Annotated in this window: 50 protein-coding genes and 1 pseudogene; 23 read left to right on the top strand and 28 right to left on the bottom strand. The window is 73.7% G+C overall.

Annotation, left to right across the window (positions count from 1 at the left end; translation table 11 throughout):
* Positions 1–368: pseudogene (locus tag JHAT_RS26365) on the top strand (hydrolase); the annotation flags it as partial.
* Positions 369–548: 180 nt separating this feature from the next.
* On the top strand, positions 549–1,106 hold the full coding sequence (locus JHAT_RS26370) for a hypothetical protein (RefSeq protein ID WP_077800763.1): 558 nt from the start codon (positions 549–551) through the stop codon (positions 1,104–1,106).
* Positions 1,107–1,122: 16 nt separating this feature from the next.
* Here JHAT_RS26370 and JHAT_RS26375 read toward each other — a convergent pair whose 3' ends face one another.
* The 4 genes from JHAT_RS26375 to JHAT_RS26390 form a co-directional block, all read right to left on the bottom strand.
* The gene (locus tag JHAT_RS26375; RefSeq protein WP_077800764.1) at positions 1,123–1,674 is read right to left on the bottom strand and encodes a PadR family transcriptional regulator; all 552 of its coding nucleotides are present in this window, start codon (positions 1,672–1,674) and stop codon (positions 1,123–1,125) included.
* A 41-nt stretch (positions 1,675–1,715) separates the two neighbouring features.
* A complete protein-coding gene (locus tag JHAT_RS35790; protein WP_077800765.1) occupies positions 1,716–3,731 on the bottom strand; it encodes an NADPH-dependent 2,4-dienoyl-CoA reductase in 2,016 nt (671 codons plus the stop codon).
* Positions 3,732–3,845: 114 nt separating this feature from the next.
* Positions 3,846–4,217 carry a hypothetical protein gene (locus JHAT_RS26385; protein ID WP_077800766.1) on the bottom strand — a complete coding sequence of 124 codons (372 nt, stop codon included), beginning with the start codon at positions 4,215–4,217 and terminating at the stop codon, positions 3,846–3,848.
* A 140-nt stretch (positions 4,218–4,357) separates the two neighbouring features.
* Positions 4,358–5,236: a hypothetical protein gene (locus JHAT_RS26390; RefSeq protein WP_077800767.1), complete on the bottom strand. Its 879-nt coding sequence runs from the start codon at positions 5,234–5,236 to the stop codon at positions 4,358–4,360.
* Positions 5,237–5,488: 252 nt separating this feature from the next.
* On the opposite strand from JHAT_RS26390, the gene JHAT_RS26395 reads away from it, so the two are divergent.
* Complete coding sequence (locus JHAT_RS26395; protein ID WP_077800768.1) at positions 5,489–7,567, top strand: SpoIIE family protein phosphatase; 2,079 nt, start codon at positions 5,489–5,491, stop codon at positions 7,565–7,567.
* Between the two features lie 12 nt (positions 7,568–7,579).
* On the opposite strand, the gene JHAT_RS26400 is transcribed toward JHAT_RS26395, so the two are convergent.
* Positions 7,580–8,389, bottom strand: coding sequence for a putative protein N(5)-glutamine methyltransferase (locus JHAT_RS26400; protein ID WP_077800769.1), 810 nt, complete (start codon positions 8,387–8,389; stop codon positions 7,580–7,582).
* A gap of 172 nt (positions 8,390–8,561) precedes the next feature.
* A complete protein-coding gene (locus JHAT_RS26405) occupies positions 8,562–9,614 on the bottom strand; it encodes a hypothetical protein (protein WP_077800770.1) in 1,053 nt (350 codons plus the stop codon).
* Positions 9,615–9,694: 80 nt separating this feature from the next.
* On the opposite strand from JHAT_RS26405, the gene JHAT_RS26410 reads away from it, so the two are divergent.
* The 5 genes from JHAT_RS26410 (at position 9,695) to JHAT_RS26430 (ending at position 13,927) form a co-directional block, all read left to right on the top strand.
* Positions 9,695–10,219: a MarR family winged helix-turn-helix transcriptional regulator gene (locus JHAT_RS26410; RefSeq protein ID WP_077800771.1), complete on the top strand. Its 525-nt coding sequence runs from the start codon at positions 9,695–9,697 to the stop codon at positions 10,217–10,219.
* A gap of 93 nt (positions 10,220–10,312) precedes the next feature.
* Entirely contained in the window at positions 10,313–10,918 is a 606-nt protein-coding gene (locus JHAT_RS26415; protein ID WP_077800807.1) for a sulfite oxidase-like oxidoreductase, read from the top strand.
* 52 nt (positions 10,919–10,970) lie between these two features.
* Positions 10,971–11,690 (top strand): ferredoxin reductase, encoded by a 720-nt coding sequence (locus tag JHAT_RS26420; RefSeq protein WP_107482022.1) that lies wholly within the window; start codon positions 10,971–10,973, stop codon positions 11,688–11,690.
* A 233-nt stretch (positions 11,691–11,923) separates the two neighbouring features.
* On the top strand, positions 11,924–12,505 hold the full coding sequence (locus JHAT_RS26425) for a DUF3592 domain-containing protein (RefSeq protein ID WP_077800772.1): 582 nt from the start codon (positions 11,924–11,926) through the stop codon (positions 12,503–12,505).
* Positions 12,506–12,760: 255 nt separating this feature from the next.
* Complete coding sequence (locus tag JHAT_RS26430; RefSeq protein ID WP_077800773.1) at positions 12,761–13,927, top strand: serine hydrolase domain-containing protein; 1,167 nt, start codon at positions 12,761–12,763, stop codon at positions 13,925–13,927.
* A gap of 7 nt (positions 13,928–13,934) precedes the next feature.
* On the opposite strand, the gene JHAT_RS26435 is transcribed toward JHAT_RS26430, so the two are convergent.
* Together JHAT_RS26435 and JHAT_RS26440 are read right to left on the bottom strand one after the other, a co-directional pair.
* Positions 13,935–14,660, bottom strand: a complete 726-nt coding sequence (locus JHAT_RS26435; RefSeq protein WP_077800774.1) for a class I SAM-dependent methyltransferase — start codon at positions 14,658–14,660, stop codon at positions 13,935–13,937.
* Between the two features lie 5 nt (positions 14,661–14,665).
* Positions 14,666–15,250, bottom strand: coding sequence for a PadR family transcriptional regulator (locus JHAT_RS26440; protein WP_077800775.1), 585 nt, complete (start codon positions 15,248–15,250; stop codon positions 14,666–14,668).
* 67 nt (positions 15,251–15,317) lie between these two features.
* On the opposite strand from JHAT_RS26440, the gene JHAT_RS26445 reads away from it, so the two are divergent.
* From JHAT_RS26445 to JHAT_RS26455, 3 genes are all read left to right on the top strand, one after another.
* A complete protein-coding gene (locus JHAT_RS26445; RefSeq protein ID WP_077800776.1) occupies positions 15,318–15,710 on the top strand; it encodes a nuclear transport factor 2 family protein in 393 nt (130 codons plus the stop codon).
* A gap of 424 nt (positions 15,711–16,134) precedes the next feature.
* Positions 16,135–17,274 carry a transcription termination factor Rho gene (gene rho, locus JHAT_RS26450; RefSeq protein WP_077800777.1) on the top strand — a complete coding sequence of 380 codons (1,140 nt, stop codon included), beginning with the start codon at positions 16,135–16,137 and terminating at the stop codon, positions 17,272–17,274.
* A gap of 135 nt (positions 17,275–17,409) precedes the next feature.
* Positions 17,410–18,588 carry a D-alanyl-D-alanine carboxypeptidase family protein gene (locus JHAT_RS26455; protein WP_171991066.1) on the top strand — a complete coding sequence of 393 codons (1,179 nt, stop codon included), beginning with the start codon at positions 17,410–17,412 and terminating at the stop codon, positions 18,586–18,588.
* Between the two features lie 21 nt (positions 18,589–18,609).
* Here JHAT_RS26455 and JHAT_RS26460 read toward each other — a convergent pair whose 3' ends face one another.
* Positions 18,610–19,542: a glutaminase gene (locus JHAT_RS26460; protein WP_171991067.1), complete on the bottom strand. Its 933-nt coding sequence runs from the start codon at positions 19,540–19,542 to the stop codon at positions 18,610–18,612.
* 106 nt (positions 19,543–19,648) lie between these two features.
* Between JHAT_RS26460 and JHAT_RS26465 the strand changes: the two genes are divergently transcribed.
* Positions 19,649–20,719, top strand: a complete 1,071-nt coding sequence (locus JHAT_RS26465) for a fatty acid desaturase (RefSeq protein WP_171991068.1) — start codon at positions 19,649–19,651, stop codon at positions 20,717–20,719.
* 21 nt (positions 20,720–20,740) lie between these two features.
* On the opposite strand, the gene crcB (JHAT_RS26470) is transcribed toward JHAT_RS26465, so the two are convergent.
* The 4 genes from crcB (JHAT_RS26470) to JHAT_RS26485 all read right to left on the bottom strand — a co-directional run bounded on the left by crcB (JHAT_RS26470) (position 20,741) and on the right by JHAT_RS26485 (position 22,417).
* A complete protein-coding gene (gene crcB, locus JHAT_RS26470) occupies positions 20,741–21,115 on the bottom strand; it encodes a fluoride efflux transporter CrcB (RefSeq protein WP_077800779.1) in 375 nt (124 codons plus the stop codon).
* On the bottom strand, positions 21,112–21,501 hold the full coding sequence (locus JHAT_RS26475; protein WP_077800780.1) for a DUF190 domain-containing protein: 390 nt from the start codon (positions 21,499–21,501) through the stop codon (positions 21,112–21,114). Before JHAT_RS26475 ends, crcB (JHAT_RS26470) begins: the two co-directional genes overlap by 4 nt.
* A complete protein-coding gene (gene crcB / locus JHAT_RS26480) occupies positions 21,498–21,947 on the bottom strand; it encodes a fluoride efflux transporter CrcB (RefSeq protein WP_077800781.1) in 450 nt (149 codons plus the stop codon). The genes JHAT_RS26475 and crcB (JHAT_RS26480) overlap by 4 nt, the downstream gene beginning before the upstream one ends.
* Before the next feature lie 182 nt (positions 21,948–22,129).
* Complete coding sequence (locus JHAT_RS26485; RefSeq protein ID WP_077800810.1) at positions 22,130–22,417, bottom strand: ArsR family transcriptional regulator; 288 nt, start codon at positions 22,415–22,417, stop codon at positions 22,130–22,132.
* A gap of 271 nt (positions 22,418–22,688) precedes the next feature.
* Here JHAT_RS26485 and JHAT_RS26490 point away from each other — a divergent pair, with 271 nt between their 5' ends.
* Positions 22,689–23,081, top strand: a complete 393-nt coding sequence (locus JHAT_RS26490; protein WP_077800782.1) for a MarR family winged helix-turn-helix transcriptional regulator — start codon at positions 22,689–22,691, stop codon at positions 23,079–23,081.
* Positions 23,082–23,296: 215 nt separating this feature from the next.
* Here JHAT_RS26490 and JHAT_RS26495 read toward each other — a convergent pair whose 3' ends face one another.
* Both JHAT_RS26495 and JHAT_RS26500 read right to left on the bottom strand, forming a co-directional pair.
* Positions 23,297–23,698, bottom strand: a complete 402-nt coding sequence (locus JHAT_RS26495; RefSeq protein WP_077800783.1) for an SseB family protein — start codon at positions 23,696–23,698, stop codon at positions 23,297–23,299.
* Between the two features lie 274 nt (positions 23,699–23,972).
* The gene (locus JHAT_RS26500) at positions 23,973–24,443 is read right to left on the bottom strand and encodes an SRPBCC domain-containing protein (protein ID WP_077800784.1); all 471 of its coding nucleotides are present in this window, start codon (positions 24,441–24,443) and stop codon (positions 23,973–23,975) included.
* A 164-nt stretch (positions 24,444–24,607) separates the two neighbouring features.
* Here JHAT_RS26500 and JHAT_RS26505 point away from each other — a divergent pair, with 164 nt between their 5' ends.
* Positions 24,608–26,062 (top strand): glyceraldehyde-3-phosphate dehydrogenase, encoded by a 1,455-nt coding sequence (locus tag JHAT_RS26505; RefSeq protein ID WP_077800785.1) that lies wholly within the window; start codon positions 24,608–24,610, stop codon positions 26,060–26,062.
* Between the two features lie 63 nt (positions 26,063–26,125).
* Here the strand turns inward: JHAT_RS26505 and JHAT_RS26510 are convergent, their stop codons facing one another.
* The 6 genes from JHAT_RS26510 to JHAT_RS26535 form a co-directional block, all read right to left on the bottom strand.
* On the bottom strand, positions 26,126–26,806 hold the full coding sequence (locus JHAT_RS26510; protein ID WP_077800786.1) for an N-acetylmannosamine-6-phosphate 2-epimerase: 681 nt from the start codon (positions 26,804–26,806) through the stop codon (positions 26,126–26,128).
* Complete coding sequence (locus JHAT_RS26515; protein ID WP_077800787.1) at positions 26,803–27,750, bottom strand: ROK family protein; 948 nt, start codon at positions 27,748–27,750, stop codon at positions 26,803–26,805. Before JHAT_RS26515 ends, JHAT_RS26510 begins: the two co-directional genes overlap by 4 nt.
* Positions 27,747–28,706 (bottom strand): dihydrodipicolinate synthase family protein, encoded by a 960-nt coding sequence (locus JHAT_RS26520; protein ID WP_077800788.1) that lies wholly within the window; start codon positions 28,704–28,706, stop codon positions 27,747–27,749. Before JHAT_RS26520 ends, JHAT_RS26515 begins: the two co-directional genes overlap by 4 nt.
* A gap of 80 nt (positions 28,707–28,786) precedes the next feature.
* Positions 28,787–30,262: an exo-alpha-sialidase gene (locus tag JHAT_RS26525; protein WP_077800789.1), complete on the bottom strand. Its 1,476-nt coding sequence runs from the start codon at positions 30,260–30,262 to the stop codon at positions 28,787–28,789.
* A 26-nt stretch (positions 30,263–30,288) separates the two neighbouring features.
* Positions 30,289–31,311 (bottom strand): acetylxylan esterase, encoded by a 1,023-nt coding sequence (locus JHAT_RS26530; RefSeq protein ID WP_077800790.1) that lies wholly within the window; start codon positions 31,309–31,311, stop codon positions 30,289–30,291.
* A 231-nt stretch (positions 31,312–31,542) separates the two neighbouring features.
* Entirely contained in the window at positions 31,543–32,295 is a 753-nt protein-coding gene (locus JHAT_RS26535; RefSeq protein WP_077800791.1) for a FadR/GntR family transcriptional regulator, read from the bottom strand.
* Between the two features lie 188 nt (positions 32,296–32,483).
* On the opposite strand from JHAT_RS26535, the gene JHAT_RS26540 reads away from it, so the two are divergent.
* The 5 genes from JHAT_RS26540 (at position 32,484) to JHAT_RS26560 (ending at position 40,568) form a co-directional block, all read left to right on the top strand.
* A complete protein-coding gene (locus tag JHAT_RS26540; protein ID WP_077800811.1) occupies positions 32,484–34,037 on the top strand; it encodes an ABC transporter substrate-binding protein in 1,554 nt (517 codons plus the stop codon).
* 83 nt (positions 34,038–34,120) lie between these two features.
* Positions 34,121–35,071, top strand: a complete 951-nt coding sequence (locus tag JHAT_RS26545; RefSeq protein ID WP_077800792.1) for an ABC transporter permease — start codon at positions 34,121–34,123, stop codon at positions 35,069–35,071.
* Positions 35,071–37,047 carry a dipeptide/oligopeptide/nickel ABC transporter permease/ATP-binding protein gene (locus tag JHAT_RS26550; protein WP_077800793.1) on the top strand — a complete coding sequence of 659 codons (1,977 nt, stop codon included), beginning with the start codon at positions 35,071–35,073 and terminating at the stop codon, positions 37,045–37,047. The genes JHAT_RS26545 and JHAT_RS26550 overlap by 1 nt, the downstream gene beginning before the upstream one ends.
* A complete protein-coding gene (locus JHAT_RS26555; RefSeq protein ID WP_077800794.1) occupies positions 37,044–38,057 on the top strand; it encodes an ABC transporter ATP-binding protein in 1,014 nt (337 codons plus the stop codon). Before JHAT_RS26550 ends, JHAT_RS26555 begins: the two co-directional genes overlap by 4 nt.
* 180 nt (positions 38,058–38,237) lie before the next feature.
* The gene (locus tag JHAT_RS26560) at positions 38,238–40,568 is read left to right on the top strand and encodes a PI-PLC domain-containing protein (protein WP_253195613.1); all 2,331 of its coding nucleotides are present in this window, start codon (positions 38,238–38,240) and stop codon (positions 40,566–40,568) included.
* On the opposite strand, the gene JHAT_RS26565 is transcribed toward JHAT_RS26560, so the two are convergent.
* The 3 genes from JHAT_RS26565 to JHAT_RS26575 all read right to left on the bottom strand — a co-directional run bounded on the left by JHAT_RS26565 (position 40,552) and on the right by JHAT_RS26575 (position 42,040).
* On the bottom strand, positions 40,552–40,992 hold the full coding sequence (locus tag JHAT_RS26565; protein WP_077800795.1) for a DUF2267 domain-containing protein: 441 nt from the start codon (positions 40,990–40,992) through the stop codon (positions 40,552–40,554). The genes JHAT_RS26560 and JHAT_RS26565 overlap by 17 nt on opposite strands.
* An 87-nt stretch (positions 40,993–41,079) precedes the next feature.
* A complete protein-coding gene (locus JHAT_RS26570; protein ID WP_077800796.1) occupies positions 41,080–41,502 on the bottom strand; it encodes a DUF2267 domain-containing protein in 423 nt (140 codons plus the stop codon).
* 100 nt (positions 41,503–41,602) lie between these two features.
* A complete protein-coding gene (locus JHAT_RS26575; protein WP_077800797.1) occupies positions 41,603–42,040 on the bottom strand; it encodes an Hsp20/alpha crystallin family protein in 438 nt (145 codons plus the stop codon).
* A 151-nt stretch (positions 42,041–42,191) separates the two neighbouring features.
* On the opposite strand from JHAT_RS26575, the gene JHAT_RS26580 reads away from it, so the two are divergent.
* Entirely contained in the window at positions 42,192–42,857 is a 666-nt protein-coding gene (locus JHAT_RS26580) for a type III effector protein (protein ID WP_077800798.1), read from the top strand.
* A 99-nt stretch (positions 42,858–42,956) separates the two neighbouring features.
* Here the strand turns inward: JHAT_RS26580 and JHAT_RS26585 are convergent, their stop codons facing one another.
* Genes JHAT_RS26585 through JHAT_RS26600 form a run of 4 tightly spaced genes read right to left on the bottom strand, consistent with a single transcriptional unit; the run spans position 42,957 to position 46,342 of the window.
* The gene (locus JHAT_RS26585) at positions 42,957–43,970 is read right to left on the bottom strand and encodes a DUF2891 domain-containing protein (protein WP_077800799.1); all 1,014 of its coding nucleotides are present in this window, start codon (positions 43,968–43,970) and stop codon (positions 42,957–42,959) included.
* Positions 43,970–44,620, bottom strand: coding sequence for a pyroglutamyl-peptidase I (gene pcp, locus JHAT_RS26590; protein ID WP_077800800.1), 651 nt, complete (start codon positions 44,618–44,620; stop codon positions 43,970–43,972). Before pcp ends, JHAT_RS26585 begins: the two co-directional genes overlap by 1 nt.
* A 31-nt stretch (positions 44,621–44,651) precedes the next feature.
* Positions 44,652–45,626: a DUF979 domain-containing protein gene (locus tag JHAT_RS26595; protein ID WP_077800801.1), complete on the bottom strand. Its 975-nt coding sequence runs from the start codon at positions 45,624–45,626 to the stop codon at positions 44,652–44,654.
* Positions 45,623–46,342 carry a DUF969 domain-containing protein gene (locus JHAT_RS26600; RefSeq protein ID WP_077800802.1) on the bottom strand — a complete coding sequence of 240 codons (720 nt, stop codon included), beginning with the start codon at positions 46,340–46,342 and terminating at the stop codon, positions 45,623–45,625. The genes JHAT_RS26595 and JHAT_RS26600 overlap by 4 nt, the downstream gene beginning before the upstream one ends.
* A gap of 220 nt (positions 46,343–46,562) precedes the next feature.
* Here JHAT_RS26600 and JHAT_RS26605 point away from each other — a divergent pair, with 220 nt between their 5' ends.
* From JHAT_RS26605 to JHAT_RS26615, 3 genes are read left to right on the top strand one after another with little or no spacing between them, the layout of a single operon-like run.
* Positions 46,563–47,315, top strand: coding sequence for a LamB/YcsF family protein (locus JHAT_RS26605; RefSeq protein ID WP_077800803.1), 753 nt, complete (start codon positions 46,563–46,565; stop codon positions 47,313–47,315).
* On the top strand, positions 47,312–47,959 hold the full coding sequence (locus tag JHAT_RS26610) for an allophanate hydrolase subunit 1 (RefSeq protein WP_077800804.1): 648 nt from the start codon (positions 47,312–47,314) through the stop codon (positions 47,957–47,959). The genes JHAT_RS26605 and JHAT_RS26610 overlap by 4 nt, the downstream gene beginning before the upstream one ends.
* Entirely contained in the window at positions 47,956–48,813 is an 858-nt protein-coding gene (locus JHAT_RS26615) for a biotin-dependent carboxyltransferase family protein (RefSeq protein WP_077800805.1), read from the top strand. Before JHAT_RS26610 ends, JHAT_RS26615 begins: the two co-directional genes overlap by 4 nt.
* Positions 48,814–48,825 lie beyond the last annotated feature (12 nt).

Genomic DNA, 48,825 nt, shown 5'->3' on the forward strand with positions numbered 1-48,825 from the left:
ACAACCTCTCCCCCGCCAGTGCCGCCGTCCGTCTCACCACCCCGGGCGCCGACGACGGCCGCGCCACCGCGCCCACCGGCCTGCGCGCGGCCGCCCACCGCGCCGGCGGCGCGTACTACATCGACCTCGACTGGGTCCCGCCGCGCACGGACGGTGTGGTCACCGCGTACGAGATCCACCTGGACGGCAGCAGGGCCACCTCGCTCGTGTACGGTGGCGACGCGCCGCGCGACCGGGCCGAGTACAGCTTCTACGCCGGGCAGGAGTCCGGCGTCACGCACCGGGTGCGGGTGCGGGCCAAGCTGCCCGACGGCACCTGGGGCGGCTTCTCGGCGGAGCGGACGGTGACGACGGGCGAGGGGCGGTGACGTCCCGGTGGCGGGCGCACGGCCGGTGAGCACACGGCCGGCGGGCGCGTCACCTGGCCGGTCGCGCTCCGGGTGCGGGCCCGGCCGCCGCCCTGTTGGCTGCCCCTGAGGGGGCACGGGCGATCCGATCTCGGCGGCGCAAGGGATGTCCGCCAACCGTGCCGCCGGAGGGCAGCCCACATGCGCATCTCGTCGCCACTCCCCCGCTTCGGCCCGACCGTGGCAGCCGCCACCGCACTGCCCGTCGCCCTGGCCGCCGGGCCGGCCGCCGCGGGCCCGGGGATCTCGGTGAGCACCACCGGGAGCACGGTGTCGGTCACGACCACCGCCTGCGCCCAGCTGAACGGGAGCTGGGGCACGGCCTCGCTCCTCACCAGCAGCCAGGGCAGCTTCGCCGAGGGCCGCCAGGTCGCGCTGACGGGGACCGGCGCGGCCCAGTCCGCCACGTGGTCGGGCATCTCCCCGGGCACCTACACGGTCGTCGTCGTGTGCTCGAACAACAGCACCGCCGGCACCCAGACCGTCATCGTGTCCTCGGCGGCCTCGCCCTCCCCCTCCACACGCCGGTCCGCCTCCCCCTCGCCGTCCGCGTCGCCGCGCGGGGTCCTGGGCGGGGTCGGCGGGGCCATCCAGGACTACAGCACGGTCACCCTCGTGGTGGGCAGCGCGCTGATGGGGGGCGGGGTCATCGCCGCGGCCTGGTTCCTGCGCCGCCGCTCGAAGCCGTACCGGTTCTGAGCGCGCCGTGCGGGCGTCATGACGGGTCGTCGCCCGGCAGCTCGGCGAATTCCGCCAGGGCGTGCCTGAGCCACCGGGTCCAGGAGGTCTCCAGGTCGATGCCGGCGCGCAGCACCAGGTGCCGCAGCCGGTCCTCGGGGCCGTCCTTCTCCGGCGGGAAGTCGCGCTTCTCGATCTCCTCGTACTCGGACAACTGCCGTTCGTGCAGCTCCAGATGGCGCCGCAGGTCCGCCTCGATGCCGGTGGTGCCGACCACGGCGGCGGCCCGCAGCCGCAGCAGCATCGCGTCCCGCAGGGGACGCGGGTCCTGCGCGGCGGCGGTCCACCGGGCCAGTTCGTCGCGTCCCGCGGGCAGGACCTCGTAGCTCTTCTTCTGGCCGCGGGCGGGCTGCTGGGCGGGCAGTGCGCGGATCAGCCCCTGCGCCTCCAGTCTTCCCAGCTCACGGTAGATCTGCTGGTGCGTCGCCGACCAGAAGTAGCCGATCGACTTGTCGAACCGGCGGGTCAGCTCCAGCCCCGACGACGGCTTTTCGACCAGGGCGGTGAGGATCGCGTGCGGGAGTGACATGGGCTCATCCTAGGGACGGCCCACGCCGCTCCCCGCACCTCCTACAGCGCCGCCGCCAGTTCGGTGCCCTGCTTGACGGCCCGCTTGGCGTCCAGTTCGGCGGCCACGTCGGCACCGCCGACGAGGTGCACGCTGCGGCCGGCGGCGACCAGCTCCTCGTACAGGCCGCGGCGCGGCTCCTGGCCGGTGCACAGGACGACCGTGTCGACCTCCAGCACCGTGGACTCGTCGCCGATCGTGACGTGCAGGCCGGCGTCGTCGATCCGGTCGTAGCGCACGCCCGGGACCATGGTGACGCCGCGGTGCCTGAGCTCGGTGCGGTGGATCCAGCCGGTGGTCCTGCCGAGTCCGGCGCCGACCTTGGACGTCTTGCGCTGGAGCAGGTGGACGGTGCGCGGCGGTGCCGGGCGCTCGGGCGCGGCGAGGCCGCCGGGCGCGCGGTAGTCCGGGTCGACGCCCCACCGGCGGAAGTAGGTGGCGGGGTCCTCGTGGGCCTTGTCGCCGCCGTCGGTGAGGAACTCGGCGACGTCGAAGCCGATGCCGCCCGCACCGAGGATCGCGACGCGGTCGCCGACGGGGGCGCCGTCGCGCAGCACGTCCAGGTAGCCGAGGACGCTCGGGTGGTCGACGCCGGGGATGTCCGGGACACGGGGGGTGACTCCGGTGGCGACGACGACCTCGTCGTAACCGGTGAGGTCGTCGACGCCCACCCAGGTGTTCAGCCGTACGTCGACGCCGTGCGCGTCGAGCTGGGTGCGGAAGTAGCGCAGCGTCTCGTCGAACTCCTGCTTGCCGGGGACCTTGCGGGCGACGTTGAGCTGTCCGCCGATCTCGCCGGCGGCGTCGAAGAGGGTGACCTCGTGGCCGCGCTCGGCCGCGCTCACGGCGCAGGCCAGTCCGGCCGGTCCGGCGCCGACGACCGCGACGCGCCTGCGCAGCCGGGTCGGGGCCAGGACCAGCTCGGTCTCGTGGCAGGCGCGCGGGTTGACCAGGCAGGAGGTGATCTTCCCGCCGAAGGTGTGGTCGAGGCAGGCCTGGTTGCAGCCGATGCAGGTGTTGATGGCCTCGGGCCGGCCGGCGGCGGCCTTGGCGACGAAGTCGGGGTCGGCGAGCATCGGGCGGGCCATCGACACCATGTCCGCGGCGCCCTCGGCTAGCAACTGCTCCGCCAGCTCGGGGGTGTTGATGCGGTTGGTGGTGACGAGCGGCACCGTCACCTCGCCCATCAGCCGCTTGGTCACCCAGGTGTACGCGCCGCGCGGCACGGAGGTGGCGATGGTGGGGATGCGGGCCTCGTGCCAGCCGATGCCGGTGTTGATGATGGTCGCTCCGGCGGCTTCGACGGCCTTGGCTAGCGTGACGACCTCCTCCAGCGTGGAGCCGCCGGGGACCAGGTCGAGCATGGACAGGCGATAGACGATGATGAAGTCCTCACCGACCGCCTCGCGCACCCGGCGGACGATCTCGACGGGGAAGCGCATGCGGTTCTCGTAGGAGCCGCCCCAGCGGTCGGTGCGCCGGTTGGTGTGCGCGGCGATGAACTCGTTGATCAGGTAGCCCTCGGAGCCCATGATCTCGACGCCGTCGTAGCCGGCCTCGCGGGCGAGGCGGGCGGCGCGGGCGTAGTCGTCGACGGTCCGCTCGACCTCGCCGTCGGTCAGCTCCCGGGGCACGTGGGGGCTGATCGGCGCCTGGAGCGGGCTGGGCGCGACGAGGTCGGGGTGGTAGGCGTAGCGGCCGAAGTGCAGGATCTGCATCGCGATCCGGCCGCCCTCGCGGTGCACGGCGTCGGTGACGACGCGGTGCCGCTCGGCCTCGGCGCTCGTGGTGAGCCTGGCGCCGCCGGGGTAGGGGCGGCCCTCGTCGTTGGGGGCGATGCCACCGGTGACGATGAGGCCCACTCCCCCGCGGGCCCGGGCGGCGTAGAAGGCGGCCATGCGCTCGAAGCCGCGCTCGGCCTCCTCCAGGCCCACGTGCATGGAGCCCATGAGGACCCGGTTGGGCAAGGTGGTGAAGCCCAGGTCGAGCGGGCTCAGCAGGTGGGGGTAACGGCTCATCGGGCCCTCCGTGCGCGGTGTCGTGCCTCTGTTGTAGAGGACGGCCGCCTCTTTGTGCAACTAGTTGCACAAAGAGGCGGCGCACACCACACCGCCGTGCCGGCAGGCCCTGGATCAGCGGCTCTCCAGCCGTACGTGCAGTTCACGCTCCTGGTCGCCGGAGGTCGTGCTCAGGTCGTGCACGGTGAACAGGGAGTCCAGGGTGGTGCGGAAGCGCTCGATCGCCCAGTAGCCGCCCTGCGCGTCGGCCTCCACCGAGGCGTGGAGCCGGGTGGGTCCGCACTCGCCCTGGTGGGCGTCGGCCACGTCGAAGGTGCCGAGCCACACGGTCGGGCGCACCTCGTGGTACTCCCGGGTCACGTCGCCCGCGTGCCGGTCGGACGAGAAACACGCGCACAGGGCGTCGAACACGGTCCGGGCGTCCTCCTTGTCGCATCCGCTCAGCTCCACCGAGACGGACTCCGGATGCAGTCGCTCGCCGTCCATCGTGATCGCTCCTCTCCTGGCCGCGGTGCGCTGCCGCGGGCCGTTCCACCGCGTGGACGCCCCTCGGAGACCGCACCCATACCCCCAGAAAAGCACCACCTCGGGCAGAGCACTACCGGCACGGGCCTACGGCCGCCGTCTCAGCCCCGGGTGAGGCGGTACGTCTTGCTGTCGGTCAGTACGCACAGGCCCGGGGAGACGACGATCACGCGCAGGGTGCCGGTACGGCGGTCGTAGTCGACGCCCTCCGCCTCGAAGTCGCCGGAGCAGGCGCTGCGCAGCGGCAGCTGCCGCAGGGCGGTGACGCGGCCGGTGACGTCGGCGGTGCCGGACGGGGCGGCGGAGAGGTCGATGCGCAACAGCGGTTTGGTGAGTCCGAAGAGGGCGCCCTCCGGGTCGTCGGAGGAGCACAGGAGGGTGGTGGCGTCGAGGAAGTCGCAGCCCTGGACGTCGCGCACCGCGTGGTCCAGGTGCACGGTGGCCACCTGCGGGAGGTCGGCCGAGGGCGAGGTGGCCGGGTTGACACCGGGTGTCGGGAAGACCAGCAGCCGGTCCATGGTGCCCCACTCGCCGGAGAGCATCCACCGGCCGTCCGGGGAGATCGCGGCCCAGGAGTTGTTCCGCGCCTCGCCGGCGCCCAGCGTGTGCACGTACTCCGACCAGCGCCCGTCCGGCGCCTGCACGCGGAACATCTTCGCGTTCCCGTCGTCGCGCTGGTACGGCTCGACGTAGTACCCGTCGTAGGAGGCGTCGGGGTCGCCGACGTGGTTCCAGCCGCGTCCGGCGAGGCCCCAGGGGACGGTGCCGATCCCCGTGTAGCGGTTGGGGCTGCCGGCCGGGACCTCCATCGAGGCCAGGCCCTGACTCTCGGTGAGCGGGTCGGCCCGGTCGGAGCCGACCTCGGTCCAGGTGCCGGCGGCGGGGGCGGCGGCCCCGGCGGGCGGGGCGGCGAGGAGGAGGGCGAGGGCGGCGAGGCCGGTCAGGACCGCGTGACGACGTCGCCGGGCGCGCAGGGGCATGGGTCGGCTCCTCGGTGGGGGGTGGTCGGGTGGCACGCACTCGGCGCACAGTGTGGCCGCCCCTGGAAGTCATGTACATACCAAAATGCGCCGGGTGCGGCCGTCCCGTGGGGCGGTGGCCGCCCCGCGGGGAGATGCTGGAGGAGGCGGCAGCGGCTCGCGGGAACGAGCCCGTACGCGAGGGAACGCGGTAGAACAGGGGTGGCGGCATCGGAAGACGTGTCGCGGAGCACGGCGAAGGCGGGGCATGGGATGAGCGCAGCCGGGTCTGCCGGGTTCGAGGGCACCGAGTCACCGCGCGGGCCGGTGCGCCCCAGTGGCCTGCTCGACGTGCTGAACGTGGCCTCGGTCGTGCTGGACGCCCAGGGCCGGATCGTGCTGTGGAGCCCACAGGCCGAGGAGCTGTTCGGCTACTCCGCCCGGGAGGCGCTGGGTGAGTACGCCGCCCGGATCATGGTCCACGAGAAGCACCTCGACCTGGTCGTGAAGCTGTTCGCCGACGTGATGAGGACCGGCCGGAGCTGGGCCGGCGCCTTCCCCATCCGCCGCAAGGACGGCACCACCCGGCTGGTGGAGTTCCGCAACATGCGGCTGCTCGACGACCGGGGCGACGTCTACGCGCTGGGGCTCGCGGCCGACCGGTCGACCGTGCGCCGACTGGAGCGCGACGTGGCCCTGTCCTCCCGGGTGATCACGCAGTCCCCGATCGGGCTGGCGGTCCTGGACACGGATCTGCGGTACGTGTCGGTCAATCCGGCGCTGGAGCGGATCAACGGCGTCCCGGCCGAGGCCCACATCGGCCGCACGGTCCGGGAGGTGCTGCCGGGCGTGGACGCCGACGGACTGGAAAGCGCGGCCCGCCGGGTGCTGGAGACCGGGCAGCCCGTCGTCGACCGGTCCGCGACCGGACGGACCCCCGCCGACCCGGACGAGGAGCACGCCTGGTCCGTCTCGCTGTACCGGCTGGAGGACGCCCTGGGCGCGGTGCTGGGCGTGGCCGTCTCGATCGTGGACGTCACCGAGCAGTACCGGGCGAGCGTCGAGGCGGAGGCCGCGCGCGGCCGGCTCGCCGCCGTGGCCGACGCCTCGGCCAGGATCGGCACCACGCTGGAGCTGGACCGCACGGCCCACGAACTGGCCGACGTGGCCGTGCCGGACCTCGCCGACGTGGCGGCCGTGGATCTGCTGGAGGCCGTGGTCAAGGGCCGTCGCAGCTCCCTGGGCCCCGCCGAGCCCGCGGTGATCCGGGCCCTGGCCGTCCAGGCGGACAACGCCCCCGAGGCGCTGCGGGCGGCCGATCCGCCCGGGCAGGTCGCCCGGTACGGGCCGGACCGCCTGGTCACCGAGTGTGTGCGCACCGCCCGGCCCGTGATGGTGGCGCAGGTGACGGACGAGGACCTGACCCGCATCGCCCGCTCGCCCGAGGCGATCGAGCTGCTGCGCCGGGCCGGCGTGCACTCGTACCTCGCCGTCCCGCTGATCGCGCGCGGCGAGGTGCTCGGCGCCCTGGACCTGAAGCGGACCGGCAACCCGCTGCCGTTCGACGAGGACGACCTGCTGCTGGCCCGGGAGCTGGCCGCGCGCGCGGCGCTGCAGATCGACAACGCCCGCTGGTACCAGAACGCCCGCGACGCCGCCCTCACCCTGCAGCGCAGCATGCTGCCGAGCCACCCGCGGGTGACGGGCGGCCTGGAGGTCGCCTCCCGCTACCAGCCCGCCGAGGCCACCAGCGAGGTCGGCGGCGACTGGTTCGACGTGATCCCGCTGGAGGACTGCAAGACGGCGCTGGTCGTGGGCGACGTGATGGGCAGCGGCATCACGGCGGCGGCGTCCATGGGGCGGCTGCGCACCGCGACGAACACGCTGGCCGCCCTGGACCTGGATCCGGCGCTGCTGCTCGAACACCTCGACCGGACCACGGCCGGCCTGGACCAGGCCATCGCGACCTGCGTCTACGCCGTCCACGACCCGCACGCCCGCCGGTGCCGCATCGCCAACGCCGGCCACCTGCCGCCGGTGCGGCTGCGCGCGGGCCGTCCTCCGGAGCTGCTGGACCTGCCCACCGGGGTGCCGCTCGGAGTGGGCGGCGTCGCCTTCTCCACCACCAGCGTCGAGCTGGAACCGGGCGACCGGCTGGTGTTCTACACCGACGGCCTCGTCGAGACGCGGCAGCAGCCGATCGACGAGCGGCTGGCCGCGCTCCTCGCCCTGCTGGAAGGCCCGGACCGCCCCCTGGAGGAGGTCTGCGACCTGCTTCTGCGCACGCTGCACGAGCCGGAGAACTCCGACGACGTGGCCCTGCTGATCGCCCGGGCCACGCCACCGGAGTAGGCCGGCGCCCCGCTACCGCACGACGCCGATCACCACGTGGGCGTACAGCTCGTCACTGACCTCCAGGCGGGCGGTCAGACCGGCGCGGGTGAAGGCGTCGACGGCGGCCGGGGCCTGGCGTTCGCTCGTCTCGACCAGCAGGCAGCCGCCGGGCGCGAGCCAGCCGGGCGCCCCGGCGGCGACCCGGCGCAGCACGTCGAGGCCGTCCGCACCGCCGTCGAGGGCGACCAGCGGCTCGTGCTCGCGGGCCTCGGCGGGCAGCAGGGCGACCTCGCCGGTGGGGACGTAGGGCACGTTGGCGGCGAGTATGTCGATCCGGCCGCGCAGCGCGGCGGGCAGCGCGTCGAACAGGTCGCCGGTGTGCGCCCGGCCGCCGGCGGCCGAGAGGTTGCCGCGGGCGCAGCGCACGGCGGCCGGGTCGACGTCGGCGGCGTGCACCTCGGGCCGGTCGAGGGCGGCGGCCAGGGCCGCGCCGACGGCGCCCGAGCCGCAGCACAGGTCCACGACGACGCCCGCGCCGGGCGCGTGGGCCAGGGCCCGCTCCACGAGGAACTCGGTACGGCGGCGCGGGACGAAGACGCCGGGGGCCACGGCGATGCGCAGTCCGCGGAACTCGGCCCAGCCGAGGACGAGTTCGAGGGGCAGACCGGCGACGCGGCGTTCGACCAGCGCGGCGAGCTCGCCGGGGGTGCGGGCGGCGGCGAGGATCAGCTCCGCCTCGTCCTCGGCGAAGACGCACCCCGCGGCGCGGAGCGCGGCCACGACGGAGTCACGGGAGGGGAAGGCGGAGGAAGAGGAGGGCGTCGAGAACAGTGGGGGCATGGAAGCCGAGAGCCTTTCGAGAACCGAAGGGCGCTCTCCCGGTCACCGGTGTCCGGTGACCGCGTTGCCGAGAGGCGAGAGCACCCGGACCGACACAGCGGTAATGGGTCTCACCTCCCAGGTGTCCGGCGGCCGGGACGGTCCGCGGCCGTCGGCCACACTACCCCAACGATCACACGCCGACGGTCTCCTCGGCCTCTTCCTCCGCCTCCTCGCCTGCGGCGGGTCCGGTCCCCTCCCCGTCCGGCCCCGCGTGGGCCGGCGCGGGTGCGGCGGCCCGCTCGCGGAGGGCGGCGACGCCCGTCACCGCGAGGCCGAGCAGCAGCCAGGCGACCAGGGTCCAGATGCTGCGGCCCAGTCCGTCGCCGTCGAAGTAGAGCAGGCCGCGGGCGCCCTCGACGAAGCCGGCGCCGTTCCAGAAGGCGTGCAGGGTGCCGAAGAAGCCGTTCTGCAGCTCGGGCCGGAACAGGCCGCCGGAGGTGGTGAAGTTGAGCATCACGAACAGCACCATCATGGCGAGGGTGGTCCACCGCTTGAGAAAGGTGTGCAGGCCCACGCCGAGGAACAGGATGCCCGCCGCGTAGAGCCAGGCCATGCCGAAGACGCCGGCGAGGTCGTGGTGCGCGAGGTGGAAGACCGGGCCGGCGAGCAGGGTGCCGATGCCGGCGACGACGACCGAGACACCGAGCGTCAGCAGCGCCCGGACGCGCATCGGCAGCGCCGATCCGGCGGCGCCGAGGGCGGCCACGGAGGCGTAGGAGCCGATGCTGACCGCGATCAGCAGGAAGAACAGGCCCTGCCCGGTGGGGTCGTCGTCGACCGGGGCGGCGATGTCGGAGACCTTCAGCGGGACGCCCTGCCGCTCGGCGAGGGGGATGAAGACCTTCTCCGCGGCCATGGCGCCCATGTCGGACGCCGCGGTGGCCACGACGACCTCGGAAGCCTTGCCCCCGGGCACGTAGGCACCGGTGACGTCCCGGTGCCGAAGCAGGTCGACGGCCTCGGCGCGGGTGGGGACGGTCCGGACGTCGAGCGCGTCGCCACCCCCGTCCTCGACCGTCCGGGCGAGCGCCTCGGCCTCGGGACCCGAGCCGACGACGGCGACGGGCAGGTGGTTCGGTTCGGGGGTGACGAAGGCCCCCATGTACGCGAGCCCCATGCCGATGCACATCAGCAGCGGGGTGATCAGGTGCGTGAGCGTGTGACGCAGGGCGTGCGACCTCATCGGTCCGCATCCTCCGATGGTTGGCTTATACAACTCTTTATCAAGTTGTACTATACAACCAACACTGTGAGGGAGGATCCGTGACGACAGCCGAGAGGCCCGACGAGACGACCGTCACCCCCGACGCCGACGCGACCGGTGCGACCGGCGCGGCCGCGGAGACGGCCGACGCGGCCGTGGAGACCATCCAGCGGGAGATGACGGCCTTCGCCCGCCGTGCCCGCGCCTCGGCGGGGCGCATGCACCCCGAGCTGTCGCTGGTGTCGTACACGCTGCTCGGGCACCTGGAGGAGCAGGACGGGTGCCGGGCCACCGACCTGGCCACCCACTACGCCCTGGACAAGTCCACCGTGAGCCGGCAGGTGGCCGCCCTGGAGCGCGCCGGGCTGGTCGAGCGGCGCGTCGACCCGGACGACCAGCGGGTCCAGGTGCTGCACCTGACGGACGCCGGCCGGCGCATCCTGGCGCAGGTCACCGAGAGCCGCCGGGCCGCCTTCCGGGAGCGGCTCGCCCACTGGCCCGAGGAGGACCTGGTCCGCTTCGCCGCGTATCTGGAGCGGTACAACGCGTGGCGGGGCGCCGGGCCCGGTGAGGGCCGGGACTGAGGTGCCGCCCGGCAGCACGTACCGTTGACCGCGTACGAACCGATCACGCCGACCGCGGGCACCCCCTCCCCGTCGGCCGAAAGGCCCCGCCGCATGAACACCACCCGAGGCTTCACCGGACGCGCGCGCTCCGCCCGGCCGGGACTGCCGCCCGGCCAGTACGACGCGGGCGACGACTGGCCCGTGCTGTCCGCCGAGGTCACGCCCGACCTGGCACCCGACGACTGGTCCTTCCGCATCGGCGGGCTGGTGGCCGGGCCCCGCACCTGGAACCGGGAGGACGCCGGCCGGCTGCCCGCGTCGGCGTACACGGGAGACATCCACTGCGTGACCGGCTGGTCGAAGTTCGGGGTGCGGTTCGGGGGCGTGTCCCTGGACGCCTTCCTGGACGCGGCCGGCCCGTTGCCGTCCGCCACGCACGCCGTCGCCTACTCGCACACCGGATACACCGCGAACCTGCCGCTGGCCGACCTGACCGGCGGGCGGGCCTGGATCGCGTGGGAGTACGACGGGCGGCCGCTGCCCCCCGAACACGGCGGCCCGGCGCGGCTGGTGGTTCCGCACCTGTACTTCTGGAAGAGCGTCAAGTGGATCGCGGGCCTGGAGCTGCTCGACCACGACGAGCCGGGCTTCTGGGAGCAGAACGGCTATCACGCACGCGGCAACCCCTGGCAGGAGCAGCGGTACTCCGGTGACTGAGACGACTTCGACACGCACGGCACGCACCTTCACCCCCCCGACGCGGTTCGCCGTGCCCGGGCGCATCGAGGTGGACGGCGGAGTGGCCGGGACGTGGCAGACGGCCACGCTCACGGAGATCCGCCGCGAGACGCCCCGCGCGGCCACCTTCCGGCTGGCGGTGCCCGGCTGGGCGGGGCACCTGCCCGGCCAGCACCTGATGCTGCGGCTGACCGCGCCCGACGGGTACGTGGCCCAGCGCCACTACTCCCTGGCGTCCGCGCCCGACGACTCGGGGCACATCGAGCTGACCCTCGACCACGTGGCCGGCGGCGAGGTGTCGGGCTGGTTCCACACGGTGGCCCGGCCCGGCGACCGGATCGAGGTGCGGGGCCCGCTCAGCGGCTTCTTCGCCTGGCCCGGCGACCGGCCCGCGCTGCTGCTCGGCGCCGGCTCCGGAGTGGTGCCGCTCATGTCGATGGTGCGCCACCACCGGGCGCGGGGGCTGTCGGTCCCGGTGCGGCTGCTGGTGTCGGCGCGCAGCCCGGAGGAGCTGATCTACGCGCGGGAGTTCGGCGCGGAGACGACGCCCGTGTTCACCCGCAGCGCCCCTGAGGGGACGCCGGTGGGACGGCTGGCGGCCGCGCACCTGGCCCCCCTGCTCGCCGATCCGCCCGCCGGGGGCTGGGAGGCGTACGTCTGCGGATCCAACTCCTTCGCGGAACACGCCTCGCGGCTGCTGGTGGCGGCGGGACAGCCGGTGGACCGGATCCGCATCGAGCGCTTCGGCTGACCCGCGGCGGGCCGTCTCCCCCGGTCCCGCCGGGCACGCGGGCGACGGCACGCGACGGCCCTCCGGCGATCCGGCGCGAGCGACGCGGCGTGCGGTGGGCAAGGCCCGCCGGACGGGGTACCAGACCTGTGCGGGCACACGCGCGCGTGACGCGATGGGGAGACGACGGCGGCCCCGCCTCGTACGGGCCGCCCCTCCGGCCCTCCGGCCGCGGTGATCGCGAGGAGGTCGACATGCGAACCCGGGTGCGCGGCTGGCGCTGGCGACGCAATCCGCTGCGGCGCCGGTCGGACGTCGTCGAGGCGTGGACCGCGCTGGTCGTCGCCGTCCTGCTGTGCGTCGGCGCCCCGCTGGCGGGGGTGTCCGCGGCCTTGTGGGCCCAGGGCCAGGCACAGCGGATCGCGGCGCAGCAGCGGGCCGAGCGCCACCGGGTGCACGCCACGGTGGTCGACCGCACCCCCGACAGTGTGGCGTCGGCGCAGACCGGCGGGCAGTCGTACCGCGTGGTCGTGCGCTGGACCACACCGGGCGGTGACACGCGGACCGCCACGAGCCGTGTCCCGGCCGGTGCCCGGCAGGGCGACGTGGTCACCGTGTGGCTCGACTCCCGTGGCCGGAGCGTGCCGCCGCCGACCGGTGGCTCCGCGGTCCTGGAGCACACCGTCACCGTCGGCGCGTTCGCGACCCTGGGCGCCGCCCTCACCGTCCTCGTCGGGCACAGCCTCGGGCAGCGGGCGGCGCTCCGGCGCCGGATGGCCGAGTGGGAGCGCGACTGGGCGTGCACGGAACCGCAGTGGACGCACCGCCGGGCGTGACGCCCGCGACCCGGCCACCCACGCGGTGCGCGGCCGGCTCCCGACGCGGGTGACCCGGCGCGCACGGTCGCGCTCGGCGGCAGCCGGGGCGGCGGCCCCTTCCAGGAGGCCGCGAAGCCGCGCCGGCCGCGCTCGTACGCCCGAGTCCGGACACGCCGCGTCCGCGGGCTTCCGCCCGGTCCGACCAGTCGGTACGTTCTTCGGGCCCGGGCCGTCACACCGCGGCCCGGTTTCCCGGCGTACGACGGAGGGTCCATGTCCGAGCACGAGGTACGGGTCGACGGCCGCTGCGACGCCCGCTTCGCGGCGGTGCGCACCGCTTTCGAGGAGAACTTCCGGGACCGGGGGGAGCTGGGCGCCGCGGTGGCCGTCACCGTCGACGGCACGACGGTGGTGGACCTGTGGGGCGGCTGGGCCGACGCGGCCCGCACCCGCCCCTGGGAGCGGGACACACTGGTGAACCTGTGGTCGACGTCCAAGGGCCCGACCGCCCTGTGCGCGCACATCCTCGCCGACCGCGGGCTGCTCGACCTCGACGCGCCGGTGGCCCTCTACTGGCCCGAGTTCGCCGCCTCGGGGAAGGAGAAGGTGCTCGTACGGCACCTGCTGTCGCACCGCGCCGGCCTGTCCGGCCTGCGGGAACCGCACACGTTGGCCGAACTGTACGACTGGGAGTCGACCACCGCGCGGCTGGCGGCCATGGAGCCCTGGTGGGAGCCGGGCACCCGGTCCGGCTACCACGCGATCACGTACGGGTTCCTGGTCGGCGAGGTCGTGCGGCGCGTGTCGGGGCTGCTGCCCGGGGCCTTCCTCGAGCGCGAGGTGACCGGGCCGCTCGGGATCGACTTCACCATCGGACTGCCCGAGCGGGAGGCGGGCCGGGCGGCCGAACTCGTGCACCCCCGTGCCGGGTCCGGCAGCGACCAGGCGGCCGTCCTCGCCCGGTTGGAGCCCGCCGCCCTCGCCGCGCTGACCAATCCCCCGGCGGGCGCGGCGGAGGCCAACACGGCGGCGTGGCGGGCCGCCGAACTCCCGGCGGCGAACGGACACGGCACGGCGCGGGCGGTCGCCGCGCTCTACGGGATCTTCGCGAACCGGGGCTCGTACGGCGGCCGGCGGCTGCTGTCCCCGCAGGCCGCCGAGCGGGTGCGCGAGGGGCAGGGCGCCTGCCGCGACCTGGTCCTCGGTGCCGGTTTCGCGCACGAGACGGAGATCGGTCTCGGCCTGTGGCTCAGTGGCCCGAACGGCTCCTACGGGCCCAATCCGCGGGCCTTCGGACACGACGGTTTCGGCGGATCCTCGGGACTGGCGGATCCCGAGGCCGGGGTCTCGCTGGGCTACGCGATGAACCGCATGGGGTCGCACATCTCCGACGACCCGCGGAAGATGGCGCTGGTGGAGGCCCTGTACAGCGCTCTGTGAGCGCCGCTCACGGCAGCCGTCGGGCCACGACCAGCCGGGCCCGCGGGCTGCCGTCGGGCCGGCGTCCGAGGGCGGGCAGGCCGTGCAGGTCGACCCGGAACCCGGTGCGCGCCAGCTCGCGGCCCACGTCGCCGATCCGGAACGTCCGGTAGTACATGACGAACGGTGGCCTCCACAGTGCGTTGCGCACGCGCATCGCCGTGTCGAAGCCCAGCAGCGTCCAGTACGCCCGGGAGCCGGGGCGGGGCGGGGCGCCGACGGGGAAGGCGAAGCAGCCGCCCGGCCGCAGCACGGAGCGCACCTGGGCGAAAAGGCCCGGCAGTTCGCGGGGCAGGAAGTGCCCGAACGCCCCGAAGCTCACCACGAGGTCGAAGGCGGGCCCGAACGGCAGGGCGCGGGCGTCGGCGCGCACCCAGGAGACCGCGGGGCCCTCGGGCACGGGGCGCCGGCGCGCGACGGCCAGCATGCCCGCGCTGAAGTCGACGCCCGTGACCCGTTCCCGGCACACCCGGCCGAGGACGTCCACGCCCGCGCCCGTGCCGCAGCACAGGTCGAGACCGGTGCCGAACGGGCCCATCGGCTCCAGCGCCGACGCCACGGCGTCCAGGATCCGGTCCGGTGTGCGGTACGGGGTGTGGTCGAACTTCGGGGCGAGCAGGTCGTATCCGCGCTCGACCGACGACAGCGCCTGGACGGCGAGTTCGCGCAGGGTGGGGCCTTCGGGGCCGAACATCCCGGTCAGCCCCGGGCCTGCCGGGCCGCCCCGGCGGGGGCGCGCCGTTCCAGCACGTCGAGGACGCGGTCGCACCAGCGGACGTTCTCCTGCTCGAAGGTGATCCCGGCGGCCAGCGTGAGGTAGGGGCCGACGCGCTCCGCGTCGCGCAGGTACGCGTCCTCCGTGCGGCCGTCGAGGAGGCGCTCACGGACGCGTTCGTAGCGGGCGAGCTTGCCCAGGGCCCAGGACCTGCGCTCCTCGACCAGTGCGCGGACCTCCTCGGGGGCGACGCCGTCCATGGCCTGCATCTTGATCAGGAACTCGTCGCGGACGGCGGTGGGACGCCGCGTCGGCTCGGCGGCGAAGGCGTCCAGCCGTTCCCGGCCGGCCTCCGTCAGCGAGAACAGGCGCTTGGTGGGCCGGCGCTCCTGCGGCACCGTCCGGAACTCGATCAGCCCCTCACCCGCGAGACGGTCCAGTTCCCGGTAGAGCTGCTGGGGCGTCGCGGGCCAGAAGTTGGCGAGCGAGGCGTCGAAGACCTTGGACAGCTCGTAGCCCGATGCCTCGCCCTCCAGCAGGGCGGCCAGGACGGCGTACTTGAGGGACATGTCGACACGCTAGCAAGGAATGACTACTCTCCTACACACCTATTCAAATAGTTTAATAGGAGGGGCGATGCAAGCATTCCGCGCGGCCGTCGAGGCGCACGACATCGACGCCGTCGAGGCGCTGCTGGCCGAGGACGTCGTCTTCACCAGCCCGGTCGTGTTCGAGCCGTACCGCGGCAAGGCGATCACGATGGCGATCCTGCGCGCGGTCGAGCGCGTCTTCGAGGACTTCCGGTACGAGCGGGTGATCGGCGAGGCGGACGGCCGCGACCACGCACTGGTGTTCAGCGCACGGGTCGGCGACCGGGAGATCGGCGGCTGCGACCTCCTGCGCCTCGACGAGGCCGGCCGCATCGCCGAACTCACCGTGATGGTGCGTCCGTTGTCGGGCGCTCAGGCGCTGCAGGCCGCGATGGCGGCGCAGTTCGAGCGGATCACCGAGGAGGCCGACAGCGCCTGACGGACCGTCGACGTCCCGAGTCCCGCCGGGCGCGGCGGCCCGGCGGGACTCCGTCCCGGTCGCCGCGGGGCGTCCACGGCGACCGCCGCGTCGCGCGGGGCGCGACGGTCCGGCCGTCCCGCCTCCGCCCCCTCCACCGCCCGTGGTGGTACAGTGCCATCAGCACCTGTGCACGCCCCCCTTTTTCCTTCCGGGTCCTGGGACCCCTTCGGGCGCCGGTGCGATTCCCCTTCGGTTCGCCGACCCGCCCGTCCCGACACGACCGGCGCGTCCGCTTCTCGGCACCCCCTCGCGAACAGGGTCTCCCCCCGAAGTCCGAGGTGCCGTTCCCCGCCGTCCCCAGGGCGTCGTCCGCCCCCTCGCACGGCTTCTCCCCCCTCCTTCCGCATGTCTCATGCCCGTGTCCGTGAAAGGACCGAACACCATGACCACCACACTCGAACACCCCCCTGTGCAGCACTCCCCGGCCGAGATCACCTCCGGTGTCCTCGACATCGACGCGGGAGGCAGGGGCCACCTGCGCGGCAGGAACCTGCTGCCCGAACCGTCCGACCCGCCCCTCTCCCCCGCGCTGGTCCGCCGGCACGGCCTGCGCAAGGGCGACCTGGTCGAGGGCGTGCTCGGCGACCGCCGCGCCCTGACCGACGTCGTCCGGGTCAACGGGCGTACGCCCGCGGACCCCGGCGGGCGACGGCACTTCCGGGACCTGACCCCGTTGCACCCGTACGAGCGGCTGCGCCTGGAGCACCCCGCGGCCGGCCCGACCGGGCGCATCGCCGACCTGATCGCCCCGGTCGGCAAGGGCCAGCGCGGCCTGATCGTCGCTCCGCCCAAGACCGGCAAGACCGTCCTGCTCCAGCAGATCGCCGCCGCCGTCGCCGGCAACCACCCCGAGGCGCACCTGATGGTGGTGCTGCTCGACGAGCGGCCAGAAGAGGTCACCGACATGCGGCGCTCCGTCCGGGGCGAGGTGTACGCCTCGACGTTCGACCTGAGCGCCAGGCACCACATCGCGCTCGCCGACCTGGTGATCGAGCGGGCCAAGCGCCTCGTCGAGGCCGGTGAGGACGTCGTGATCCTCCTCGACTCCCTCACCCGGCTGTGCCGGGCGCACAACAACGCCGCCGCCTCCGGCGGCCGCACGCTCAGCGGCGGTGTCGACGCCGGTGCGCTGCTCGGACCCAAGCGGTTCTTCGGGGCCGCCCGGAAGGCGGAGGAGGGCGGCTCGCTCACCGTTCTCGCCACCGCGCTGGTGGAAACCGGCTCGCGCGCCGACGACTTCTTCTTCGAGGAGCTCAAGGGAACCGGCAACATGGAGCTGCGGCTCAGCCGGGAGCTCGCCTCCCGCCGCGTCTTCCCGGCCGTGGACCTGGCCGGCTCCGGCACCCGCCGCGAGGAACTCCTGCTCTCCACCGTCGAGTCGACGGCCGTACGGGGTCTGCGGCGGGCTCTGGGGACCCGGGACGCACAGTCCGGTCTGGAGACGCTGCTCGAACGGATGCGCCGGACCCCCGACAACGCCACGTTCCTGCGGGACGTCCGGCCGACGCTGCCCTCCGGCTGACGGGCCGACGGGCCGACGGGCCGACGGACTGCGGGGTCCGCCGCGTCCGGGTCCGTTACGGCCATCCGGGTGTTCGCGGGCGCGGCTCGGCCCGGGCAGCGTGGCGCCGCGCGGTCGCATTCCTACGTTTGCGGTATGACTATCAGATTTTCATCTCGGACGATTCGATCCACCTGTGTGCTCTGCGTGGCGGGCCTGCTGACGCTCATGCCCGCCGCCGCGGCCGCCCGCGCCGTACGGCCGGACCCGGGCGTGTCCGGCGGGCCACGGGCCACGGCACCGCCGCCGTCCCTGCTGTACCGCTCCGGCACCCAGGTCCGGCTCCGCCCCGGCGCACCGGAGGTCCCCTACGTCTCCGCCCTGGCCTGGGTGGTGGCCGACGCCGGCAGCGGCGAGGTGCTGGCCGCGCACGACGCGCACCGCAGGCTCCCGCCCGCCAGCACCCTCAAGACGCTCTTCGCGCTCACGGTGCTGCCGGTCCTGCCGGGCGGCCTCAGTCACCGGGTGAGTACCGAGGAGCTGTCGGACATCGGGCCCGGCAGCAGTCTGGTCGGGGTCGTGGAGGGGCGCTCGTACCGGGTCTCCGACCTCTGGAACGGCGTGTTCCTCAACTCCGGCAACGACGCCGTCCACGTCCTCGCCTCGCTCGTCGGCGGCTGGAACACCACCGCCGCCCGGATGCAGGCCGAGGCCCGCGCCCTCGGCGCCCACGACACGTACGTCCGCTCGCCCGACGGCTACGACGCGCCGGGCCAGGTCTCCTCGGCCTACGACCTGGCGGTCTTCGGGCGGGCCGGGCTGCGCAACCCCGACTTCGCGCGGTACTGCTCCAGGATCGACGCGATGTTCCCCGACGGCGACGGAGACTCGTACGGGATCATGAACACCAACCGGCTGCTCACGGGCGCGGACGGGGTGGAGCCCTATCCGGGGCTGATCGGCATCAAGAACGGCTACACCAGCAACGCGGGCAACACGCTCGTCGCCGCCGCCCGGCGCGACGGGCGCACCCTGGTGGTGACCGTGCTGAATCCCCAGGAGGGCGGCGGATACGCCGTGTACGAGGAGGCCCGCTCGCTGCTCGACTGGGGGTTCGACGCCGCCGGCCGGGTGGACCCGGTCGGTTCGCTGGAGCCCGGGGGCGTCCGGCCGCGGCCGGGCCCCGAGGCCCCGCCCTCGACGGTGGCCGCGGAGCCGGCCCCGGACGAGCCGGGCTGGCCGGAGACCGGCTCGATCCTGGGCGCGGCCGGGCTCGGCGCGGGCGCCGTGGCGCTGGTCCTGCGGTTCAAGGCCGGCCGGAGGCAGCGGGGTTGACCGGTCGGGCGTCGGCCCGGGTCAGAACACCGACAGTCCCGTCAGCGTCGTGAAGCGGTCCAGGGCCGCCACCCCGGCGACCGAATTGCCCCGCTCGTCCAGACCGGGGCTCCACACGCACAGCGTGCAGCGGCCCGGCACGACCGCGATGATGCCGCCGCCGACCCCGCTCTTGCCCGGCAGACCCACCCGGTAGGCGAAGTCACCGGCCGCGTCGTACGTCCCGCAGGTCAGCATCACCGCGTTGACCTGCTTGGCCTGGCTGCGGCTCAGCAGCCGGGTGCCGTCGGCGCGCACCCCGTGCCGGGCGAGGAACCCGGTGGCGAGGGCGAGGTCGGCACAGGACGCGGCGACGGAGCACTGGCGGAAGTACTGCTCCAGCAGGATCGGCACCGGGTTGTCGATGTTGCCGTAGGACGCCATGAAATGGCCCAGGGCGGCGTTCCGGTCGCCGTGGGTGGTCTCGGACGCGGCGACCTCCTCGTCGAAGGTCAGGTCCGGGTTGCCGCTCTCGGCACGCAGGAAGGCGAGGAGTTCGCCCGCCGCGTCGCCGGTGCGGGTGTGCAGCCGGTCGGTGACGACCAGGGCGCCCGCGTTGACGAACGGGTTGCGCGGGATGCCGTTCTCGTACTCCAGCTGCACCAGGGAGTTGAACGGGTTGCCGGACGGTTCGCGTCCCACGTGCTCCCACAGGGCGTCGCCCTCACGGGCCAGGTCGAGGGCGAGGGTGAAGACCTTGGTGATGGACTGCGTGGAGAACGGCTCCCGCCACTCCCCCACGCCGTACACCGTGCCGTCCGGCTCGGCGACGGCCATGCCGAAGCGGCGGGGGTCGCAGGCGGCGAGCGCCGGGATGTAGTCGGCGGGCCGGCCGCTGCCGGGGGTCCGCTCGATCTCCTCGGCGATGCGCTCCAGGACCGGCTGGAAACTCGTCGGCGTGCTCATGGCCACCATCTTCCCTCCGGGTGCGGCCCGGTGTGCGGGGGGTGGGGTCAGCTGTACCCCCCTTCGGGGGCTGACGTCATTCTGCGGACGGACGGCCCTTCACATACTGGAGCGCATGGCCAATCCCACGGTGCTCGTCGAAACGCCCTCCGCCCACGAGAAGGAAAAGGAACGCGAAAAGGGAAACGGAAGAGGAAGCGATTTCTCCGAACTGTCACGGCGCATAACCGACGCGGGTCTGCTCCGGCGCCGCCCGCTGTACTACACGGTGCGTTTCGGCGCCGTCGCCCTCGCGCTCACCGGCGTCGTCGCGGCCTTCGTCGTCCTGGGGGACAGCTGGAGCCAGTTGGCCGTCGCCGTGGCGTCGGCCGTCGTCTTCGGCCAGCTCGGACTCGCCGCCCACGACCTCGCCCACCGGCAGGTCTTCTCGCGGCGCCGCCCGAGCGAGGCGGGCGGTCTGCTGGTGGCCAACCTGCTGCTGGGCATGAGCTACGGCTGGTGGATGAACAAGCACACCCGTCACCACGCCAATCCCAACCACGAGGAGAAGGACCCGGACGTCTCCCCGGACATCCTGGTCTGGTCGCGGCGTCAGGCGAGCAGGGCCACGGGCCTTCCCCGCTTCATCGGAAAGCACCAGGCCGCCCTGTTCTTCCCGCTGCTGACGCTGGAAGGACTCAATCTGAGTTTCAGCAGTTTCAAGGCGCTGCGCAGCCCGTCGATGAAGCGGCCGGTGCTGGAGGGAACACTGCTCGTCGCCCATTTCGTCCTGTATTTCGGCGGCCTTTTCACGGTCCTCTCCCCCGGCAGGGCGCTCGCCTTCGTCGCCGTGCACCAGGGTCTGTTCGGGATCTACCTGGGCTCGGTCTTCGCGCCCAACCACAAGGGCATGCCGATGATCGAGGAGGGCACGCGGCTCGACTTCCTGCGCCGGCAGGTCCTCACCTCCCGCAACGTGCGGGGCGGTGCCTTCATCGACGCCTTCATGGGCGGCCTCAACTACCAGATCGAGCACCACCTGTTCCCCAGCATGCCGACGCCCGCCCTCGCCAGGGCCCAGGTCATCACCGAGCGGTACTGCGCCGAGCTGGGCGTCCCCTACCACCAGACCGGGCTGCTCGCCTCGCACCGCGAGGCCCTGCGGCACATGAGGAGCGTCGGGGAGCCGCTGCGCGACGCCCGCTGAGGCGCGGGGCGTCGCCTCGCCCTACGCCCAGAGCGCGTCGGCCAGTGCCACCCCCGCGAAGGCCGCGCCGAGGCCGGCCGCCACGCTCGCCACCACGTTGACGGCGGCGTGCAGGCGGGCGCCCGTCCCGGTCAGCCGCAGCGTCTCGTAGGAGAAGGTCGAGTACGTCGTCAGGGCGCCGCACAGGCCGGTGCCGAGCAGCAGCTGGAGGCGGGAGGAGGCGGCCCCGGCGAGCACCGCGCCGGTCAGCACGCCGAGGACGAGGCAGCCGACGACGTTCACCGTGAAGGTGCCCCAGGGGAAGACCGAGTCGTGCCGGGACTGCACGGCGCGGTCGGTGAGGTAGCGGAGCGGGGCGCCGGCCATGGCGCCCACGGCGACCAGCAGCCAGTTCACGACGGCCCCTCCCCCCTCGGGCCCCTCGTGCCGGGTCCACCGGGCGCCTGCCCGCGGCCGGTGTACCGGACGACCTCGCAGGGGTCGAGGATCGCCAGGCCCTCGGTGACGAGTTCGTCGAGCTGCGGCAGGAAGGCCCGTACGCGCTCCTCGGTGTCCACGACGACGACGGCCACCGGCAGGTCCTCGCTCAGGGACAGCAGCCGGGTGGTGTGGATCAGCGAGGAGGCGCCGAAGCCCTCGATGCCGCGGAAGACGCTCGCGCCGGCGAGACCCGCCCGGTGGGCCCGGTGGACGATCTCCGAGTACAGGGGCCGGTGGTGCCAGGTGTCGTTCTCGCCGACGAGGACGGTCAGGCGCAGCGCGCTGCCGGTGAGCCGTGTCATGGCTGCCTCCGCTTCAGGACGCGGCGGGTCGCCCATGCGGCGAGGCCGACCGCCGTGAGGGCCGCGAGCGGGGTCGCGGCGAGGTAGGCCAGGGCCGTGCGGACGTGGCCGGTGGCGAACAGCTGCCGGCTGTCGACGGCGTAGGTGGAGAAGGTGGTGAAGCCGCCGAGCACGCCGGTGCCGAAGAAGGGCCGCACGAGGCGGTGGGCGGCCCACACGTCGGTGATGACGACCATGAACACGCCGATCACCGCGCAGCCGGCGACGTTGACCCAGAAGGTCGCCCAGGGGAAGCCGCCGGTGTGCGCGGGCCATCCCAGGGAGACCGCGTAGCGGGCGGTGGCGCCGAGGCCGCCGCCGAGCGCCACGACCGCGACGACCGGCGCCTGCGTGCGCCGGGCGGGACGCCGGGGCACGACGGGGCTGTCCGTGTCCGGGGCTGTCATGGTGGTACGTCTCCTACTCGCCGGGCATGGGGCGCCCCCGTGCGCAAGTAGGGACCGTCGGCGGCACCTGTGCCGCGGTTCGGGTACGGCGGGCCCCACCGCCGCGCCGCGCGCCGGGCGCGGCCGCCCGCCAGCCTAGCGCCGGGTGCCCGTCCGGGTCACTTCGGGAGCGGTCCGGGGGGTCACCAGCCCTTCTCGAACAGCCGCGCCACTTCGGCGATCCGGACCTCGTCGCGCCGGTAGTAGGTGCGTCGGCGGATCCTGCTGGTGCGCAGCAGGCCGAGGGCGACGAGCAGGCGCAGGTGGTTCCTGGCCACCCGGCGCGGCACGCCGAGCTTCGCGGCGACGAGGCCCGCGTCGACGCCGTGTACGAGGGCGTCCGGGCGGCGTTGCGGCGGGAAGTGCGCGACCGGGTCCTCGAGCCACTCCAGGATGTCGAGCCGCGTGCGGTGCGCGGGAGTCCTCGGCATCTCGCCCTCCCTCCGGGCCTTCCCGTGCCCGTCCGCCTCCACTGTCCCGCGGCCGGGGCCCCGCCGTCCGGGACTCCGGCCGCCGTGTCCGGTACCGGCCCCCCGGTGGATCCCTCACGCCGCGTTTCCCGGCCGACGGCTCGGTGCCGTGGGTGTCCAGGGGTGTCTCCGCCGGTCACCGGGAGGTGCCACCGAGGCGGAGCGGACCGTTCCCTGCACCCGCAATAGTTGCACGATCAACGAATCCTCCGTCCGGTGCTACCGTGCAGGTATGGCAGTCAAGACGGCCGGGGCGCGGCTCGAGGAACGGTGGCGGGAGATCCTCTCGGTGCACGCCCGCACGATGTGCGAGATCGACCGCGTGCTGCACCCGCACGGTCTGGGCGCGAGCGACTTCGAGGTGCTCGACATCCTGGTGGCCGAGGCGTCGGAGGAAGGCGCCCAGTGCCGGGTGCAGAACCTGGTCGGCCGGGTCCACCTCAGCCAGAGCGCGCTCTCCCGCCTCATCGCGCGGCTGGAGAAGGAGGGGCTGGTGGAGCGCTCCATGTGCGCGGAGGACCGGCGCGGTGTGTGGGTCGCCCTGACCCGCCGGGGCCGCGACCTGCACGCCGAGGTGCTGCCGCTGCAACGGTCCGTACTGGCCCGCATGCTGGGCGACCACTAGGGAGTGCCGTTCGCCTCGGCCCGGCTCCGGGCGACGGTGCGGTGCCCGCGGCCGCGGGACGGAGGAGGACGGCGGGGGCGGAGCCCCGGCGACCCGCGGCAACGCCGCGGACGCGCGTGCCGGACCCCACGGCCCCGGCACGATCCGAACGGCGCCCCCGGCCCGGGACGGGCCGGTGTCCCGTGCCGTCCGGGGGCGGGCCGGCTCCGGCGTCCCTAGGGGCGGGCCAGCAGCGTGCGGACGCCGTCCGACGTGAGCGTCAGGCGGTGCTCCGAGCCGGCGTCGATGGACAGCGACAGGTCGTCGGCCGGCCACTGCGCGGCGAGCGCGCCGAGCGGCACCATGCGGTAGCGCGAGACGTACGGCAGCAGGCCGGCCATCTCCAGCTCGGAGGTGAACACGGGCACCACCTGGCGGCCGCCCTGCTGCTCCAGCACCGGCAGGGCCAGCATCCCGGGGTCGGCGGCGTCCTGCTCGTTCGCGTCGTCCGGTACCGGCACGAGCACGTCGCTGCTCGCGAGCGTGTCGAGCGCCGCCGTGTCCTCGGTGTTCTCGGCGAGCGCGTCCAGGGCCCGCTGGGCGGGCGTGGTGGGGTGGTCGTTCGCGGGTGTCTCCATGGCAGATTCCCTGGTAGCGGCGGTGGGGTGGGGCCCGCGCGGCTGATCGGCACGGGCGCGGTCCAGCCTCGCGTACCCGATCGCCCACGGCGCAATCCTGTTCCGGGGTCCACGCCCGCGCCACCGCGGCCTTTCGGGCGATCGGGCCGTCTCGCCCCATGGCCGAAGATGTTCACCTCAGAGGGGTATCGCCCCTGGTGACGGTCACGGTCGCGGCGGACGCCGCCCGTTCCCGGGGCGTCGCGGGCCGGCCGGTGGTGCCGCGGGCCGGCCCTCAGCCGGGTCGGCCCGCGGCCTCCACGAGCGCGGCCAGTTTCGCCAGGGCCATGCGGGTGCCCGTCTCGTTGTCCGCGGCGGGCACGGCGTCGGGCAGCCCTTCGTGGACCACGGTGACGTCCGTGCCGCCGGCCGCGTCGGTGAGCGTGGTGGTCATCGTCATGGCGCCGGCGAAAGCGGGGTCGGCCGACTCGAACTCCAGCACCTCCACGACCCGTTCGTCGGGCACGAGCCGTGCGAAGTACCCGTGGTAGGTGTCGGTGTGCGCGCCGGACTTGCCGGTGCCCGTCGCCGTCTCGTACGTGAGCGTCACACGGAAGGTGCCGCCCTCCCGGGCGTCGAAGGTGTGGACCCGGGCCGTCATGTCGTCCGGCGTCCGCCAGGCCGCGACGGCGTCCGCGTCGAGCAGCGCGCGGTACACGGCCGCGCGCGGGGCGTTCACGTGCCGGGAAACCCGTGTCGAGTGCACGGCACCACTGTTCGCCGCCGCCGGGATCCGGGCAAGCCCGCGCACCGGGCGCGAGCCGGCACCCGCCCGTCCGGCACTCATCTGATCGACGAGGGGCCCACTTGATCGATCACGGAGGCGGTGGGGTTAGCATATGAGCGCCGCCTAGCTCGAAAGATAGAGACGTGACTGTCAACGAGGACTCGTTCACCAATTGGAAGAACCGCGAGGAGATCGCGGAGTCGATGATCCCGATGATCGGGAAGCTGCACCGCGAGCGGGACGTCACCGTCCTGCTGCACAGCCGCTCCCTGGTGAACAAGTCGGTGGTCAGCATCCTGAAGACCCACCGCTTCGCCCGGCAGATCGCCGGTGCCGAGCTGTCGGTCACCGAGACGCTCCCCTTCGTCCAGGCCCTCACCACGCTGGACCTCGGCCCCTCCCAGATCGACGTCGGCATGCTGGCCTCCACCTACAAGGAGGACGACCGCGGCCTGTCGGTGGCGGAGTTCACCGCCGAGGCCGTCGCCGGCGCCACCGGCGCGAACAAGATCGACCGCCGCGAGCCGCGCGACGTCGTCCTGTACGGCTTCGGCCGCATCGGCCGCCTCGTCGCCCGCCTGCTCATCGAGAAGGCCGGCTCGGGCAACGGCCTGCGGCTGCGTGCCATCGTCGTCCGGGGCGGCGGCGACCGGGCCGCCGAGGACATCGTCAAGCGGGCCTCGCTGCTGCGCCGCGACTCGGTGCACGGCCAGTTCCAGGGCACGATCACCGTCGACGAGGACAACAGCACGATCGTCGCCAACGGCAACGCGATCAGGGTGATCCACGCCGACGACCCGACGCAGGTCGACTACACGGCGTACGGCATCAGGAACGCCATCCTCATCGACAACACCGGCAAGTGGCGCGACCGCGAGGGCCTGTCGAAGCACCTGCGCCCCGGCATCGACAAGGTCGTCCTGACCGCGCCGGGCAAGGGCGACGTCCCGAACATCGTGCACGGCGTCAACCACGACACCATCAAGCCCGACGAGCAGATCCTGTCCTGCGCGTCCTGCACCACCAACGCGATCGTGCCGCCGCTGAAGGCGATGGCCGACGAGTACGGTGTGCTGCGCGGCCACGTGGAGACCGTCCACTCGTTCACCAACGACCAGAACCTGCTGGACAACTACCACAAGTCGGACCGCCGCGGCCGGTCGGCGCCGCTGAACATGGTCATCACCGAGACCGGTGCCGCCTCCGCCGTCGCCAAGGCGCTGCCCGACCTCAAGGCGAAGATCACCGGCAGCTCGATCCGCGTCCCGGTTCCGGACGTCTCGATCGCGATCCTCAACCTCCAGCTGGCCCGTGAGACGACCCGCGAGGACGTCCTCGACCACCTGCGCGAGGTGTCGCTGACCTCGCCGCTCAAGCGCCAGATCGACTTCATCAGCGCCCCCGACGCGGTCTCCAGCGACTTCATCGGCTCGCGCCACGCCTCGATCATCGACGCCGGCGCGCTCAAGGTCGAGGGCGACAACGCCATCCTCTACCTCTGGTACGACAACGAGTTCGGCTACTCCTGCCAGGTCGTCCGCGTCGTCCAGCACGTCTCCGGGGTGGAGTACCCGACGTACCCGTCGCCGGCGGTCTGATCCCGGCGGCAGGGGTGAGGGGCGGTGGGAGGAGCTCTTCCACCGCCCCTTCCGCATGCCCGGTCAGGCGGTGAGGCCCTCCACGAACATCCTGGTCAGCGCGGTCGGCGCGGTGATGGCGGTGCCGACGACGACGCTGTGCGCGCCCGCCGCGAGTGCCCGCGCGGCCTGTTCCGGCGTCGCGATGCGGCCCTCGGCGATCACCGGGGTGTCGAGCGTGCCGGCCAGGTCGGTCACCAGGGCCAGGTCCGGGGCGGTCTGCACCGGGGAGCCCGGGACGTAGCCGGACAGGGTGGTGCCGATGAAGTCGGCGCCCCGGGCGGCGGCCGCGCGGCCCTCGCCGAGGGCCGACACGTCGGCCATGACGAGGGCGCCGGCCGCGTGGACGGCCTCGACCAGCTCGGCGAAGGTGCTGCCGTCGGGGCGCGGGCGGGCGGTGGCGTCGGCGGCGACGACCGTGGCGCCCGCCTCCACCAGGGCGAGCGCGTGGCGCACGGTCGGGGTGATGAAGACGCCGCCGTCGCCGTCCTTCCACAGGCCGATGACGGGCAGGCCGACGGCCCCGACGGTGGCCGCGACGACCTCCGGGCCGTTGACGCGCACGGCCGCGGCGCCGCCGTCGCGTGCCGCCAGGGCCATGCGGACCAGGGTGTCGGTGTGGCGCATGGGGTCGCCGGGCGGTGCCTGGCAGGAGACGATCAGGCGGCCGGCGAGGGCTTCGGCCAGGGTTCGGGCCGAGGTCATGAGAGGGCTCCCGTGGGGTCGGGGACGTGCAGGGGCAGGGTGCGGGTGAGCGCGGCCGCGCCGAGGACGGCGGCGTCCGCTCCCCCGCGCGGCGGCGTCGGGCGCAGGGGGCGCAGCGGGGGCATGAGTTCGGCGGCGAAGGCGGTGCGCAGGGCGTCCCAGTACAGGGCGCCGATCCGGGTCACGCCGCCGGCGACGACGACGCGGTGCGGGCCCAGCGCGTTGGCGAGGCCGCCCAGGGCCCGCCCGGCCGCACGGGCGCCGACGGTGATGGCCCGCGTGGCGTGCGGGTCCCCGTGGGCCGCGCGTTCGGCGACGGTCTGGAGGCGGTCGGCCCGGTTCCCGCCGAGCCGACCGTAGTGGGCGGTGATGGCGGGGCCCGCCGCGACGGCTTCCAGGTGGCCGGTGGCCCCGCAGGTGCAGGGCAGCCCGTCCGCCTCGGGGCTCGGCAGGTGTCCGAGGTGTCCGGCGATCCCGGCCGCGCCGTGCAGCACGCGCCCGGCGGCGGCGACGGCGCCGCCGACGCCGGTGCCGACGGCGGCGTAGAGGAGGGTGCCGTCGGCACCGAGGTTCTCGAGTTCGGTCGCGGCGGCGGCGCGTACGTCGTTGTCGCAGGCCACGGGGAGGCCGGTGCGGGCGGCGAGGCCGGCGGCGAGCGCGGTGCCGGCCCAGCCGCGGATGGTGTCGGTGGCGCTGGTGACGGTCCCGGAGACCGGGTCGATCACGCCGGCCGCGGCGACGCCGACCGCGGTGGTGCCGGGCGCCCACACCGCGCGGGCGGCCTCCGCCATCGTGTCCAGGACCGCCCCGGCGCCCCGGGTCGCCGGGGTGGGCAGGGTGTGCCGGGCCAGTACGGTGCCGCTGGCCCCGACGAGGGCGGCGGCGATCTTCGTGCCGCCGAGGTCGAGGCCGATGACGGGCCCGTCGAGGTGCCGTGCGGTCATCGGACCGGCAGCAGCCCGGCGCCGCGCAGGTGCCGCTCGACGTGGGCGATGGACTCCTCGCCCAGCTGGACCTGCGAGGCGGCGGTGGTGCCGTGGGTGATCACACCGAGCAGCCGCAGCGCGTGCTTGAAGGCGCCGATGGCCGAGGAGTTGCGCCCCATCTCGCTCTCCGGGCCCGCGTCGACCAGGCCGAACAGCTCCACGAGCCGCTCCTGTTCCTTCACGGCGCTGTCCAGGTCGCCGCCGCGCACGGCGTCGTAGAGGCGGACGTAGCCGGCCGGGTCGACGTTGCCCAGTCCCGGGACGACGCCGTCGGCGCCGGCCAGCAGGGCGGCGTCCACGGTCAGTTCGGAGCCGGTGAGGATGCTGAAGGAGGGCGCGGGGCCGTCGGCGCGGCCGTGGCGTCCGCCGAGCTCGACGAGGAGCCGGCGCAGGCCGCCCTCGTCGCCGCTGCTGTCCTTGAGGCCGGCCAGCGTGCCGTCCTCGGCCAGTTCGCGCACCAGGGCGGCGGAGAGCTTGCTGTGCACCGAGACGGGGAGGTCGTAGGCGTACAGGGGCAGGTCGACGGCGGCGCGGAGCGCACGGAAGTGGGCGGCGATCTCGCGCGGGTGGGTGCGGGCGTAGAAGGGGGCGGTGGCCACCAGGGCGTCGGCGCCGGCCGCGCGGGCGGCCTCGGCGTGGATGAGCATCCGGGGCGTGGTCATGTCGATGACGCCCGCCAGCACGGGGACGCGGCCTGCGACGGCCTCGACGACCGTCTCCAGGGCGACGGCCCGCTGCCGGTCGGTGAGGAAGGCGACCTCGCTGCTGGAGCCCAGGGCGAACAGCCCGTGCACTCCCCCGCCGACGAGGTGCTCGACGAGTCGGGTGAGCGAGGCGGTGTCGACTTCGCCCGACGCGTCCAGAGGAGTGCAGACGGGCGGCACGACGCCGCTCAGGGGCTGGGACGAGGACATGGTGTTTCTCCTGGGCTGTACGAGTGGTGGAACGGGCCGCCGGGTGCCGGGATGCCGGCGCCGGGCGGCCCGTGGCCTGGCTACGGCGCGGTGACGGTGAGCGTCTTGTCGCCGTAGGAGTGCTGGGTGCCGCGGACCTCGTAGGTCGCGGTCGTCGACACGGTGCCCGCGGTGGCGTTCGCGGGGACGGTGACGGGGATTTTGACGTTGGCGCCCTGGCCCGGGTTGAGCGCCGGCATGGTGACGGTGGGGGCGCTCCAGCCCGCGGGCAGCGTGAGGGAGACCGTGCCGGCCGGGAGCGCCACGTCGTTCTGGCTGACGACGCGGACGGTGACGTCGGTGGTCCGGCCGGCGGGGAGGGACGCGGGCGGGGTGACGGTGACCGGGGCGCAGACTCCGCCGAGCCACTTCAGGTCGAAGGACGAGTAGGTGATGTGCTGGTAGTTGGCCCGCTCCCACAGCAGGCCCATGGCGGCGTTGCCGCCGGTGCCGTCGCTGAGCGGGGTGAGCGTCGAGTAGGCGGCCGCGCCGGACTCGACGGTCTTGCGCACCGGCCAGGTCTCCCCGTTGTCGCAGGAGAGGCGGACGGTGAGGTTGCTGCGACTGTTGGTCGTCGCCGTGTTGCTGAACATCAGCCAGGAGGCGCGCGGGTGCGAGGCGGCCACGTCCGGCGCGAAGCGGGTGATGGAGCCGTTGTTCGACGGGTCCGGCAGCTCGGTGTCCTGCTGGAAGGGGGTGTAGGTGACGCCGCCGTCGGAGGAGTACGCCACCGTGCGGTACGGCGCGGAGCGGCTGTTGAGCATGACGCGGCCGTCGGACAGCTCGACGGTCTTGTTCTCGTCGCCGCCGGGTCCGACGGGGGTGCCCATCTTCCAGGTGGCGCCGTGGTCGTCGCTGTAGGCGCTGACCGCGTAGTTGGCCCCGTTGTTGCGGATGGCGTACTGCTGGACGAGCCGGCCCTTGTAGGTGCCGTGGCGCAGCTGGATGCCCTCTCCGGAGGCGGCGAACATGCCGGCCCAGGCCGGGTTCTTGATGTCGGCGGTGATCCGCTCGTGCTTCCAGGTCACTCCGTCGTCGTCGGAGTAGCTGTAGTCGGCCTGGAGGATGTTCGGGTCGCTCTCGTCGTTGCCGGTGGCCGAGCCGAAGAAGCCCTGGTTCACGGAGGCCGCGTAGAAGACGAAGACGCGGCCGGTCTCGCGGTCGACGAGCAGGCTGGGGTCGCCGTAGCCCTTGGGGGCGGCGTCCTTGCGCACGACCTGCTGGGCCTGCCAGGTGGCGCCGCCGTCGGTGCTGCGCCTGAGGACGATGCCGATGTTGCCCGGCAGGTCGCCGAGGGTGGGGCGGGCGTCGTACGCGGCGATCAGCGTGCCCCGGGTGGTGCGGGTCAGGGCGGGGATGCGGTAGTAGGGGGAGCCGGTGCCCGCCGTGGCGATGTCCTGGGAGGTCAGGGTGCCGGTGGCCGTCGGGGCGGAGGTGGCCCCGTGGGCGGCGGGGACGGTGGCGGCCAGGACGGTCAGGGCCGCGGTGGCGAGGGCGAGGGTGACTCTTCGCTGCATGAACGGGCCTCTTCTCGGGTGAGGGGTCAGGCGAGCTGGGGGTCGTGCAGGGCGGAGAGAGCGGTGGGGGCCTCGGGGCGGGGTGCGCGGAGCAGCTCCCGTACCCAGGCCAGTTGTTCGCGGCGATGGTGGCCGCCGCCGCCTTCGTGACCGTTGAACTCGTAGACGCGTACGTCCTTGGAGCCGCCGTAGCGGTGGTAGGCCGCGAAGCTCGTCGAGGGCGGGCAGACCTCGTCCATCATCGCGATGGAGAAGAGGGCCGGGGCGGTGGCGCGCGCGGCCAGCAGCGCCGCGTCGACGTAGGACAGGGTGGTGAAGACCGTCCCGGTGCGGTCGCGGTGCAGGCGCAGGTACTCGGCGACCTCGGTGTAGGGCGGCTGGGCCGCGATCGTCGCGCCGCGCCGGATGTCGCAGAGGAAGGGAACGTCGGGCATCACCCCGGCCAGGCCCGGCACGAGCCCGGCCACCGCGAGGGCGATGCCGCCGCCCTGGCTGATGCCGGTGACGACGACCCGGTCCGGGTCCACGGCCGGATGGGCGAGGGCCGCCTCCACGAAGCGCACGGCGTCGGTGTAGACCCGCCGGTAGTAGTGGTCGTGGGGGCTTTCGACGCCCCGGGTCAGGAAGCCGGGGACGGTGCCGTTCAGGGCGGCGGCGTCGGGGGTGTCCCCACCGGCGGTGGACCAGCCCTGGCCGCGCGTGTCCATGATGAAGTGCGCGTAGCCGGCGTTGGCCCAGAGCACCTGCTCGTGCGGCAGGCCGCGTCCGCGTCCGTAGCCGAGGAACTCCACCACGCAGCCGAGGGGTCCGCTCGCCCGTGCGGGCAGGTGCAGCCAGCCCCGGACGGGCTCGCCGGCGAAGCCCGGCACCGTGACGTCGTAGGTCGTCACCTCGGTCAGGCCGGTGTCCACGTGGGTGAAGCCGGGCGTGCCGCCGTGTTCGCGGGCCTCCCGCAGGGTCTGCTCCCAGAAGGCGTCGAGGTCGGCGGGCTCGTCGAGGTCCGGCCGCAGTGCCAGGCACTGGGCGAGGGTGAGGTCCGTCAGTGGCATGGGTGGCCCCGGTGGGTGAGGCGTGCGCGCGGCGCAGCGCGGAGAACGGGAGGGCCGGCCGGAACCGGCCCCGTCGAAACAGCAGACGTCTGATGTCTGTTGATCGAGGACACTAGAGACCGCTGCGGCGACCGTCAAGTGCCCCGCCCGGGGACGCCCGGCACGCCCGCTTGCCGCGCGCACGAAGAAGGCGCCCCCCGGCGGGGGGCGCCTCGGCCGTCGGCGGGGCCGTCAGCGTCGGGCGCGGGCCTCCTCGATCCGCTGACGCACCGGAGCGTAGTGTTCGGTGAGGGCCGCCGCGAACTCGACCGGATCGCGGTCGCGCACGGCGTCCACGATGCGCTGGTGATTGGCGATGGTGGCCGCCTCGTGCTCGCGCGTGAACACGTCCAGGTGCGGTGCGACGATGACGTAGACGTCCCAGAACGCCGTGGACAGCTGACCGATGAGGTCGTTGCCGAGCGGGGCGAGAAGCAGGGTATGGAAGGCCCGGTCGGCCTCGACGAAGCCGCGCCCCTCCCCCGCGCCGGCTCTGCGCATCTCGTCGACGTGCTGCGCGAGGAGGTCGATCTGCTCCTCGGCCAGGGAGGAGACGAGCCGGTCCGCCATGCCCCGCTCGAACAGCTCGCGCACCTCGATGAGGTCGCTCATCACCTGGAAGTCGTCGTCGGGACTGAGGAGCCCCCGGAAGGTCAGGCTCTCCACCAGGGCGGACAGGCTCAGCCTGCCGACGTAGGTGCCGTGACCGTGCCGCACCTCGACGATGTCGAGCGCGGTGAGGATCCTGATCGCCTCCCGCACGCTGGAGCGGCTCGCGCCGAGCGCCTCGCACAGGGCGGGCTCGGTCGGCAAGGGATCCCCCGGGCGCAGGTCGTTGCGCAGGATGTAGGACTTGATGCCGTCCACGACCTCCTGCCGCAACGGTTGTCGTACCGTCTTGGGCTCCGGCACTCTCTGCCGAATCGCCCTTTGCCCCACCGCCACCTCTTGACCCCTCTCATTCGCCCGGCTACGTTCCCACGTTATCAAGCATCAGACATCAGACGTCTGATGCACAGTCGGTGAGGCGCCGACCACATCCGCCTCCTCCACCTTGCTCGACATCTCTCATCTCCCGCCTGGAGGACTCCTTGTCCGCGCGCAGTGCAGCCGGCGTCGATCGCCGCACCTTCATGAGATATACCAGTGCCATCGGTGTGGCGACCGCGATCACCACGGGTCTGACGGCCTGCGGAGGCCCGGCGTCCAGCGGAGACGGTACCGGTGACTCGGGCGGCGCCGGCGACACCATCGAGGCCGGCCTCTCGTACCCGCTGTCCACCGGCTTCGACCCGATGATCACCTCGGGCGCGACCCCGTACGCCGCCAACATGCACATCTTCGAGGGGCTCGTCGACCTCGACCCGGTCACGCTCGTGGCGCGGCCGGCGCTCGCCACCGAGATGCCCAAGAAGATCAACGCCACCACCTACCGGGCCACCCTGCGCGCGGGCGCGACCTTCCACGACGGCTCGGCGGTCACGGCGGACGACGTGGTGTTCAGCTTCGAGCGCGTCCTCGACGAGAAGAACGCCTCGCTGATGGCGCAGTTCGTCCCGTTCATCGACCAGGTCACGGCCGTCGACAAGTCGACGGTGGAGTTCAAGCTGAAGTACGCCTTCGCGCTCTTCCCCTCCCGCATATCCGTGGTGCGGATCGTTCCGGAGAAGATCGCGGGCGCCGACGCCAAGTCCTTCGACGCCAGGCCCGTCGGCACGGGCCCGTACAAGTTCGTCTCGGCGGTCCGCGAGGACAAGATCGTCATGGAGGCGTACGACAAGTACAACGGGCCGCGCCCGGCCAAGGCCAAGAAGATGATCTGGCGGCTGATGTCCGACCCGTCCGCGCGGGTCAGCGCGCTCAAGTCCGGGCGCGTGCAGGCCATCGAGGACGTGCCCTACATCGACATCAAGGGCTTCACCGGCAAGGAGAAGGTGGAGTCGGTCCAGTCGTTCGGGCTGCTCTTCCTGATGTTCAACTGCGCCGACAAACGGTTCGCGGACAAGCGGGTGCGACAGGCGCTGCACTACGCCCTGGACACCGAGAAGATCATCTCCACCGCGCTGCTGGGCAACGCCGAGGCCGCCTCCGGGTACGTCCCGGCCACCCACCCGGACTACCACAAGGCCGCCACCGTCTACACGCACGACCCGGCGAAGGCGAAGGAGCTGCTCGCCGAGGCCGGCGTGGGCAAGCTGTCCTTCACGCTGATGCTCACCGACAACGGCTGGGTCAAGGACATCGCGCCGCTGATCAAGGAGAGCTGGGCCGCGGTGGGCGTCGACGCCAAACTGGACATCCAGCAGTCCGCCGCCCAGTACGCCAAGATCGACCAGGGCAGCTTCGAGGCACTGGCCGCGCCGGGCGACCCGTCCGTGTTCGGCAACGACGCCGACCTGCTGCTGCGCTGGTTCTACTACGGCTTCTGGCCGGAGAACCGCTACGCGTGGAAGGGCAGCGACGCCTACAAGCAGACCAAGGCGCTGCTCGACAAGGCCGCGGCCGAGGCCGACGAGGCGAAGCGCAAGGAGCTGTGGGGCAAGGTGACCGACCTCGTCGCCGACGAGGCCGCCCTGTACCCGATCCTGCACCGCAAGCTGCCCACCGCCTGGCGGGAAGGGGCGCTGACGAACTTCAGGCCGCTGCCCACCACCGGGCTGTCCTTCCTCGACGTCGGCCGGGGCTGACCCCCGCACGCCCACGCCGTCGGGCCGCCGCCGCGCCGGCACGGGCTGCGGCGGCCCCCGCCCCAATCGCTAGGAACCTCACGATGGTTGCATTTCTCCGGCTCGCGCTGCGCCGCGTCGCGATGATGCCGGTGATGGTCCTCGGCATCGCGCTGCTGGTCTTCGTGGTCCTCCAGTTCTCACCGACCGACCCCGCGTACAACGCGCTGGGCGAGTCGGCGAGCCCGGAGGCGCGAGCGGCGTTCGCCGAGGCGAACGGACTCGACGACCCCCTGCCCGTGCGCTACTTCGCCTTCCTGGGCGACCTGCTGCGGGGGGACCTCGGCGTCACCATGTCGCCCAGCCAGCCCGTCACCGACCGGATCGCCACCGCGTTCCCGCTCACGCTGCAGCTGACCCTGCTCGGCCTCGCGCTGGCCGTCGTGCTGGCGCTGGTCTTCGGCGTCCTCAGCGCCGTCTACCGCGACCGCTGGCCGGACCAGGTCTTCCGGGTGCTGTCGATGGCCGGCATCGCCCTGCCCTCGTTCTGGATCGGCGTGCTGCTCATCCAGCAGTTCTCGCTGAACATGCCGGTCTTCCCGACCGGCGGCTACGTCAACCCGGCCGACTCCTTCTCCGGCTGGATCGAGAGCATGACGCTGCCCGCGCTCTCCCTCGCCCTGCCGGTCGCCTCGTCACTCGCCCGGCTGATCCGCACCTCGATGGTCACCGAACTCGACCGCGACTACGTGCGCACCGCCCGGGGCAGCGGCCTGCCGCCGTTCCTGATCATCCGCTCGGTGCTGCGCAACGCCCTGGTCACCCCGCTGACCGTGCTCGGCGTCAAGGTCGGCTACATGCTCAGCGGCGCCGTCGTCATCGAGGCGATCTTCGACCTGCCCGGCATGGGCAAGCTGATCCTCGAAGGCGTCAACGGAGGCGACGTCGGGTTGGTCCAGGGCACCGTGCTCACCATCGCGATCGCCTTCCTCGTGGTCAACGTCGTCGTCGACCTGCTCTACCTGCTCGTCAACCCGCGCATCAGGACGGTGTGATGTTCGCTCCACGCTCCCTCGCCGGGCGCCTCGCCCGGCCCGGCACCCGCCTGCGCCGGTTGCCCGTGCCCTCCCGGATCGCCCTCGGGATCCTCCTCGTGGTGGTGCTGGGCGCGGTGTTCGCCCCGCTGCTCACCCAGGACCCGCTCGCCACCGGCACCCCCGCCCAGGCACCGGGCGCCGACCACTGGTTCGGCACCGACCGGGCCGGCCGCGACGTGTTCGCCCGGGTCGTGCACGGCGCCCGCTACTCCCTGGTCATCGGACTCGGCGCCACCCTGCTCGCCCTGGTCCTCGGCTCCGCCCTGGGCGCGCTGGCGGCCACCTCGCGCAAGCTCGCCGACGAGTCGGTGATGCGCACGCTCGACGTCGTCATGTCCTTCCCGCCGATCGCGCTGGCCGCCGTGCTCGTCGCGGTCTTCGGTCCCAGCGTGCCGGTCATCATCTTCACCATCGCGTTCGTCTACTCGCCCTCGCTCGCCCGCGTGGTGCGGGCCAACGTGCTGGAGCAGTACGGCGAGGACTACGTCGCCGCCGAGCGGGTCATCGGCGCCCGCCGCGGCTACATCGTGGCCCGGCACGTCGCGATCAACTGCGCGGCGCCGGTGCTGGTGTTCGCGACGGTCATGGTCGCCGACTCCATCATCTTCGAGGCGAGCCTGTCCTTCATCGGCGCCGGTGTGCAGGACCCCGACCCGAGCTGGGGCAGCGTGCTGGCCTACGGCCGGCAGATCCTGCTGTCGGGCGGCTGGTGGGCGACCCTCTTCCCCGGCCTGTGCGTGCTGGTCACCGTGCTCGCGCTGAACGTGCTCTCCGAGGGCATGACGGACGCCGCCGCATCCCCGGACAAGTCCCGCACCGGCGGCACCGACTCCGACGACAACGCCGCCGCCGCGGCGCCCGCGGCGGACGACGCCGAGGTGAACGCCGCGCTCGCCGAGCTGGCGACCCGGCTCGAGGCCATGGAGCCCGCCGTGCCGCCGCTCGCCGAGGACGCGGCCGAACTGCTGGTCGTGCGCGACCTGTCCATCCGCTTCCCGGACCGCTACGGCGACACCCGCGTCGTCGACGGCATCTCCTTCACCGTCCGCGAGGGCGAGACCCTCGGCCTGGTCGGCGAGTCGGGCTGCGGCAAGTCCATCACCAGCCTCGCGATCATGGGCCTGCTGGCCCGCAACGCCGAGGCCGAGGGTGAGATCCTGTACCGGGGCCGCGACCTGCTCAAGGTCGCGCAGAAGGAACGCCGGGCGCTGATGGGCCCGGAGATCGCCATGGTCTACCAGGACGCCATGTCGTCCCTGAACCCGTCCGTGCTGATCGGCACCCAGCTGAAGTGGCTCACCTCCCGCGGCGGCACCCGTACCCCCGCCGAGCTGCTCGAACTGGTCGGCCTGTCCCCCGAGCGCACCCTGCGCAGCTACCCGCACGAGCTGTCCGGCGGGCAGCGCCAGCGCGTGCTGATCGCGATGGCGCTCTCCCGCAGCCCGCGCCTGCTCATCGCCGACGAGCCGACCACGGCCCTCGACGTCACCGTGCAGGCCCAGGTGGTCGAGCTGCTGGTCCGGCTGCGCGACGAACTCGGCTTCGCGATGGTCCTCGTCTCCCACGACCTCGCCCTGGTCGGCGACCTCGCCCACCGGGTCGCGGTCATGTACGCCGGACAGGTCGCCGAGGCCGGCGGCACCCGCGCGCTGCTGACCGACCCGGCGCACCACTACAGCCGGGGGCTGCTCGGCTCGGTCGTGTCGCTGGAGTCGGGGGCCCGGCGGCTGCACCAGATCCGCGGTGTCGTGCCGGCCCCGAAGGCGTTCGGGGCCGGCTGCCGGTTCGCGTCCCGCTGCGCCGCCGCCACCGACCTGTGCGCCACCACCCCGCCGCCCGCCACCGACCGCGACGCCGGTCTCGACCACGTCTTCGCCTGCCACCACCCGGCGTCCGCGAACCGTGCGGCGAAGTCGCTGGAGAGTGCCCGATGACCGCCACCGAGGACAGCACCATGGACCCACTCGTCCGGCTCGACCGCATCCACGTACGGCACAAGGCCCGCAGCGGCGGTGTCTTCCGCCGGGACGCGGTGCACGCCCTCACCGACGCCTCCCTCGAGGTCCGGCGCGGCGAGATCCTCGGGCTGGTCGGCGAGTCGGGCTGCGGCAAGTCCACGCTCGCCCGCGTGATCACCGGGCTCCAGCGCCCCACCGAGGGGCAGGTGTACTTCCGGGGGCGGGACTTGTGGACGATGGGCGCCGCCGAGCGCCGTACCGGGTTCGGGGCCGCCGTCGGCGTGGTCTTCCAGGACGCGTCGACCGCGCTGAATCCGCGGCTGCCCGTGCGCCGGATCCTGCGCGATCCGCTGGACGTCCACAAGCGCGGCACACCGGCCGAGCGGGAGAGCCGGGTCGAGGAGCTGCTCGACCTGGTCGGGCTGCCCGGCCACACCCTCGAGGCGCTGCCGGGTCAGCTGTCCGGCGGGCAGCGTCAGCGCGTGGCCATCGCCCGGGCCCTGGCCCTCGAGCCGGAGCTGATCGTCGCCGACGAGCCCACCAGCGCCCTGGACGTGTCGGTGCGGGCCCAGATCCTCAACCTGCTGGTGGATCTGCGCGCCCGGCTCGGCCTGGGCATGGTGTTCATCTCCCACGACGTCCAGACGGTGCGCTACCTGGCGGACCGCATCGCGGTGCTGTACCTGGGGCGCGTCGTCGAGGAGGGCGGGGCCGCACAGGTCTCCGGTGCCTCGCGGCACCCGTACACCGAGGCGCTGCTGTCCGCGACGCCGAGCCTGCTGGAGCGGCCCGAGCGGATCGTGCTGCACGGTCCGGTGCCCTCGGCCACCAACCCGCCGTCCGGCTGCCCGTTCCGCACCCGCTGCTGGAAGGCGGACGACGCGTGCGCCACCGTCTTCCCGGCGGCGACGGACGGTCCCGACGGGCATCGCTGGCACTGCGTCCATCCGCAGCCCGCCGAGGCCCGCGCCACGACCACGGGGTGAACCGTTCCGGTCCGCGGGCCGGAGTGCGGGAAGGGCGGGCAGGGGTGACCTGTCCGCCCTTCCTGGGTACGAGGGACGGGACCTGCCCACGGACCCGCAGGTCACCCCGACGGCATCCGTCGCCGCCACGGGGCGGAAGCGGTGGCCGGCACGAGGCCGGCGGGAACGAGAATGGGCGCCATGGAGGGACTGGTTCACCGCTCGGCATGGGTCCACGTGCTGGTCCGGACCGTGGCCGTGCTGAGCCTGACCGTCCTGGCCGCGGCCGCCGTGGTGCGCAGCACCGTGCTCGACCCCTCGTTCTACAGCCGGGTGCTCGAGGACGAGCACGCCTACCAGCGGTTCTACGACGAGGTGCTGGTCGATCCGCACAGTACGCCGCTCACCCAGGAACTGCTGGACCGGCTGCCCGTCCCGCAGTCCACCATCACCTCGAACCTCAAGGTCGTGATCCCGCCGGAGACGCTGCGGACCATGGGTGACCGGCAGATCGCCGAGGTGGTCCACTACCTGGAGGGCGACCGCGACGGGCTGCGCGTCACGGTGGACCTCGAACCCGTCGTCGCGAACGTCGAGAGGCTCAGCCGGGCGTACTTCGGTGACGCCGTCGCCGCCCTGCAACAGCGCACCGAACCCGACTTCCGGGCCTTCGTGCAACGTCTGTCCGACATGGCCGCGCAGGTGGTGGCGGGCGAGGCGCCGCTCGAGGACCTGCCGACGCTGCCGCTCTCCCCCGCCCAGGCGGCCGCGGCCACCCAGGCGCTGCTGCGGCTGGTGCCGGAGGGCGCGCGCGACGGCATCGGGCCCACCGTGGAGACCGCGCTGGACCGGGGGGACGTGGCCGCGGCGCTGGCCGCGCTCGCGCCGGTCGCCCTGACGGACCAGGTCCGGGCGACCGCGGCCGAGCTGCTGCGGGAGGCACGCGACGGCACCTGGGTCATCACCGTGCGCCTCGATCCCTCCCGCGACGAGCTGGCCCCGGTGCACCGGGCACGCGCGGTCACGCGGCTGTTCCAGGAGGTCGTGGAGCCGGTCGCCGCGCTCCTGTGCGCGGCCGCGCTCTCGCTGCTGTGGTTCTCCCCCCCTTCCCCCGTCAAGCGGCGGCTGATGCCGCTGGGCTGGGTACTGACCGCCGCCGCCTCGCTCACGGCGCTGACGGTGTTCCTCCTGCGGCTCACGCTGGGCGACGCGCTCTTCGGGGCGCCGGCGTCGTGGCCCCCGACGGCCGCCCGTCTCCTCGCCGACGTCCAGGCCACCGCCCTGGACCGGGTGTCGGCCACGGCCACTGTCGTCGCCGTGATCCTGCTCGCCGCGGGAGCGCTGCTGATCACCGTCTCCTGGGTCTGGCAGACCAGGCCGACGGTGCCCGTGTTCACCGATCCGCGGCACGGGCCGGCGCTGACCGCCGTCGTGTCGGCGTGCGCGCTGGCCGGTACGGTGTTCGCCCCCGTGGCGCTCACGGGCCCCTCCCTGCGGATCTGCCAGGGCAGCGCCGAGCTGTGCGACGCCCGTTACGACGAGATCGCCCAGCTCGCGGCGCACAACGCCATGGCCACGACGGCGGACCGCTTCATCGGCCCCCTCCAGGATCCCGACATCGTCGGCCAGCTGGACGCCGGGGTGCGCGCCCTGCTCCTCGACACCCACCGCTGGGAGCGCCCCGAGGAGGTCGCGGACCGGCTGAGCGCCTCCGAGTTCTCCCCGGAGCTGCGCCGGCGGCTCACCGGGATCCTGGAACGGGTGAACCCGCCCCACCCGGGCCTGTGGCTGTGCCACTCGGTGTGCGGCGCGGGCGCGCTGGAACTGACGCCCACGGTGCGTCAGATCGGCGACTGGCTGCGCGCGCACCCCTCGGAGATCGTCACCCTGATCGTGCAGGACGGGGTCGACGCCGAGGCCACCCGGCACGCCTTCGAGCAGGCCGGGCTCGCGGACCTGCTGTACGTGCCGGCCGGCGATCCGGACCGTCCGTGGCCGAAGCTGAAGGACATGATCGACGGCGGTCGGCGCCTGGTGGTGTTCGCGGAGAAGGCGGACGGCCCCGCCCCGTGGTACCGGAACTTCTACCGGTACGGCATGGAGACGCCGTTCGCCTTCCGCAACCCCGACGCGATGACCTGCCTGCCGAACCGGGGCGGGACGGACAAGCGGCTGTTCCTGCTCAACCACTTCGTCACGGCCGGCGGCGGCCGGCGGCTGGACGCCGGTACGGTCAACTCCCGGCAGCGGGTGCTGGAACGGGCCCACGACTGCGAGCGGCGGCGGGGCAGGCCGGTCAACTTCGTCGCCGTGGACTACGCCACGGTCGGTGACGCCCGGGGCGCGGTCGACGAGCTCAACGCCGAGCGGCTCCAGGACGGTTCGCGGTTCCCCGTGAAGCGGTCGCCGGGGAGGCTCCCCGGCACGGTGCGGGCCGGCACCGCGGGCCTCCGAACCGCCGCGCGACCGTCGCCCGGGGCGCGCGGCGGCCGTCGTACCGCCCGGTGGGCCGAGGTCAGGCCGCCTGGGTGAGTTCCGCGCGCCCGAAGAGGATCGCGTAGCCGGAGGGGAGCTGGGCGAGGACCCGGTCGAGCAGGTCGGGGCCGGCGAGACGGGCGACGACGCCCAGGACGGAGCCGACGTCCCAGCGGGTGGTGGCCAGGCTGCCCCCGGTGCGGGTGGCGAGGTCCCTGACGAAGGCCCAGCCGGTCATCGCCTCGGTCCCGGGGATCTCGGCGGCGAAGACCCGGGCCGCTTCGCGGGGCAGGCGGGCGGCCAGCTCGACGCGTTCCTCGCCGGTGACGCGGCGGCCGAGGGCGGACAGGACGGCGTGGACGACCTGTTCGGCCCGCTCGCGGGTGGGATACGCGCCGTGGTAACGGACCTGCTCCAGCATCTGGCCGTACGACATGGCCGGGATGGTGGTGACCGTCGCCGGGGCCGTCTTGGTCTGCATCGGTGAAGGGCGCCTTTCTCGCTCGTGGGGTGGTCGGGTGCGGCCGGCCGGTGACCTCGGACCCGGACGGGGGTCCGCGGGGGTCCGTCACCGGGTGCCCGGGGGGAGACCGATCGTGGTGTCCTGCGGCCGGCCGAAGAGCAGGTCGTATCCGGGCGGGAGCTGCAGCAGCACGCGGCGGGTCAGCTCCTCGCCCGCCGCGTCGGCGGCCACGCTGAGCACGGCGCCGACGTCCCAGGCCGCGGTCCGTTCGGTGGCTCCCTCGATCCACGCCGCGGTGGCCCGCACGAACCGGTCCGCGGACAGCGGCTCGGCGGCCTGGAGCGGGTTGAGCAGGATCAGGGCGAACGTCTCCGGAAGCCTGGCGGCCAGTTCGGTGCGCACCTCGCCCACCAGGTGCGCGCCCAGGAGCGCCAGCACGGTGCGCGCGGCACGGTCCGCTTCCGCACGGGTCTCGTACCGGCCGCGTTCCTGTACCTGGTCGAGGAACACGTCCCAGTGCATGGCCATCGGGATCCTCCTTGCCCTGGACGATGCGTGCCCGGGGGCGGAGGGCGTGCCGTCGGGGACGGTCACCGCCCTCCGTCGCCTCGTCGCCGCCGTCTCCGTCTCAGCCGGAGATCTCCTTGCGGTCCGCGCCGCCGCCGATGGGGATCTTGCGGGGCTTGGCCCGCTCGGCGATCGGGATGCGCAGCGTGAGGACGCCCGCCTCGTAGTCGGCACCGATGTGCTCGGTGTCGAGGGTGTCCGCCAGCATCACCTGCCGCGAGAAGACACCCAGGGGGCGTTCCGAGAGCTCCATCTGGACGTCGTCGCCCTTGGTGACGGGCCGGCGTTCGGCCTTGACCGTCAGCATGTTCCGTTCGACGTCGATGTCGATCGCGTCCGGGTCGACGCCGGGCAGGTCCAGGGCGATCACGTACGCGTCGCCCTCGCGGTAGGCGTCCATCGGCATCGCCGTCGGACGCGACCAGGTGCCGGACGCGTTGCCGAACAGCTGCTGGGTGAGCCGGTCGAACTCACGGAAGGGATCGGTGCGCATCAGCATCGGGAAACACCTCCAGTCCGAGCGATCCGCTCATGCGCTGCTTCCTGTATTTCTTGTAGCATGTCATCGGAAAGATGACAAGTGGGTTCGTCGTCCAGCCGGTGACACGAGCGGTGGCACGGCCGGGTGACACGACCGAGCGGAGGTGACCATGACCGCAGACCCCCAGCACTCCCCTCCCCAGCCCGCCTCCTTCCCCGCCGCCCGGGCCGCGCTCGCGGCGATCGAGGAAGCCGTCCACAGCGCCCAGGCGCCCCGGCCCGCCGCCGAGCAGCCCGCCGCCGAGGTCAGCTCCGAGCAGGCCCTGGCCGCACTGCTGCTCCTGCGCGAGGTGCGCACCCAGCTCGCGGGATGGGAGACGGGGCTGATCGAGACCGCCCGCGAGGCGGGCGCCAGCTGGGCCGACCTCGCCCACCCCCTCGGTGTCGCCAGCCGGCAGGCCGCCGAACGCCGCTATCTGCGCCTGCGTCCCGGAGCCCCCGGCACCACCGGCGAGCAGCGCGTACAGGCCACCCGCGACCGTCGCGCCGCCGACCGCGCCGTCACCGCCTGGGCCCGCGGCAACGCGGCGGACCTGCGGCAACTCGCCGGCCAGGTCACCGCCCTCGCCGCTCTCCCCGCCGAGGCCCGCGCCCCCCTCGTACGCGCCCTGGGCCACGACGACGCCGCCGGCCTCCTCGCCCCACTGGCCGGCGCCCGCGCGCACCTGCCGGCCGAACACGCCGAGCTGGCCGCCCGCATCGACACCCTCACCCGCCACACGGACCGTCTGCGCGGAACGGGGGACGGCGAACCGCCTCCCCCCGTCGACGGATGACGGCGTGCGCGTGCGGTGACGCGGGCGGGGCCGGCCCGGCGGCTGCCGGAGGGGCGAGTCCGGAGGACCGCGACCGGAGCGGACGTCGGGCTTGTCCGTCTAGGGGCGGGTGAGGGGGTCCAGGGCCAGTGCGGCGAAGGTGGCCAGCCAGTGGTCGGTGGTGAAGTCGCCGCGTTCCACGGCCGGCAGGCCCGCCGCGAGGTGCGCCCCGGCCGCCGCGTCCAGGCGGCTGCGGACCGGCCCGTCGGGCAGGGCGTCCGCGAGGGAGCGCAGCGCGGCCGCCCTGCTGAGGGTCAGGCCGAGCAGGTGGCCGATCTGCGGGTCGGCGTGGTCGGAGACGACCGGCACGTCCAGCAGCGGGCAGGGGGCGCCGGTGCCCAGCGCGGGCAGGAAGCGGTCGAGCCACGGCGCGAACTCCTCCGCCGGGAGGACCCTGCGCACCGCGTCGGCCTCGCTCAGGGCCGGGGACAGGAAGTCCTGCCCCGAGGGTTCCCAGTGCGCGGGCGCGTCGTGGTCGTCGGCGAACCAGGACAGCAGGCGTTCCCGTACGGCCCGGTCGGTCGCGGCCGACAGCTCCCCCGAGTCGAGTGCGAGGCCCAGCGCGAAGGCGCTGTTGGGGTGGTTGCCGTGGCGTACGGGGTACGTCGCCTTCGGCAGCCAGTCGGCCAGCAGCCGGTCGACGACGGCGACGGCCGGTGCCAGGGCCTCCGCCCAGCGGGAGCCCGTGGGACCCTCGCAGGCGCGGCACTCGGCGGCGAGCGCGAGCAGCCAGGCCCAGCCGTAGGGCCGCTCGAAGGAGGGGTGGTCGCGGAGGTAGGCGGCCTCGGCGGCGAGGTTGCCGGGGGTGAGGTGCCGGTCGAGGGCGTCGACGACCGGCCCGGTGTCCGGCAGTGCGGGGGTGCCGCCGTGGCGGCGCAGCAGGCGGACGAGCAGCCAGTGCATGTGCACCGAGGAGTGCCAGTCGTAGGCGCCGTAGAAGGCCGGGTGCAGCGACCGGGGCTCGACGCGCTCGTCGGCGGAGAGGGTCAGGTGGGCCGGGAAGTTGGGGTACTCCCGGGTGATGTTGGCGAGGGCGAGCCGTGCGAAGGGGGCGGCGTGGGTGTCGAGCGGCATCAGTGGGTGGCTCCCTCGGTGACGTTCAGGTCGTGTCCGGCCGGTGTGCGGGCGGCGGCGGCCAGCAGGGCGCGCAGGCCGTGGGCGACGGTGGCGGGCGGCAGGGACGGCGCCTGGCCGTCGGTGACCTGTTCCGGGGCCCAGGGGACGTGGACGAATCCGCCCCGGACGTGCGGGAACCGTGTGGCGATGAGGTGACCGAGGCCGTAGGCCACGTGGTTGCAGACGAAGGTGCCGGCGGTGTTGGACGCGGCGGCCGGGACTCCGGCCTCGCGCATCGCGGCGACACAGGCCTTGACGGGGAGGGTGGAGAAGTAGGCGGCGGGGCCGCCCGGGACCACCGGTTCGTCGATGGGCTGCCGGCCCCGGTTGTCGGGGATGCGGGCGTCGTCGACGTTGATGCCGACGCGTTCGACGGTGACGCCGGGGCGCCCGCCCGCCTGGCCCAGGCAGAGGACCAGGTCGGGCGCGGTCGCGCGGACGGCGTCGCGCAGGGCGTCGAGGGACTCGCCGAACACGCAGGGCAGTTCGGCGGCGGTGACCGAGAGCCCGGCGGGCGGGTCGGCGGCCACCAGGGACGCCGCCTGCCAGGACGGGTTCACGCGCTCGCCACCGAAGGGGGCGAAGCCGGTGATGAGGACACGGGTCACAGTACTTCCTTACGGTGACGGGGCGGGCGGCTCAGAAGGCGAAGACCGCCATGATCACGGTGCAGCAGACGAGGAGCGCGAGCCCCGTGGGCAGCTGGGCCTTGATCGGCCCGTACTGGTCCTTCAGTTCGAGCAGGGTGGCCGGGACGATGTTGAAGTTGGCGGCCATCGGCGTGCAGAGCGTGCCGGCGAAGCCGGCCAGCATGCCGATCGCGAGGACGGCGGGTTCGTTGCCGTGCATCTGCTGGATGAGCACCGGCCAGCCGATCGCCGCGGTCATCACCGGGAAGGCGGCGAAGGCGTTGCCCATGATGACGGTGAACAGGAACATGCCGACGCAGTACGCGATCACCGCGAGGTAGGTGGAGTCGTCCGGCAGGACCTTGCCCACGAGCTCGCCGACCTGGTCGCCCACGCCCGCCGCGGCGAAGATCGAGCCGAGCACGGCGAGGAGCTGGGGCAGCAGCAGCGCGGAGCCCATGGCCTCCAGCATGGAGCGGCCGGAGTGGACCGGGACCGAGAGCTTCTTCTCGCCGGTGACCAGCATGCCGACGACCAGCGCGGCGATGCAGCCGAGGCCGAGTCCGAGGAGCGTGGCCTTGCCGGTCTCGAACAGGCCGGACTCGTCCAGCACGGAGGCGCAGACGATGGCGACGAGCGGGATCGTCAGGGCGGGGACGAAGATCTTGTTGCCGAGCCGGGCGGCGGAGGCCTCGCGCTGTTCGCCGGTGGTGGTGACCGGGACGCCCTTGCCGAGGAAGTTGAACCCGGCGAGCACGATCAGGGCGAGGACGGCGACGCCGAGCGGTTCGGCGGGCAGGGTCCAGTCCCCGTTGTCCGCGGTGGCGTTGGCGACGCCGGTGCCGTAGGGGAAGGTGAGCCCGAGCAGGCCCCAGAAGGCGGCGGACGTCCACCGCTTGGGGTTGCTGCGGTCGCCGGCCATCTGCACGGCCATGACGACGAAGACGAGGCCTATCAGCCAGTACAGCCATTCGACCTTGATCACTTGTCGGCCCCCTCGGGAAGCGGCAGGTCGTGCTCGGCCGCGGCGAGCGCCATCTCGCGCTCCAGCTGCCGGTCCATGAGCAGCAGGCGGGCGCCGTGGACGAGGAAGGCGCAGACGGCGAGCGGGATCGCCCACAGGGCCAGCTGGGTCGGCTCGATGTCCTGGTGGTACGTGGAGTTCACGAAGCCGGTGATCAGCAGGATGGAGCCGATCGCGATGAAGCAGTCCTCGCCGAAGAAGACGCCCACGGTGTCGGCCGACGCGGAGTAGGAGCGCACCTTCTCCCGCAGCCGGTCGGGCAGCTTCGCTCCGGTGGAGCGCTCGGCGGCGGCCTCGGCCATGGGCGCCACGAGCGGCCGCACGGTCTGTGCCGGGCCGCCGATGCTGTTGAGGCCGAAGGCCGCGGTGACCTGCCGGACCAGCAGGTAGACGGTGAGGAACCGGCCGGCGCTGAGCCTGCCCAGGCGGCCGATGAGGGTGCGGGCCTGTTCGCGCAGGCCGTAGCGCTCCAGCAGGCCGATCACCGGGAGCACGATGGCGTAGACGGTGACCGAGCGGCTGTCGGCGAAGGACCGGCCGAAGGCCGCGAGGACCTCCAGCGGATCCATCCTGCCGAGCAGTCCGGTGACGATACCGGCGACACCCACCACGAGGACGGGGTTGCGGCGCGTGACGAATCCGAGGATCACCACGACCACACCGAGAAGAACGATCATTCGGCGGCCTTCTTCAGGCATCGGGGGCGGGGCACGGGCCCGGAGCTCGGGAGTCGGTGCTTCAGCGGTCCTCGGACCACGGCTCCGGGTACGTGGCAGATGCACGGACCCTAGACGATCGTTCAACGATCTAACAAGAGGTGAGTTTCACATCCGGACCGTCGGCACGCACTTCGCCCAACCCTTGTGGAATCGTTCAACGATCCATTACGTTCGGACCGTGATCGACCTCAACGCAGACCTCGGCGAAGGCTTCGGCCGCTGGACCCTCACCGACGACGACGCCCTGCTCTCCGTCGTCACCAGTGCCAACGTCGCCTGCGGCTTCCACGCCGGCGATCCCTCGGTGATGCGGCGGGTCTGCGACCTCGCCGCCGAGCGCGGGGTGCGCATCGGGGCCCAGGTGTCCTACCGCGACCTGGCCGGCTTCGGACGGCGCACCATGGACGTGCCCGCCGGTGAGCTCGCGGCCGAGGTGGCGTACCAGATCGGCGCGCTGCGGGTCTTCGCCGAGGCCGCCGGGGCGCGGGTGGCCTACGTGAAGCCGCACGGCGCGCTCTACAACCGCACCGTCCACGACCCGGAGCAGGCCGGCGCCGTGGTGGAGGGCGTGCGGCTGGCGGGCGGTGCCCTGCCGGTGCTCGGCCTGCCGGGCTCGCGCCTGCTCGCCGCCGCCGAGGACGCCGGTCTCACCGGTGTGCCCGAGGCCTTCGCGGACCGCGCCTACACCCCCGAGGGCACGCTCGTCCCGCGCCGCGAGGCGAACTCCGTGGTGACGGACGGGGACGCGGTGGTACGGCGGGCGCTGGCGTTCGCGGTGGACGGCGCGGTCGAGGCGGTGGACGGGACGACCGTCGCGGTCGCCGCCCGTTCCCTGTGCGTGCACGGCGACACCCCGGGCGCGGCCGGCATCGCGGTGCGGGTGCGCGAGGCGCTGGAGGCGGCCGGGGTCGGGGTCGGGGCGTTCGCATGACCCGGAACCCGCTGCTCACGGCCCGTCCCGCCGGGCGGCACGCCCTCCTCGTCGAACTGCCCGACGCCGAGCGGACCGCGGCCTTCCACGCCGAACTGCTGCGACGGCGCGCGGCGGGGACCGTGCCGCCGGTGGAGGAGGTCGTGCCGGGGGCGCGGACCGTGCTCCTGGACGGAGTGCGGGACCCCGAGGCGCTGGCCCGCCGGCTCGCCGGCTGGGAGGTCCCGGCGGGCGCCGCGGACGACGGGACCGTCGTGGACATCGCCGTGCGCTACGACGGTCCCGACCTCGCCGACGTGGCGGCCCTGTGGGGAGTCGCCCCGCACGAGGTGGCGTCCCTCCACTCCTGCCGTACGTACCGTGTCGCGTTCTGCGGTTTCGCGCCGGGCTTCGGCTATCTCACCGGCCTGCCCCCGGAACTGCACGTCCCCCGCCGGGCCACGCCACGGACCCGGGTCCCGGCCGGAGCGGTCGCGCTCGCCGGCCCCTACAGCGCGGTCTACCCCCGCTCCACCCCCGGCGGCTGGCAGCTGATCGGCACGATGCCGGACCCGGGCCTCCTGTGGGACCCCGCGAGGGACCGGGCGGCGCTGCTCGCCCCGGGCACCCGGGTGCGTTTCGTCGCGGCGGAGGGCGCGGCGTGAACGCCCGGCTCACGACCGTGCGGGCCGGTGCCCTGACCACGGTGCAGGACGCGGGCCGGCGCGGCCACGCCCACCTGGGCGTCCCCCGCTCCGGCGCCCTGGACGCGCCCGCCATGAGGCTCGCCAACCGGCTGCTCGGCAACGATCCCGACGCCGCCGTCCTGGAGACCACCCTGACCGGGTGCGCCGTGCGGCCCGACCGCGCCGTCACCGTCGTGGTCGGCGGCGCACCCTGCCCGGTGACGGTGGACGGGCGTCCGGCGCCCTGGGGCGCGCCGGTGCGGGTGCCGGCGGGTGCCGTCCTCGACGTGGGGGCGGTGAGCGCGGGCGTGCGCTCGTACGTGGCGTTCGCCGGGGGCATCGCCGCGGAACCGGTCCTCGGCAGCCGTTCCACCGACCTGCTCTCCGGACTCGGCCCGGAGCCCCTGCGCGACGGGCACGTCCTCGCGCTGGGCACCCCCGCGGGGCGGACGGCACCGCCGGTCGCCGTCCCCTGGCCGGGGCCGCCCGCCGAACTGGTCCTCCCGGTGCGTCCCGGCCCCCGCGCCGACTGGTTCACCCCGGCCGCGCTGCGCACCTTCACCTCGGCGACGTACCGCGTCTCCCCGCACAGCAACCGCATCGGCCTGCGCACCGAGGGCCCGGCGCTCGAGCGGGCGTCGACGGCCGAACTGCCCAGCGAGGGCATGGTCCTCGGCGCGGTCCAGGTCCCGCCGGACGGGCGTCCCGTGGTGTTCCTCCACGACCATCCGACGACCGGCGGCTATCCGGTGATCGCCGTCGTCGCCGAACCCGCCCTCGCGGCGGCGGCCCAGGCCGCGGTCGGGACACCGGTGCGCTTCACGCCCGGCTGACGCGCGCGGGGC

This window comes from Streptomyces sp. JHA26, from assembly GCF_002005565.1.
Classification (GTDB): Bacteria; Actinomycetota; Actinomycetes; order Streptomycetales; family Streptomycetaceae; genus Streptomyces.

Excerpts from the sequence above, each read along its gene's own strand:
- JHAT_RS26525 (WP_077800789.1), bottom strand. The coding sequence starts at position 30,262 with ATGCAGCGAAGAGTCACCCTCGCCCTCGCCACCGCGGCCCTGACCGTC.
- crcB (WP_077800781.1), bottom strand. The coding sequence starts at position 21,947 with ATGACAGCCCCGGACACGGACAGCCCCGTCGTGCCCCGGCGTCCCGCC.
- JHAT_RS26555 (WP_077800794.1), top strand. The coding sequence starts at position 37,044 with ATGACCGCCACCGAGGACAGCACCATGGACCCACTCGTCCGGCTCGAC.
- JHAT_RS26415 (WP_077800807.1), top strand. The coding sequence starts at position 10,313 with ATGAACACCACCCGAGGCTTCACCGGACGCGCGCGCTCCGCCCGGCCG.
- JHAT_RS26455 (WP_171991066.1), top strand. The coding sequence starts at position 17,410 with ATGACTATCAGATTTTCATCTCGGACGATTCGATCCACCTGTGTGCTC.
- JHAT_RS26560 (WP_253195613.1), top strand. The coding sequence starts at position 38,238 with ATGGAGGGACTGGTTCACCGCTCGGCATGGGTCCACGTGCTGGTCCGG.
- JHAT_RS26395 (WP_077800768.1), top strand. The coding sequence starts at position 5,489 with ATGAGCGCAGCCGGGTCTGCCGGGTTCGAGGGCACCGAGTCACCGCGC.
- JHAT_RS26465 (WP_171991068.1), top strand. The coding sequence starts at position 19,649 with ATGGCCAATCCCACGGTGCTCGTCGAAACGCCCTCCGCCCACGAGAAG.
- JHAT_RS26550 (WP_077800793.1), top strand. The coding sequence starts at position 35,071 with ATGTTCGCTCCACGCTCCCTCGCCGGGCGCCTCGCCCGGCCCGGCACC.
- JHAT_RS26400 (WP_077800769.1), bottom strand. The coding sequence starts at position 8,389 with ATGCCCCCACTGTTCTCGACGCCCTCCTCTTCCTCCGCCTTCCCCTCC.
- JHAT_RS26530 (WP_077800790.1), bottom strand. The coding sequence starts at position 31,311 with ATGCCACTGACGGACCTCACCCTCGCCCAGTGCCTGGCACTGCGGCCG.
- JHAT_RS26570 (WP_077800796.1), bottom strand. The coding sequence starts at position 41,502 with ATGGCCATGCACTGGGACGTGTTCCTCGACCAGGTACAGGAACGCGGC.
- JHAT_RS26515 (WP_077800787.1), bottom strand. The coding sequence starts at position 27,750 with ATGACCGCACGGCACCTCGACGGGCCCGTCATCGGCCTCGACCTCGGC.
- JHAT_RS26610 (WP_077800804.1), top strand. The coding sequence starts at position 47,312 with ATGACCCGGAACCCGCTGCTCACGGCCCGTCCCGCCGGGCGGCACGCC.
- JHAT_RS26580 (WP_077800798.1), top strand. The coding sequence starts at position 42,192 with ATGACCGCAGACCCCCAGCACTCCCCTCCCCAGCCCGCCTCCTTCCCC.
- JHAT_RS26445 (WP_077800776.1), top strand. The coding sequence starts at position 15,318 with ATGCAAGCATTCCGCGCGGCCGTCGAGGCGCACGACATCGACGCCGTC.
- JHAT_RS26575 (WP_077800797.1), bottom strand. The coding sequence starts at position 42,040 with ATGCTGATGCGCACCGATCCCTTCCGTGAGTTCGACCGGCTCACCCAG.
- JHAT_RS26460 (WP_171991067.1), bottom strand. The coding sequence starts at position 19,542 with ATGGTGGCCATGAGCACGCCGACGAGTTTCCAGCCGGTCCTGGAGCGC.
- JHAT_RS26495 (WP_077800783.1), bottom strand. The coding sequence starts at position 23,698 with ATGGAGACACCCGCGAACGACCACCCCACCACGCCCGCCCAGCGGGCC.
- JHAT_RS26390 (WP_077800767.1), bottom strand. The coding sequence starts at position 5,236 with ATGCCCCTGCGCGCCCGGCGACGTCGTCACGCGGTCCTGACCGGCCTC.
- JHAT_RS26490 (WP_077800782.1), top strand. The coding sequence starts at position 22,689 with ATGGCAGTCAAGACGGCCGGGGCGCGGCTCGAGGAACGGTGGCGGGAG.
- JHAT_RS26585 (WP_077800799.1), bottom strand. The coding sequence starts at position 43,970 with ATGCCGCTCGACACCCACGCCGCCCCCTTCGCACGGCTCGCCCTCGCC.
- JHAT_RS26545 (WP_077800792.1), top strand. The coding sequence starts at position 34,121 with ATGGTTGCATTTCTCCGGCTCGCGCTGCGCCGCGTCGCGATGATGCCG.
- JHAT_RS26520 (WP_077800788.1), bottom strand. The coding sequence starts at position 28,706 with ATGTCCTCGTCCCAGCCCCTGAGCGGCGTCGTGCCGCCCGTCTGCACT.
- JHAT_RS26375 (WP_077800764.1), bottom strand. The coding sequence starts at position 1,674 with ATGTCACTCCCGCACGCGATCCTCACCGCCCTGGTCGAAAAGCCGTCG.
- JHAT_RS26425 (WP_077800772.1), top strand. The coding sequence starts at position 11,924 with ATGCGAACCCGGGTGCGCGGCTGGCGCTGGCGACGCAATCCGCTGCGG.
- JHAT_RS26510 (WP_077800786.1), bottom strand. The coding sequence starts at position 26,806 with ATGACCTCGGCCCGAACCCTGGCCGAAGCCCTCGCCGGCCGCCTGATC.
- JHAT_RS26370 (WP_077800763.1), top strand. The coding sequence starts at position 549 with ATGCGCATCTCGTCGCCACTCCCCCGCTTCGGCCCGACCGTGGCAGCC.
- JHAT_RS26485 (WP_077800810.1), bottom strand. The coding sequence starts at position 22,417 with ATGCCGAGGACTCCCGCGCACCGCACGCGGCTCGACATCCTGGAGTGG.
- JHAT_RS26600 (WP_077800802.1), bottom strand. The coding sequence starts at position 46,342 with ATGATCGTTCTTCTCGGTGTGGTCGTGGTGATCCTCGGATTCGTCACG.
- JHAT_RS26475 (WP_077800780.1), bottom strand. The coding sequence starts at position 21,501 with ATGACACGGCTCACCGGCAGCGCGCTGCGCCTGACCGTCCTCGTCGGC.
- JHAT_RS26565 (WP_077800795.1), bottom strand. The coding sequence starts at position 40,992 with ATGCAGACCAAGACGGCCCCGGCGACGGTCACCACCATCCCGGCCATG.
- JHAT_RS35790 (WP_077800765.1), bottom strand. The coding sequence starts at position 3,731 with ATGAGCCGTTACCCCCACCTGCTGAGCCCGCTCGACCTGGGCTTCACC.
- JHAT_RS26405 (WP_077800770.1), bottom strand. The coding sequence starts at position 9,614 with ATGAGGTCGCACGCCCTGCGTCACACGCTCACGCACCTGATCACCCCG.
- JHAT_RS26385 (WP_077800766.1), bottom strand. The coding sequence starts at position 4,217 with ATGGACGGCGAGCGACTGCATCCGGAGTCCGTCTCGGTGGAGCTGAGC.
- JHAT_RS26540 (WP_077800811.1), top strand. The coding sequence starts at position 32,484 with ATGAGATATACCAGTGCCATCGGTGTGGCGACCGCGATCACCACGGGT.
- rho (WP_077800777.1), top strand. The coding sequence starts at position 16,135 with ATGACCACCACACTCGAACACCCCCCTGTGCAGCACTCCCCGGCCGAG.
- JHAT_RS26430 (WP_077800773.1), top strand. The coding sequence starts at position 12,761 with ATGTCCGAGCACGAGGTACGGGTCGACGGCCGCTGCGACGCCCGCTTC.
- JHAT_RS26440 (WP_077800775.1), bottom strand. The coding sequence starts at position 15,250 with ATGTCCCTCAAGTACGCCGTCCTGGCCGCCCTGCTGGAGGGCGAGGCA.
- JHAT_RS26435 (WP_077800774.1), bottom strand. The coding sequence starts at position 14,660 with ATGTTCGGCCCCGAAGGCCCCACCCTGCGCGAACTCGCCGTCCAGGCG.